The sequence below is a fragment of the uncultured Ruegeria sp. genome (genome assembly GCF_947489545.1).
Lineage (GTDB): Bacteria > Pseudomonadota > Alphaproteobacteria > Rhodobacterales > Rhodobacteraceae > Ruegeria.
Genome location: NZ_CANLDZ010000016.1, coordinates 56116 through 112721, shown reverse-complemented (window position 1 = coordinate 112721; position 56606 = coordinate 56116). Strand labels below are relative to the sequence as shown.

The 56606-nt window shown below is 54.5% G+C and carries 58 protein-coding genes and 1 pseudogene (2 of these 59 only partly in view); 23 read left to right on the top strand and 36 right to left on the bottom strand.

Annotation, left to right across the window (positions count from 1 at the left end):
• Positions 1–421: the 5' portion of a hypothetical protein gene (locus tag Q1B13_RS19440; protein ID WP_299800265.1), read on the bottom strand. The gene continues 245 nt to the left of window position 1, outside the view; the window shows 421 of its 666 coding nt (coding positions 1–421); it begins with the start codon at positions 419–421; its stop codon lies off the left edge, out of view.
• 901 nt (positions 422–1322) lie between these two features.
• On the opposite strand from Q1B13_RS19440, the gene Q1B13_RS19435 reads away from it, so the two are divergent.
• Genes Q1B13_RS19435 through Q1B13_RS19415 form a run of 5 tightly spaced genes read left to right on the top strand, consistent with a single transcriptional unit; the run spans position 1323 to position 5059 of the window.
• Positions 1323–1691 carry a hypothetical protein gene (locus tag Q1B13_RS19435; RefSeq protein ID WP_299083151.1) on the top strand — a complete coding sequence of 123 codons (369 nt, stop codon included), beginning with the start codon at positions 1323–1325 and terminating at the stop codon, positions 1689–1691.
• 39 nt (positions 1692–1730) lie between these two features.
• On the top strand, positions 1731–2564 hold the full coding sequence (locus tag Q1B13_RS19430) for a hypothetical protein (protein WP_299083150.1): 834 nt from the start codon (positions 1731–1733) through the stop codon (positions 2562–2564).
• Positions 2561–3127: a hypothetical protein gene (locus tag Q1B13_RS19425; RefSeq protein ID WP_299083148.1), complete on the top strand. Its 567-nt coding sequence runs from the start codon at positions 2561–2563 to the stop codon at positions 3125–3127. The genes Q1B13_RS19430 and Q1B13_RS19425 overlap by 4 nt, the downstream gene beginning before the upstream one ends.
• Positions 3069–3584 (top strand): hypothetical protein, encoded by a 516-nt coding sequence (locus tag Q1B13_RS19420; RefSeq protein WP_299083146.1) that lies wholly within the window; start codon positions 3069–3071, stop codon positions 3582–3584. The genes Q1B13_RS19425 and Q1B13_RS19420 overlap by 59 nt, the downstream gene beginning before the upstream one ends.
• 38 nt (positions 3585–3622) lie before the next feature.
• Positions 3623–5059, top strand: coding sequence for a hypothetical protein (locus Q1B13_RS19415; protein WP_299083144.1), 1437 nt, complete (start codon positions 3623–3625; stop codon positions 5057–5059).
• A gap of 312 nt (positions 5060–5371) precedes the next feature.
• On the opposite strand, the pseudogene Q1B13_RS19410 reads toward Q1B13_RS19415, so the two are convergent.
• The 5 genes and pseudogenes from Q1B13_RS19410 to Q1B13_RS19390 all read right to left on the bottom strand — a co-directional run bounded on the left by Q1B13_RS19410 (position 5372) and on the right by Q1B13_RS19390 (position 9760).
• A pseudogene (locus tag Q1B13_RS19410) lies at positions 5372–5943 on the bottom strand (arginase family protein).
• Positions 5944–6630: 687 nt separating this feature from the next.
• Positions 6631–7191: a CHAP domain-containing protein gene (locus Q1B13_RS19405; RefSeq protein WP_366871115.1), complete on the bottom strand. Its 561-nt coding sequence runs from the start codon at positions 7189–7191 to the stop codon at positions 6631–6633.
• A 1268-nt stretch (positions 7192–8459) separates the two neighbouring features.
• Positions 8460–8681 carry a hypothetical protein gene (locus tag Q1B13_RS19400; protein ID WP_299083141.1) on the bottom strand — a complete coding sequence of 74 codons (222 nt, stop codon included), beginning with the start codon at positions 8679–8681 and terminating at the stop codon, positions 8460–8462.
• Positions 8682–8799: 118 nt separating this feature from the next.
• The gene (locus Q1B13_RS19395; protein WP_299083139.1) at positions 8800–9147 is read right to left on the bottom strand and encodes a hypothetical protein; all 348 of its coding nucleotides are present in this window, start codon (positions 9145–9147) and stop codon (positions 8800–8802) included.
• Positions 9122–9760: a cysteine hydrolase gene (locus Q1B13_RS19390; RefSeq protein WP_299083137.1), complete on the bottom strand. Its 639-nt coding sequence runs from the start codon at positions 9758–9760 to the stop codon at positions 9122–9124. Before Q1B13_RS19390 ends, Q1B13_RS19395 begins: the two co-directional genes overlap by 26 nt.
• A gap of 151 nt (positions 9761–9911) precedes the next feature.
• Between Q1B13_RS19390 and Q1B13_RS27045 the strand changes: the two genes are divergently transcribed.
• Positions 9912–10061, top strand: a complete 150-nt coding sequence (locus Q1B13_RS27045) for a molybdopterin-dependent oxidoreductase (RefSeq protein WP_366871117.1) — start codon at positions 9912–9914, stop codon at positions 10059–10061.
• 882 nt (positions 10062–10943) lie between these two features.
• On the opposite strand, the gene Q1B13_RS19385 is transcribed toward Q1B13_RS27045, so the two are convergent.
• From Q1B13_RS19385 to Q1B13_RS19375, 3 genes are read right to left on the bottom strand one after another with little or no spacing between them, the layout of a single operon-like run.
• Positions 10944–12572 carry a pyridoxamine 5'-phosphate oxidase family protein gene (locus tag Q1B13_RS19385; protein ID WP_299083135.1) on the bottom strand — a complete coding sequence of 543 codons (1629 nt, stop codon included), beginning with the start codon at positions 12570–12572 and terminating at the stop codon, positions 10944–10946.
• Positions 12573–12630: 58 nt separating this feature from the next.
• Positions 12631–13254: a glutathione S-transferase family protein gene (locus tag Q1B13_RS19380; protein ID WP_299083134.1), complete on the bottom strand. Its 624-nt coding sequence runs from the start codon at positions 13252–13254 to the stop codon at positions 12631–12633.
• Between the two features lie 25 nt (positions 13255–13279).
• Complete coding sequence (locus Q1B13_RS19375) at positions 13280–13756, bottom strand: nuclear transport factor 2 family protein (RefSeq protein ID WP_299083132.1); 477 nt, start codon at positions 13754–13756, stop codon at positions 13280–13282.
• A 128-nt stretch (positions 13757–13884) separates the two neighbouring features.
• On the opposite strand from Q1B13_RS19375, the gene Q1B13_RS19370 reads away from it, so the two are divergent.
• On the top strand, positions 13885–14781 hold the full coding sequence (locus Q1B13_RS19370; RefSeq protein ID WP_299083130.1) for a LysR family transcriptional regulator: 897 nt from the start codon (positions 13885–13887) through the stop codon (positions 14779–14781).
• Between the two features lie 60 nt (positions 14782–14841).
• Here Q1B13_RS19370 and Q1B13_RS19365 read toward each other — a convergent pair whose 3' ends face one another.
• The 3 genes from Q1B13_RS19365 to Q1B13_RS19355 all read right to left on the bottom strand — a co-directional run bounded on the left by Q1B13_RS19365 (position 14842) and on the right by Q1B13_RS19355 (position 18426).
• Positions 14842–15630, bottom strand: coding sequence for an MOSC domain-containing protein (locus Q1B13_RS19365; protein WP_299083128.1), 789 nt, complete (start codon positions 15628–15630; stop codon positions 14842–14844).
• 104 nt (positions 15631–15734) lie between these two features.
• Positions 15735–16673 carry an alpha/beta hydrolase gene (locus Q1B13_RS19360; protein ID WP_299083126.1) on the bottom strand — a complete coding sequence of 313 codons (939 nt, stop codon included), beginning with the start codon at positions 16671–16673 and terminating at the stop codon, positions 15735–15737.
• 796 nt (positions 16674–17469) lie between these two features.
• Positions 17470–18426: a GlxA family transcriptional regulator gene (locus Q1B13_RS19355; protein WP_299083124.1), complete on the bottom strand. Its 957-nt coding sequence runs from the start codon at positions 18424–18426 to the stop codon at positions 17470–17472.
• A 730-nt stretch (positions 18427–19156) separates the two neighbouring features.
• Here Q1B13_RS19355 and dctP point away from each other — a divergent pair.
• Genes dctP through Q1B13_RS19315 form a run of 8 tightly spaced genes read left to right on the top strand, consistent with a single transcriptional unit; the run spans position 19157 to position 27667 of the window.
• Complete coding sequence (gene dctP, locus Q1B13_RS19350; protein ID WP_299800263.1) at positions 19157–20074, top strand: TRAP transporter substrate-binding protein DctP; 918 nt, start codon at positions 19157–19159, stop codon at positions 20072–20074.
• A gap of 58 nt (positions 20075–20132) precedes the next feature.
• On the top strand, positions 20133–20714 hold the full coding sequence (locus Q1B13_RS19345; RefSeq protein WP_299083122.1) for a TRAP transporter small permease: 582 nt from the start codon (positions 20133–20135) through the stop codon (positions 20712–20714).
• Complete coding sequence (locus tag Q1B13_RS19340; protein ID WP_299083120.1) at positions 20714–22003, top strand: TRAP transporter large permease; 1290 nt, start codon at positions 20714–20716, stop codon at positions 22001–22003. The genes Q1B13_RS19345 and Q1B13_RS19340 overlap by 1 nt, the downstream gene beginning before the upstream one ends.
• Positions 22004–22021: 18 nt before the next feature.
• On the top strand, positions 22022–23275 hold the full coding sequence (locus tag Q1B13_RS19335) for a sarcosine oxidase subunit beta family protein (RefSeq protein ID WP_299083118.1): 1254 nt from the start codon (positions 22022–22024) through the stop codon (positions 23273–23275).
• A gap of 14 nt (positions 23276–23289) precedes the next feature.
• Positions 23290–23556 carry a sarcosine oxidase subunit delta gene (locus Q1B13_RS19330; RefSeq protein ID WP_299083116.1) on the top strand — a complete coding sequence of 89 codons (267 nt, stop codon included), beginning with the start codon at positions 23290–23292 and terminating at the stop codon, positions 23554–23556.
• Positions 23553–26348: a 2Fe-2S iron-sulfur cluster-binding protein gene (locus tag Q1B13_RS19325; RefSeq protein ID WP_299083114.1), complete on the top strand. Its 2796-nt coding sequence runs from the start codon at positions 23553–23555 to the stop codon at positions 26346–26348. Before Q1B13_RS19330 ends, Q1B13_RS19325 begins: the two co-directional genes overlap by 4 nt.
• Positions 26341–26949, top strand: coding sequence for a hypothetical protein (locus Q1B13_RS19320; protein ID WP_299083112.1), 609 nt, complete (start codon positions 26341–26343; stop codon positions 26947–26949). The genes Q1B13_RS19325 and Q1B13_RS19320 overlap by 8 nt, the downstream gene beginning before the upstream one ends.
• A 28-nt stretch (positions 26950–26977) precedes the next feature.
• Complete coding sequence (locus tag Q1B13_RS19315) at positions 26978–27667, top strand: TetR/AcrR family transcriptional regulator (protein ID WP_299083110.1); 690 nt, start codon at positions 26978–26980, stop codon at positions 27665–27667.
• Here Q1B13_RS19315 and Q1B13_RS19310 read toward each other — a convergent pair.
• Entirely contained in the window at positions 27664–28143 is a 480-nt protein-coding gene (locus Q1B13_RS19310; RefSeq protein WP_299083108.1) for an Lrp/AsnC family transcriptional regulator, read from the bottom strand. The genes Q1B13_RS19315 and Q1B13_RS19310 overlap by 4 nt on opposite strands.
• A 92-nt stretch (positions 28144–28235) precedes the next feature.
• Here Q1B13_RS19310 and Q1B13_RS19305 point away from each other — a divergent pair, with 92 nt between their 5' ends.
• Genes Q1B13_RS19305 through Q1B13_RS19290 form a run of 4 tightly spaced genes read left to right on the top strand, consistent with a single transcriptional unit; the run spans position 28236 to position 33736 of the window.
• Positions 28236–29441 carry a methionine gamma-lyase gene (locus tag Q1B13_RS19305; RefSeq protein WP_299083106.1) on the top strand — a complete coding sequence of 402 codons (1206 nt, stop codon included), beginning with the start codon at positions 28236–28238 and terminating at the stop codon, positions 29439–29441.
• Positions 29442–29463: 22 nt separating this feature from the next.
• On the top strand, positions 29464–30780 hold the full coding sequence (locus tag Q1B13_RS19300; protein WP_299083104.1) for an aminotransferase class I/II-fold pyridoxal phosphate-dependent enzyme: 1317 nt from the start codon (positions 29464–29466) through the stop codon (positions 30778–30780).
• Positions 30780–31331, top strand: a complete 552-nt coding sequence (locus Q1B13_RS19295) for an OsmC family protein (protein WP_299083102.1) — start codon at positions 30780–30782, stop codon at positions 31329–31331. The genes Q1B13_RS19300 and Q1B13_RS19295 overlap by 1 nt, the downstream gene beginning before the upstream one ends.
• 23 nt (positions 31332–31354) lie before the next feature.
• Positions 31355–33736 (top strand): 1-deoxy-D-xylulose-5-phosphate synthase N-terminal domain-containing protein, encoded by a 2382-nt coding sequence (locus tag Q1B13_RS19290; RefSeq protein ID WP_299083100.1) that lies wholly within the window; start codon positions 31355–31357, stop codon positions 33734–33736.
• A gap of 117 nt (positions 33737–33853) precedes the next feature.
• Here the strand turns inward: Q1B13_RS19290 and Q1B13_RS19285 are convergent, their stop codons facing one another.
• From Q1B13_RS19285 to Q1B13_RS19245, 9 genes are all read right to left on the bottom strand, one after another.
• On the bottom strand, positions 33854–34522 hold the full coding sequence (locus Q1B13_RS19285) for a DsbA family protein (protein WP_298934614.1): 669 nt from the start codon (positions 34520–34522) through the stop codon (positions 33854–33856).
• Positions 34523–34548: 26 nt separating this feature from the next.
• On the bottom strand, positions 34549–35172 hold the full coding sequence (locus Q1B13_RS19280; protein ID WP_299083098.1) for a glutathione S-transferase family protein: 624 nt from the start codon (positions 35170–35172) through the stop codon (positions 34549–34551).
• Positions 35173–35176: 4 nt separating this feature from the next.
• The gene (locus Q1B13_RS19275) at positions 35177–35539 is read right to left on the bottom strand and encodes a hypothetical protein (RefSeq protein ID WP_299083096.1); all 363 of its coding nucleotides are present in this window, start codon (positions 35537–35539) and stop codon (positions 35177–35179) included.
• 31 nt (positions 35540–35570) lie between these two features.
• Entirely contained in the window at positions 35571–36038 is a 468-nt protein-coding gene (locus tag Q1B13_RS19270) for an SDR family oxidoreductase (RefSeq protein WP_299083094.1), read from the bottom strand.
• 4 nt (positions 36039–36042) lie between these two features.
• On the bottom strand, positions 36043–36993 hold the full coding sequence (locus Q1B13_RS19265) for a pyridoxamine 5'-phosphate oxidase family protein (protein ID WP_299083092.1): 951 nt from the start codon (positions 36991–36993) through the stop codon (positions 36043–36045).
• Between the two features lie 24 nt (positions 36994–37017).
• Positions 37018–37404 carry a nuclear transport factor 2 family protein gene (locus Q1B13_RS19260; RefSeq protein WP_299083090.1) on the bottom strand — a complete coding sequence of 129 codons (387 nt, stop codon included), beginning with the start codon at positions 37402–37404 and terminating at the stop codon, positions 37018–37020.
• Positions 37405–37431: 27 nt separating this feature from the next.
• Positions 37432–37863: a nuclear transport factor 2 family protein gene (locus Q1B13_RS19255; RefSeq protein WP_299083088.1), complete on the bottom strand. Its 432-nt coding sequence runs from the start codon at positions 37861–37863 to the stop codon at positions 37432–37434.
• A gap of 69 nt (positions 37864–37932) precedes the next feature.
• Entirely contained in the window at positions 37933–38319 is a 387-nt protein-coding gene (locus Q1B13_RS19250; protein WP_298934620.1) for a DUF4440 domain-containing protein, read from the bottom strand.
• 4 nt (positions 38320–38323) lie between these two features.
• Positions 38324–38632 carry a hypothetical protein gene (locus Q1B13_RS19245; RefSeq protein WP_299083086.1) on the bottom strand — a complete coding sequence of 103 codons (309 nt, stop codon included), beginning with the start codon at positions 38630–38632 and terminating at the stop codon, positions 38324–38326.
• 99 nt (positions 38633–38731) lie between these two features.
• On the opposite strand from Q1B13_RS19245, the gene Q1B13_RS19240 reads away from it, so the two are divergent.
• Entirely contained in the window at positions 38732–39634 is a 903-nt protein-coding gene (locus tag Q1B13_RS19240) for a LysR family transcriptional regulator (protein ID WP_299083084.1), read from the top strand.
• A 140-nt stretch (positions 39635–39774) separates the two neighbouring features.
• Here Q1B13_RS19240 and Q1B13_RS19235 read toward each other — a convergent pair whose 3' ends face one another.
• The 6 genes from Q1B13_RS19235 to Q1B13_RS19210 form a co-directional block, all read right to left on the bottom strand.
• The gene (locus Q1B13_RS19235; protein WP_299083082.1) at positions 39775–41385 is read right to left on the bottom strand and encodes an FAD-dependent oxidoreductase; all 1611 of its coding nucleotides are present in this window, start codon (positions 41383–41385) and stop codon (positions 39775–39777) included.
• Positions 41386–41560: 175 nt separating this feature from the next.
• A complete protein-coding gene (locus tag Q1B13_RS19230; RefSeq protein ID WP_299083080.1) occupies positions 41561–44704 on the bottom strand; it encodes an efflux RND transporter permease subunit in 3144 nt (1047 codons plus the stop codon).
• A gap of 1 nt (position 44705) precedes the next feature.
• Positions 44706–45833 (bottom strand): efflux RND transporter periplasmic adaptor subunit, encoded by a 1128-nt coding sequence (locus tag Q1B13_RS19225; protein WP_299083078.1) that lies wholly within the window; start codon positions 45831–45833, stop codon positions 44706–44708.
• Positions 45834–46152: 319 nt separating this feature from the next.
• The gene (locus Q1B13_RS19220; RefSeq protein WP_299083076.1) at positions 46153–46860 is read right to left on the bottom strand and encodes a transporter substrate-binding domain-containing protein; all 708 of its coding nucleotides are present in this window, start codon (positions 46858–46860) and stop codon (positions 46153–46155) included.
• Between the two features lie 10 nt (positions 46861–46870).
• A complete protein-coding gene (locus Q1B13_RS19215) occupies positions 46871–47470 on the bottom strand; it encodes a short chain dehydrogenase (protein WP_299083074.1) in 600 nt (199 codons plus the stop codon).
• Entirely contained in the window at positions 47467–47820 is a 354-nt protein-coding gene (locus Q1B13_RS19210) for a MerR family transcriptional regulator (RefSeq protein WP_298934628.1), read from the bottom strand. Before Q1B13_RS19210 ends, Q1B13_RS19215 begins: the two co-directional genes overlap by 4 nt.
• A gap of 491 nt (positions 47821–48311) precedes the next feature.
• Between Q1B13_RS19210 and Q1B13_RS19205 the strand changes: the two genes are divergently transcribed.
• On the top strand, positions 48312–49346 hold the full coding sequence (locus tag Q1B13_RS19205) for an AraC family transcriptional regulator (protein ID WP_299083073.1): 1035 nt from the start codon (positions 48312–48314) through the stop codon (positions 49344–49346).
• A gap of 330 nt (positions 49347–49676) precedes the next feature.
• Here the strand turns inward: Q1B13_RS19205 and Q1B13_RS19200 are convergent, their stop codons facing one another.
• The gene (locus Q1B13_RS19200) at positions 49677–50240 is read right to left on the bottom strand and encodes a hypothetical protein (RefSeq protein ID WP_299083071.1); all 564 of its coding nucleotides are present in this window, start codon (positions 50238–50240) and stop codon (positions 49677–49679) included.
• 48 nt (positions 50241–50288) lie between these two features.
• The gene (locus Q1B13_RS19195) at positions 50289–51302 is read right to left on the bottom strand and encodes an autotransporter outer membrane beta-barrel domain-containing protein (RefSeq protein WP_299083069.1); all 1014 of its coding nucleotides are present in this window, start codon (positions 51300–51302) and stop codon (positions 50289–50291) included.
• A gap of 39 nt (positions 51303–51341) precedes the next feature.
• Here Q1B13_RS19195 and Q1B13_RS19190 point away from each other — a divergent pair, with 39 nt between their 5' ends.
• Positions 51342–51533, top strand: coding sequence for a hypothetical protein (locus Q1B13_RS19190; protein WP_299800256.1), 192 nt, complete (start codon positions 51342–51344; stop codon positions 51531–51533).
• Positions 51534–51769: 236 nt separating this feature from the next.
• On the opposite strand, the gene Q1B13_RS19185 is transcribed toward Q1B13_RS19190, so the two are convergent.
• From Q1B13_RS19185 to Q1B13_RS19175, 3 genes are all read right to left on the bottom strand, one after another.
• On the bottom strand, positions 51770–52168 hold the full coding sequence (locus Q1B13_RS19185) for a hypothetical protein (protein WP_299083067.1): 399 nt from the start codon (positions 52166–52168) through the stop codon (positions 51770–51772).
• 378 nt (positions 52169–52546) lie between these two features.
• On the bottom strand, positions 52547–52798 hold the full coding sequence (locus Q1B13_RS19180) for a ParB N-terminal domain-containing protein (protein WP_299083065.1): 252 nt from the start codon (positions 52796–52798) through the stop codon (positions 52547–52549).
• Between the two features lie 397 nt (positions 52799–53195).
• On the bottom strand, positions 53196–54686 hold the full coding sequence (locus tag Q1B13_RS19175; protein WP_299083063.1) for a cytochrome c peroxidase: 1491 nt from the start codon (positions 54684–54686) through the stop codon (positions 53196–53198).
• A gap of 12 nt (positions 54687–54698) precedes the next feature.
• Here Q1B13_RS19175 and Q1B13_RS19170 point away from each other — a divergent pair, with 12 nt between their 5' ends.
• The gene (locus Q1B13_RS19170; protein WP_299800253.1) at positions 54699–54929 is read left to right on the top strand and encodes a hypothetical protein; all 231 of its coding nucleotides are present in this window, start codon (positions 54699–54701) and stop codon (positions 54927–54929) included.
• A gap of 95 nt (positions 54930–55024) precedes the next feature.
• Here the strand turns inward: Q1B13_RS19170 and Q1B13_RS19165 are convergent, their stop codons facing one another.
• The 3 genes from Q1B13_RS19165 to Q1B13_RS19155 form a co-directional block, all read right to left on the bottom strand.
• On the bottom strand, positions 55025–55633 hold the full coding sequence (locus tag Q1B13_RS19165) for a GNAT family N-acetyltransferase (protein WP_298934636.1): 609 nt from the start codon (positions 55631–55633) through the stop codon (positions 55025–55027).
• 69 nt (positions 55634–55702) lie between these two features.
• Positions 55703–56380: a hypothetical protein gene (locus Q1B13_RS19160; protein WP_299083061.1), complete on the bottom strand. Its 678-nt coding sequence runs from the start codon at positions 56378–56380 to the stop codon at positions 55703–55705.
• A gap of 36 nt (positions 56381–56416) precedes the next feature.
• Positions 56417–56606, bottom strand: partial view of a homocysteine S-methyltransferase family protein gene (locus Q1B13_RS19155; protein ID WP_299083059.1) — the 3' end only. The gene runs 755 nt beyond the window's last position; the window shows 190 of its 945 coding nt (coding positions 756–945); its start codon lies beyond the right edge, outside the window; the stop codon is at positions 56417–56419.

The following is a 56606-nucleotide window of genomic DNA, read 5'->3' as shown; positions in this document are numbered from 1 at the left end:
CTGACGCTACTGCAGCATAATAGAAACTGCGCCCAAACCTCCGGTTTTTGACCTCTGCTTCACTATACAACAACAAGAGCTCGACCCACGCATAGTAACCGACCCTAAATGGAAAAGTCTCATCATATTCGAAGACTATGTCGATATTACTGCCGAGCTCCTCGAACCCAGAACAACTCAAACGTATTCGCTTTTGCTGAGAATCTTCAGTGTTTGTAGATGGAACTAGAACAACTTCTGAGCTCATTTCTAGCGCAGCATGATATGGGAATGCGATGATCTTACCGTCTTCATCGAATGGGTTTTCCCCAAACTGGTAAGGCGTTTCGACGCACCCACGGTACTCATCAGGAACACTAAAGGCTAACCCGTCGTTAGCAACGGCGGGTGAAGTCAAGGAGCTTGCTAGGCCTACGCTCATTGCTAACAGAGATGTTCTCGTAAGGATTTGATTCACCTAAATGCTTCCAATTCCAAGTCGCCTCAACTTTGTGCCGCGTCTTGGAGCTAACATCAACCTCAGCTCTACTGTTGAGTGCATGCTTATCAAGGTCGGCTTTGTCCGCGTTGCTGACCTTGATGCCGCCTGAATCGACTCGATGGTCTACCGAAACCATCAGATGACCGCTTTGAGCCCAAACTTACATACGGGCACTAACGCAGACTGCGTTCTCTCTTTCGCCCATTTCGGCTATCGTATCGTCTGGGAACGTTTGTCTGTTCACTATTAACAAACAAAAGCGCTTTTAGGCCTTGGCTAGCGGGCATTTCGTTGATTTGCTCGACGACACAGGCCCTGGGAACCTTGCTTTCGTTGTTCACAAGAAAGCTGCATTCTAATAGCCGATTTGAAATGTACGCCCCTACGAACTTTCTGTCGTTGGCTGACCACCTTGGGTTTTCCGACTTTTTTTCAATGGCGTAATTGTACCAACGCTTGGCCGCCAAGGGCTCTCCGCAAAACAGGCAAGCGTCCGCGAGCAAGATTAGCCCCCTTACATCATCGCCGGCTTTCGAAACTAGAGCGGTCGCTAGATTGCGGCCTTTCAGGAATTGGCCAGAACTCAATGCCTGCCTAACTCTAACCAACGATATGTGGGTATACAGTTCTTTGAACACAGTTTACGTCTCAGCGAGCTAGCAAAGTTGCGAAATCACCTTTTGGTAGAGTACCAACTTCCTGCTCCAAAACCAACGACAGCTTTAGTCCGCAAAGCGGGCGTTCGAACTGTGGTCCAAGCATTATCGTTAACCAAACGCTTACTAACGCGGATGCGGACACGCTGATTAGGGTGACGATCGAAAAACTTCAGGTGGGCGGAATGACCGCTGCCGAGATTTTTAGCCAGCTTGTTTTGATCCCTCTGCGGGAATTGCAGCAGGACATCACGAAGCCTCTTTTTATCCTCGTCGATGCGCTAGACGAAGGCCTGGGTGTCCACGGAGGCACCTCCATTTCGGACCTGCTATTTGCCCTGGGAACAGTGCCATCGAACTTGAAAAACATCATCACGTCACGCGACACCGGCGACCTCGTGCAGCTCTCGCAGAGACAGGGTGCGAAGATCGCGGATATCTCCAATGCCGAGACAGCGATACGAGATTTAATAAACCAAGAACTGAAGCTATCGAAGAAATCCGGGGCGAAGGACACCACGAAAGCCATGATCCGGCCGGTCCGGTACGTATAGAAGGGAAACTTCCTAGTAGCGCGCTTTGCCAGTGAGTGGGTGCAGGAGCGAGGCGCCGACAGCGCCGCATGGTCCTCCGAAGAAATGCCGTCGGGCCTTGGCAGTTTCTATCTGGATTCGCTGAACCGATCGATCCGGGTTGATCCCTCTGATTGGGGCAATTTCGCAGTTCCGGTGCTCGGCCTTTTGAGTGTCGCACACCGCCCGCTGACCATTGACGAGTTGGCAACCATCAGTGGGCTGGAACGGTATCACGTGCAGATGGTCGTGGAAATCTATCGCCAGTTTCTGAATGTCGATAGCGGGTCAAGCAAGCGCGAAAAGCAACTTCGTTTTTTCCATGCTAGCTTTCCGGAATTCCTTCAAAACGAAGGTTTGTCGGGCCGATCTTTCCTACCTGCGACGGACCAACACCTACGCATATACGAGAGGCTTGAAGAGGCGCTCGAAAGTGGCAGCTGGTTGGACGTGAGCCCATACCTTGTGTTGCACGCCATTCCGCACACGCTTGAGGCCTTTGGAGACAAGTGTGAGCCATTTCTGGAAAAGATCGTATCGCATGACTTTCTGATGGCGCGGGTGGCGCAAGACCCGCATGATTTGCGCCTTCTTCAGGATCTCAGCACATGTATCGCGATGTCGCGCGACCGAGCAGATGTCAAAGCGACGATCGAATGGGCATCAATCCGAGCGCTCATCCTACAATCCTATATCGACCAGATTCACTCTGATGCTCTTACAGTGCTTGCCGCAAGCGGTGAGCACCAGGAGGCAGTCCGGCTGCTACTGGTGCAAATGTTGGACCTGGGGCTGGATGGGTCAGGAAGCATGGAGTCGTCGCGGCCGGATGCGTTTTTTCGGATCTGGGGTTGATCGCACAGGCGCAGGATATCGACAGGATACTCGCCGATTTGCCTGAGACGATCCGCCGAGATTCGCCGCATTCGATCATAAATAGCCTAGCAACACGCGATGCACATGGCGCTGCAGAGATTCTTGGCAAATTCCGTGGCGATAAAGAACAGCCATACTACCTCAGCGACGACTCTGTCCGCGCCTTCTCAAATCACCCCGAGACACGACATGTGTCCAATGCTGCCGCGAATGTCGGAGAAAAATACGAGGCCGAAAAGGCTTTCGGACGGGCGGCATACGATCTTCAGAGCGCATTAGCTGATCTTGCTGACGTAAGTGGTTTCACCCAGGATTGCGGCGGCACGCGCATGTACCTCCAACCCAAGGACCTGGCTTACCAGGCAGCTGCCTGGTATGTGCAGCAAAATCCCCCGAACGCAAAGACTGTGCCCGACCTATTCCGCGAAAAACTTGCGACTGACCCCTCAATTTTTGCTGTGGCGCTCGCACTGGAAGTCGCGATTGCAGACCCCGCGCGCGGGCGTCGAAGCTCTCAACTCCATCGAACTTGGCACAAATAGCTGGTTGCGTTTCACGGCGGCGACGTTGATGCATGCGGCCATAGAAGATGAAACAGTACGTTCGAAGCTTGCAGCCCGTATGGTCCCAGGATCGAACACGGAAATGTCCCACATGCTGGTTCGGTCGCTTGTGGCGCTCACGGATGCGTTCGATACGCTCAGGCTTCGGAGCTCGTCTTGTTCCAATGAGAACTTCCAACGCATTTTCCGGTGGGTATTTAACAACCTCAAAGATGCCGACGCCATCGAATTCAAGTACCAGGCCGCCGAAAGCCTTGGCAGGGCGGCGGGGAATCTGGCGCCCATTATGGCTTCAGAGTTTTATGATTTTCAAAGGAGTATTGGTCTTCGCACAGTTTGTTATCAAATGTTTGCTCTGGACTGGCTGAAGGTTTCGCTTCGCGATCACTTGGCGATTACCTTAAGTTTTCGGCCACTGGCAAATTCAAGGAAATAAATACCCACGCCGCTAAGGTCGGCGCTGCGCAGGTCCGCGTGGCTCGCGATCCGCGCTCGGCCATCGGGATATTAGACTCGGTTGATCCTCGGTATTCCCGCACACGCGGTGCGATTGCCCGCAAGGTTGCGATCGGAATGGCGCAAGCAGGTGATGTCGAAGCTGCTACAAGAATTCAGTCAAAAGTGAGCATGCTGCATGAAAACGCCATCTATCTTGCGTTTTTGCGATCTCTTGATGCTTCACCAGCCCCAGCTGAAACGAATTGGCCCATGCCGGTGCAATTGTTAAAGTCCTCGCCGCATGACGCACGCATCGTGGACGAAGGGTTTGTCAACGACGTTGTCGCAGAAATGCGCAGCCTGCCCGACAATATCGGCACAAATATGAATGGTATCCACATTTTTAGAAGGGATGTGGTTGGCCTAGCTGCGGAAACAGTGGGAACGGTCAATCCCGTTGACGACTATGTTCTAAGGCACGAAACCTTGCATATGCTGGGGCTCGAAACTCTGGCGCGCAGGGTCTTGGATGCAAGTGAAGTTTTGCCGTTCCCGGAAACAGCCGCAGAATTCATGACCGACATGAGCAACCGGATCGACGGATTTCACAATCTTGGCACCAAGCTACGTGTCATTGCGAGCTTTGCGCTTCATCTGAATGAGGACGATGCAAAAACTTACGTCAATCTGGTGTCCGGTCTCGATGAATTTGATCGCAGCATTGTTCAATTGCTGATTGATGTGCGCCGCGCACCAAATCAGGCGTTGGAGGAGTTGCGGGATTGGGATCCGAGCAAATTTGCCACGATGATGGCCGCGCCAACAGCGGTGAGCTACATCTCGAATGCAGACCCGTTTGGGGCGCTCCGGTCAGTTCATGCCTTCCACGTCGAACTCGCAGCCAAAATGTTAGATGCCATTGTAGAAACTTGCCCATTAGACGATTGGAAAGGCATTGTTGATGCAATTATTCAATGGAAGCGTGCGGGCGGAATTCCCGGCCCGCGCCGTATTACACTGGCGGAAGATGCAATCCGGTATTTGGTGCGACGTACGGCACGGCGTGAACCGGTCGCATCCGTTAGCGTTGCTAGCGAACTGGAATATGTAGCGAATGTCGCGATGAAAGAGGTTGTGATTTCCGCATGCTGCTGCGCGGAAATGGCAGATGACGCGTTTATTGCTCTCTGCGACAGCGCCGCGCAGATTAGAGATGACGACTATCGAGAGGAAGTGTTCCGACATTTGCTATTCGCGGCTGCTGGACACCCTATGGACAACGGGGCATTGCGGCTCTGCCAGGCGGTTGCAGCATTCTCAGGTGATAGCAACAGCACATACATTAACAGCGTCGAGGCAGTATTGGCAGCATGGCGCGGTGAGTCCTCGGCCTTCGATGACGAAGTTCGAGAACTCAGCAAGTTGCTTAAAGGACTGTTTGCCGACCAAAGAACAGAAACGAACGCGCGCTAGCGCTGAGATTGTGTCGTAAAACTCCGGAAAGGTTGGGATCAGCCTTTGCTTTGAGGCAGCTATCCAGCGAGCCCGGCAAATAGCCTAAAACCTGAGGTCGCGGCGCTGGGGAATGCGGCTTCGGGCTCTTGTTCACTTCCCGAATACCTGCCGCATCGAATACGCTTTTGAAAGCTACTCTTGAAGCGCTCAATAGGTCTATAAAAACTCATATGAAAAGTTCTATCCTTGATATGAGAACCTTCTTGGGAGAAGGTGAGAGGTGTAAACGATTGATATATATACTAGTTACCCAGCACAAATCTAAAGTCTTCATCGGTTTTTGGAGCAGATTATCGTGGACACACCAACCCAGGCAGTTCCGCCGCTAGGATCGATAGGAGGGGATACCTTCACGAAATCCGCACCTGCGATATTCACCCCTGCCAGACCGCGCACAAGCTGCTGAGCCTCGCGCGTCGAGAAGCCACCAATTTCCGACGTGCCTGTCCCGGGGCAAATGACGGATCGATGCAATCGATATCAAAACTGACATATGTGCTGGTATAGTCAACGTTGCGGTGCGCCTCCGACATCACGTCGTCAATCCACCTGTCCAGAACCTCTTCCATCGTGATGATACGGACACCCTGCCCCAGCCCCCATTCGACGTCTGCCCCGTCGCATGTTGTGCCTCGAATGCCAATCTGAATGACCCGCGTGGGATTCAGCAGCCCCTCTTCAATCGCCCTACGGAACGGGGTGCCATGGGTTATCTTGCAGCCACCAAAATACTCATCAAACAGGTCTGTATGAGCGTCCAAGTGGATCACGTTCAACGGGCTTTTCTCAGAGAGCGCCCGTAAGATGGGGAGCGAAATCAGATTTTCGCCGCCGACGGTCATCGGTTTGATTCCAAGATCACACAGCTGGCGCGGACCGTGCCGGCCGCCTAGCCGGTTCGTCGTCCCGCCATCCCGGGGCACCCCAACAATACCGATGTCGACCTGATGGATGCGTTCTTCATCCACTCCGATTGCCAGCGAACACATGAATGTCGGGTGCCCGGCAAATCTCGGGAACTCTGATGCCTAGACAGGCCGAAATGATAATTGCTCATTCATCGCAGGTTTTCCTCCTTGCTTTTCCATTCGTCTTCTAAACTGGCATCAGGATCGCCGCCGTTCGCCAGTCTGGTTTGCAGCCAATTTCTGAGCATGAGGATTGAACAGAGTACGCCCCGGGACAAACGAGAGGAACTCATACCTGCAAGTGGAAGAAAGGACCTTTCCAGCAGTACTCTAGCGCTTGCGGTACTACATTGCGCCGAACCCCATGCCCCAGCTTTCTTCGATGAATTCCGGGACTGTATCCGCAGAAAAGGCGACACTCCTGACCGCAGCCAGGCGCTTGCCGACCCTTTCAAACCACCTTGCCAAGTTTGGAAAATCAGTCAGATCCTGACCATGGCGCTCGTGTACCGACGTTCGGCTTCCCTGCGCGAACGGTTAGTGTTCGCCGCTTCACGACCGAAGCGGGAAACGACCGTGGCGCATTCCGATGCCTCTCGTCAGATGCCAATAGGAATTGGATTACCCGTCAACTTTCGGATAGATGAACCCGTTCACTGGGTAGAAGTTGCCATACTGGCCCGGCAGGGTTTCGACCCGGACCAAAGTCCAATCATTGTGTTTGGATACGTCCCTGACGCCCATTTTCAACGATACCTTGTTGCGGTGCCAGTTGGCGTGATTCACGACGACTTCCCGATCCGTGACAATATCGGACACCACTGCCACATGGCCCAGAGGCATCCCGCTGGTTGCTCGAAACGACATCACCGCACCGACAACTGGTTCATTGCCCCGTTCAAAATTACTGCGCGCCTTTCTCCACCAATCCTTAGCGTTGCCACGAATTTGGATGCCGCTGAGGTTTCGTGCGTAGGGCACACACCAGACCCTTTGCCCCCGGGCCTGCTTTTGCGAGACCTCGCGCATTGCCATTAACTGACGTTCCGGATCCAGATACCCATCGATTGGGTTCTCGGCGCAGGCAGAGATAAGGCTAAGAAGCCCCATCGCAATCGCGGTTCGGGCGGCGCCGGACACGCGTGGCCAAATCGTATTTGCTTTGTGGGCGCTGTTTTTCAAGACACTTCATTGCCGGTTCGAGGACTAACGAACTCTTACAGTGATTTGATTGAGAAGGAGAAGAGGTCTATCAATTCCCCAGCAAGATATTGCCAGTTCCCTGTGCCGTTAATAACGCAATGGCTGAGATAGAAGACGCATATGCCCTCTCAGTGAAGAACGCTGCGCTTGAACAGGGGGGTCAGCAATAGGCCCAGAGCAGCTGCCAGACGCGTCGCAGTACCTGCCGATAATCCGGGCTGGCGGATTTGCGAGGGCGACCCAAACCCGCCTTTGGCCATCGCTTGTTGATGCCACTCTACGGCCAGTCAAACCTCACTATCGCTGCGGGGGCGGAACCGAGAGCTGGCTGTGATCATGCCCCCGTTGAGTGGTCGCGCAAGACTGGAAGGGTTCGCGCTAAACCCTTCGAGGCTGCAGAAGTTTCGCAATTCAAAGCTAAAGAGGCGTAATGGGGATGCGACGCGCCAACTCATGACCCCCTCAAAAAAATCGCTAACACCTTCAAAGCGCGCCGCGGTCGCCGGTTAACTAGTAAGAATGTTTGAATTGAGGCAATTTTTTATGTGAAATACACTTTTTTGCTTGACGTTGCGGAAGCTTAATTTCGAATCTCGTTGGTAAATCCGGGAATTGCAGGCGGCGCAGCCTCGGCCGGACTGTCCGGTCTGCGGCAGCAAGGAATACTGGCGCTTAAGCGATACGATCCATTCCCGGATCGTATCGGGTGAATTGCATGATGATCGACATTCTGCGAAGCGACCTAGTAGCCTGGATAAACCCGACTCACGTTGCAGCGGATCAGATCGTACCGGGGGAGATGACTATCGTGCGCGATGGCGTCGACAAGTGGACCTATTTCCACTGTCCTGTTAGTCCTGACGTCAGACACTTCGGACTCGAGAAGTAAGGCTCTAGACGCGCCATCTGCGCATCGGCAATCCAAAAAGACCGTACAAAGTCATGACCTTCTTTTTCTGCGGTGGATTTCGCCGCCGAAAGAACTTCACGAGGCCTGACCCTTGGCCAATAACAGCGTTATGTCGGCTAATGACGCCGGAAAACACGTTTCGTCCGTTCCATCTGTCGTTGTGTAAAGGCCATAAGCAGTCCAGAGATCACGATGATGACGATACCTGCCCAAGCCAGCGGATTGGTCGCTGTACCCCACAGAAGGAATGCCCAGAAACAGGCGAATATTAGGAACGAATACTCGAACACCGCTACTACTGCTGCGGAGCCGATCCGGTAAGCTTGAGCAATCAATGTCACCGCTCCGACGGCACCAGAAGCCGCCCGCTTGGTTCAACCCAAGGCACGGAGACAAATTCCTCACCCGGCCACAGGGTTACGACACCCAGCATGACCACGCCAGCAATTCCAATGGACAGGAAGATACCTATTGCGAGTGTGATCGGGTTTTCATTCGCACACCAATGCCGCGTCAGCATCATTCCCAAGCCATAAGAGAATCCCGCCGCCAGAGGCATGAGGACTGTGCCGTGAGGTTTCGGAATTCTGGTTGCAACAGCATCAGCGCTCCGACAAAACCCAGCATTACAGCGAAAACCCTTATCGCTCCGAGCCGCTGGCGAAACAAAAAGACTGTCAATAGCACCACCCAGAGGGGTGCGCTAAACAGGCCTGCGCCCCCTGCGCAACAGGCAGGTTGCCCACCGAGGCGAAGTAAATCAACAACCCAAAAGACACGATAAGGCTGTGGCCAATCAGGCCCTTGTGGTTAACCGGGCGCGGAGACCGCCCCATCATCCGGCTTGCCACCAACAGCATCGGCAGTGCAAACATCGTGCGAAACAACCGAAACTGCCAAAGCCCCGCTTCTTCAGCAACCGATGCAACGAAGTTGTCTATGAAGCTCAGAATGGCCGAGGTAGAGAGTGCGAAACCCGCCGCCGCGAAGTTGTACTGACTAGGCATGACTTTGCGCGTGCGCATCCATCGCGGCCATAACCGCGTCGATGGGTTGGATCGCGCCATGTTGCAGGTATTCCATGGCCTTGAGTGATGCCTGATGCGCCTCAAAACTCGATCCTGCAACGCAATCTTCAATCACGCGGCAAAAGTAATCGCCCTGATGCCCATCAACGAAAGTGTAGTGCACGCAAACATCGGTCAAACCTCCGGTCAGAAGGAGGGTTTCCGCCTTCAATCCGCGCAGCAAGATTTCCAGGTCAGTCCCGTAGAATGCCGAGTAGCGGCGTTTCTGGATTCTGTAGTCATCCGGCCGGATGCCCAGCTCGTCTACCGCAAGTTCCGTCAGCGGGTTGTTGTCCAGGCAATGAACGTCTTCGTCCCCATCAGTTTCCCGACCCATGTCAACAAGATCGCAGCGGTGGATTTCCTGAATGAAGATCACCGGAATACCGACTTCGCGGGCCTTGTCGATTGCCAATTTTGTCCGCGCCATGCGATCAGCGTAGTCGGGCATATGTGCGATAGCCCGTTCATCGTTCGCCAAGGGCGCGAAGGTGGACTTCTGAATATCTATGACGATCAGGGCGGCACGCCCCTCGATCAAGTCGCGCTTCTTCGAGCTGGTTTCGGTCATGGGATAACCTTTCGACGGATTGGAAGTTTTTGTGTTGCTTGCGAGACAAAAATCAGATCGGGACCGGGTTCTTTTCAAACTTTTCGGCTTCTCTATTCCATTCGCAGCACTTTTGGAAGAAGCCGCCGTCGATCCCGCGGGCTCTTGACTACTGGCGGAAGGTGCTGATTCGGCAAAGAAATCCCGAAATACCCCGGTTTCAAAGGCTTTGGAGGGGGATGTAATGATTGCGTTCTACCAGAACGGAAATTGGTTGCATCCGGAGCAGGGTTATCAGATGCGCCTCGTCGTCCCAGGATGACAAGGAAGTATGAGTATCAAATGGCTGCGCAGGATCAAAGTCACCTCAAAAGCCACGTACTCAAAGACGAAACTTAGAAACAAACCTTGTTGCAAAAGAACGGTCTTGCCCGGCAGTTCACTTTCGAACTTGGGATGAAATCCATAATCACGACACCCTCGTTTGGCGCTACGCCCGTTTCCCGCTGAGTACTCTCAAATATCGTATCCGTTACAAGACTTCTTTGCTTCAGAAGCCATGGAGGACATTCGACTGCGTACCGTGCCACCCGCTCAAATGACGCCGCGGTGGAAACGTTCCACCGATGGTCTGCCCGTTATAGTGCGTCTGGCGAAGCAGGCCGGGAGGATCGCCGCTTACATCCCGGCCGGATCGGGAACTGTATCCCTGGCGGGATAAGGCAGCCAGTAGTTGACCTCGCGCTGCGTCAGTCGGAACTGTCGCTGAGCGAATTGGCATTCCGGTAAAAGGACACGAAGAAGCGGTGCTTTCAGTCTACATCGTGAAAGAGCGGGACCTGATCACTGACCCAGCATGCAGCGTGATTGGGGCGGCAGAAGAGTGCTACCACAAGATCACAAAGCTTGCGTGGTTTGTTGCCTACGATCACATCTAGATTGCTCGTCATGTGGTCAGTGGCTACACAAAACCTACCGATCCCCCAGATTTGGCCCGCAAGTTTATGCAGCCTGTTGCATGGCTCTGTCTCGGCCGCCAAACGCCATCAACTACCTTGCCAAGCACAACATGCCGACACAGCTCTGCGGACTCATAGATTTGGCGAATGAGAAGAATGATCATTGGTGTCGAGGAATCTAGAACGCTCGAGCGACGCCCAGCGCTTCTGTTTGAACAACGGTGAAACGCTCTGAGCTTGGTTGCTTAGGCCGACGGCCCAAACATCTCGGAATGAATGTTTGCAGCAGGTATACCTGCTGCCTCTAAATCATTTGTGATCTCAGACAAGAAGCGCGCAGACCCGCAAAGCATGAAGTGTGCGTCAGGTCCAGTCACCATCTCCAGTAGTGCAGCAGCAGTGATCCGACCGTTCTTGTCAAAAGTATCACCAGTGTTGGGGCGACTGTAGAAGATGTGTTGCTGTGCTGCAGGGAAGTCCGCCAGAAGCCAGTCAACTTCATTGCGTAGGGCGTGCTCCTGTCCGTTCCGCGCGCCGTGCACAAACCAGACCGGGCGCGCACCATTTGCCGCCTTTGCTGCGTGCAACATCGACACCATTGGTGTCACACCAACGCCCGCACTGACAAGAACTAGCGGGCACTTGCTGCAGGGGATCACGAAGTCACCTGCCGGGTTTGAGGCCTCAATGACGCTACCCTCCCGGAGTTCGTCGTGAAAGAACCGAGACACGAGACCCTTCTCTTCTCGTTTGATGCTTAAGCGATACCCGGACGTGGAGCCCGGTGCACCGGACAAAGAATAGCTGCGCTTAGAGGTCCCGACCTGACCGGGGATTTGGATTTCAATCGGCAAGTGCTGCCCTGCTTCAAAGGAATGCAACGGTTTGCCGTCAGCTGGGCTGAGGTAAAAGGATGTGATGTCTTTCGCCTCTTTCACACGACGCGCCACTTTCAAGCGGCGAGTCAGATGATCTTGTTTCGCCCATCGCAAAGAAACTGCGCCAGGACGCGCAACGACGGCGTCAATTTCGACATTGATCATGCGCCATGCATCGGGGTCATGCGCGTTTTTGGGCTGCCAATCGACGGTTGCACGTCCGGAAACATGCAACAGGCCACCTGTCTCAAAGTCGACGAAGACCAATCCGACATGCGGGTCAGTGATCAGGTTGCCAATAGTGTTGAAGAGATTGTTGCCTGCGTAATCCGGGATGTGCAGGTGCCCCGCATCAGAAACATGGACAAAACCGGGAGCGCCACCACGGTGCGAGGCATCGTATCCTCGCGAAGGCACATCCGCGCCCTGTTGGTGACCTGAGCCAATGAACATCGTGTCCGAACGCTGAATCAGCGCAATCTGTGAACGCGACAGCTGTGAACTTTTTTCTGCCGCGACAGGTATCCCGCGTTCAACACGGGTCCAGGCTCGCTCATGAATGTATTGCGGACAATTGCCAAAGGTCTGGCGAATGTCGATGTCATAGCCGTCGGCAGATTTACGAATGTGTCCGCTAAACCGATTGCGTCGTCGCGTCGCCAGTTCAATCCCAACGACGCCAACATCTGTGCCTGCATTGAATACATCGGCCAGCGGGTCCTGGTCGTCGATCTGCGTGTTGAGCGTCAATGATCGTTTGTCGGGCGAGCGAATAAATCCTTCATCGCCATCCACAAGCGTGACCCAGGTTCGGCCATCGGAATCCGCGCCGGCGACCACAAGGAAAGGCTGTGACGTATGAAACTCCCGGTGCTGCTCCGGCAAGTAGTCGCGGATAAACCCTCCAGCCCATTCCGACATGTCGCCAACACCGGCCCGTTCTTGCGCTTCGCGTTCGCCCGTGTGAAAGGGATTTTCTACCAATGCATCAGCCATGTCACTTGCCTTTCCAATCCTAAAGTGGATACCGCCACCACAGCGGCGGTTCTTTGAGCTATGCTAATGCCGGGATCGGCGAGGTCGCCATGCCGACGAACTTTGGCTCTGCTTCGACCCGGGCGAGCCATGCACGGACATTTGGATATGGTGCAAGATCAACGCCGCCTTCGGGTGCGTGTGCGATATAGCTGTAGCCCGCCACATCCGCGATCGTGATACTGTCGGTTGCCAACCAGTCCCGACCGTCCAGATGCGCGTCCATCATCTTGAAAAGCGCATGGGCCTTTGCAACAGCCGCCCCGTGATCAAGCGGCACACCAAAAACCTTGACCAGTCGCGCAGCGCATGGACCGGAATAGATGTTGTCAGCAGCCACCGTGAGCCAGCGTTGAACCTCGGCTGCCTCTTTGGGACCCTGTGGCATCCACTTGGAGTCTTTGGCATAGTTTTGTACGAGGTAGACAAGGATCGCGTTGGAATCGGCCATGGTATAACCGTCATCATCAATGGCTGGAACGAGACCGAAAGGGCTAATCTTCAGGTAATCCGGTGCCTTGTGAGCGCCATTGGCCATGTCCAGATCAATGGTTTCATAGGGCAGATCCAGAAGCGCCAGCATGAGTTCTACCCGGTGGCAGTGTCCGGATTTCGGGTTACGGTACAGTTTAATCGGTGTCATTGTGATTTTCCGTTCTCTTCAAGTCTTATAGGTCAAGGTCGCTCAGACCAGGGTGATCATCAGGACGCCGACCTAAAGGCCAGCGGAACTTGCGCTCGGCTTCCGTTATCGGTTTTTCGTTGATGGACGCGTGACGATAGGCCATGAAGCCGTTCTCATCGAATTCCCAATTCTCGTTGCCATAGGCGCGAAACCAGTTCCCGCTGTCGTCGTGGTACTCGTAGGCATAGCGGACCGCGATACGGTTATCGGTATAGGCCCAGAGCTCCTTGATCAGCCTGTAGTCGAGTTCCTTATTCCATTTGCGGGTCAGGAACTCCTCGATCTCGGCACGGCCCTGCGGGAACTCCGCCCGATTTCGCCACTTGCTGTCGGGCGTATAGGCCAGTGCGACCTTTGCTGGATTCCGGCCGTTCCAGCCGTCCTCTGCGAGGCGAACCTTTTCAATAGCCGTCGCCTTGCTAAACGGTGGCAACGGGTGTCGGGGCGGTTCAGTTGACATGTCCAGTACCTCTTTGTCTAAAAAGATTTGCGCTTTCGGTATTGATAACCTCTGCCATCAAATGAATTAATAACTCGAGTGTGAAAGACATTATTTCATGAAACGATCATTGTGAGGCGGATTCCGATATGGATCGACTGCAAAGTCTTGAGGTTTTCATCGCTGTTGCCGAAGCAGAGAGCTTCGCGGGCGGTGCGCGCAAAAGCGGACTGAGCGCGCCATCAGCCACGCGGGGCGTTAATGCGCTCGAAGCACGTTTGGGGGTGCGCCTGTTTACCCGGACAACACGTAAAGTACGGCTCACCGAGCTTGGCCAGACCTATCTTGAGGACGCGCGCCATGTTTTGGCCCAGATGCAAGCCGCTGATGATGCGGCCAAAGGTGCGGCGACAAATCCAGTTGGGCAGCTTCGGATAACGTGTTCAAATGAATTTGGACGCATCTATGTAGCGCCCATCCTCACCGAATTTCTCGATACACACCCTGCCGTGACCGCCGACGTATTGATGGTTGATCGGATTGTGAACATGGTTGAGGAAGGTTTTGATCTCGCCGTCAGAATTGGCGAGCTGCCTTCGTCCGGTCTGGCTGCGGTTCGTGTTGGACAGGTGCGCCGGATAGTGTGCGGCACGCCGGGCTACTTTGAAGCAAACGGTAGACCGAGTATTCCAGCCGACTTGCAAGCCCATCAAATCGTCTCCGCCTCTCCTGTCAGCCCCACGACTGAATGGCGCTTCGGCCATGACATGCAGGATACAGTGCGCATCAAACCCCGTTTGACGGTCAGTAGTGTGGCAACAGCGATTTCTGTTGCCAAGCGCAGCTGGGGGCTGTGCCGTGTTCTGTCCTATCAAGTTGGACCTTATCTTGAGAACGGTACATTGGAGGCGGTTCTTGAAACGTACGAACCCGCTCCGTTGCCCATCCATCTGGTGCATGTTGAAGGGCGTCGAGCCCCAGCAAAAATCCGGGCTTTTATTGATCTCGCGAAGGATCGCCTGAAAGCCACATCCGTTCTGAACTAGGCGCACGGAAACTAACTATGAGTGCGGTGGCTCAGACACACGTTGACCGTCGTGCCAGTGTTACGGGAGCTGTAGTTCCCCGGCCTTCCCCACGTTCAAAGTGCCACCCGAGACAACTTCGACATAGACGCCCATATCCATGTGACCAAGCTCTTTACGGAGCAGATACGGCATTTTCAAATCGCGCTTAGCCGTCTCCGGGTTCACTTCAGTCGCCGCACATCGCTTAGTGCGAGACAAAATCCGAAACGCGACTTCTCCGAATTTCAAAGTACTGCCGACCGCATCAAGCTCGGCATATGATGGCAAACCATCGACTACGACATTGGCCCGAAACCGATCAGGATGTATCTTTGCACCAACCCGTTTTTCGATGTCCCGCACGGAGTTGAGGTTTATAAACGAGATCGCGTTCATCATCTGTGGCGAAACCACCGACACGTCAGTGAAGCGATGCGGTGCCGAAGACACAAAAGTGGGAGGGTGTGGATCAGAGAGTTCCAATGCGCCGTGCAAATACCCGGCCGCTCCGTTGGAGGCCTCCGGATCGCGCATATCGAAGATACGGGTGTCACTGCCTTTCCGGATTTCCAGTTCTTGGGTCTCGCTATGGAACATTGTTCGCAAACCCGCCAGACCCGCAACTTTCAGGAGAACAACGAAGCGATCTTTGGGCAACGGCTTGGGGTCTTCGGGATCGAAGCCCGAATTGAATCGCGCAAACCCAAAAAGCCGGTCTCCTGGTATTCCCTCACCCGCGACAACACTCACTGACGTAAGCGACTCTGCGGATAGGCCTTTTACAGGAAATCGGTTCAACTCTCTGATGATAATAGATGTCTCAGTCACCGGTCGCTCCTTTAGACAGCGTTCTTCTTGTTTTCCGCGTCGCCGCGCTGGCACCACATGTTGCCAGCGCGGCAGTTTGTTTCAAAGACAGAGTTGCGAACACGTCAACGTGCCAACCGCTTTGACAAGAAGTTGCGCATGCGCAGTGCGATAACATCGCCATCCTCTTCCAACGCGAAATGTCCGGTATCAAGGATGTTGTAGTCCACATCCTTCAAATCACGAAGGTAGCCTTCGGCACCCGGAACCGGAAAGTACGCGTCATTCTTGGCCCACACGATCAAAGCAGGAGGCTGGTGCTCACGCATGTAAGCCTGCCACTCGGGGTATTTGGCCACGTTGTTGCGATAGTCGTAGATCAACCCAAGCTGGACGTCATGCATCCCTTGTCGGCTCATCGCCTGGTGATCCAGCAGCCAGTTGTCAGGCAGGATGCCATCCGGATTGCGCGTGCCATGCGTGTATTGCCAGCGCAGGCCTTCGACCGAAAAGATGTTAGGGATCAGCTTTGCTTCGTATTCTGCATCGCGCCCGTTCTCCCAAAGATGGGTCACTGGGGCCCAGGTTTCTGGATTAACGCCCTCAGCATAGGCATTGCCATTCTGAATGATCAGCGTTTCAATCTTTTCGGGACTAGCTGTAGCAATCCGAAATCCAACGGGTGCGCCATAGTCCTGCATATACATCGAGAAATTGTCGACGCCCATCTGCTCAAGGAAAGTGTCTACGGTCTCCGCAATATTGTCGAACGTATAGCTATAGCTGTCGGGCGACGGGAAGTCGCTGGACCCGAACCCAGGATAATCAGGCGCGATCAGATAATAATCGTCAGACAGCTCGGCGAGCAGCTTTCGGTACTGATGAGAGGAGCTGGGAAATCCGTGCAACAAAACGATGGCCGGATCGACAGGGTCCCCTGCCTCCCGATAGAAGATCTTGACGCCGTCGACGGTCTCATAGCTAACACGGACATCATCAGCAGACGCCGGTGTGAAGCTTAAACTTGCAACAGCAACAGCAGCACTGATCAGTAGATGTTTCATGGTTGTCTCCTGTGGTTTTGTCGTGGTCTGCTGCCACATCTAAATCGTGTTTGAGCGCAGACCGGGAAAGGTGGTGTTTCGTGCCAAAAGGACGTAGTTTAGGCTATTGCTTGAAACAATTCTGGTATTTCAAAATTCATTGATTTGATGAATGATGGTAATAAGGTTGTCTCAATATGCTTGGCGATCATCACACTGGTGTTGTTAAGTCGCATCCGAAAACCAGATGAAGATCTGACAGCCACGATCTTCACGCGGCGCCTCACTTCAAAACAATTGAGCAAATCTTGACTTTGTTACTTTGTGATATGTGAATAACCGAAGGTCTTGAACCTGCGTCTTGGGTGTTTTCAATCTTTGACACGCGCCAGTCTTACGACTCAATACGCTTCATTTTTTGCAGCTCGCCCAATGCGGCCTCTATCTCGAAACTGCATATCAGGCATGCAAAAATGGCACTTCTACAGACTCAAAATGAAGTCTAGCTGCGCCTGAGAAACACCTGCAAACCCAGGAGTCACCGAGATGTCTAACAGCGTAAAAATTATTAAGGATGCTTCCATCATGATCGCGCTGACAATCGCCGTCGTAGCCGGCAACGTCGCCCTCATGATGTTGTAATCCTCAGAGAGTGGGCATTGGGTAGACCTTTCGGCAAAGGTCAACATCCAATTCCTTCAATCAGGAACGGGCTGCGCTAAACGATAGTTCGCGCAGCCTTTTTTGTTTATTTGAGCCGCAGGTTCGGACAGGACAGGACAGGACAGGACAGGACAGGACAGGATTGAAATCATACCTATTCTAAGCTGTGCCCACCCTTAACTCGTATCTCGCGCGGGCTTTTCCCAAATTCGGTTCGATATGCGCTGGTTAAGCTTGCAACAGATCCGAAACCGGTGGCCAGCGCGACATCGACCAGCGTCATGTTGGTTTCTGTGACAAGGTTGTGTGCTCTCCCGACCCGAATCTTTTTGTAGTATCGACCTGGAGAAGTTCCGGTGTATTTCGTGAACACTCGCTCAAGCTGACGAACCGACAATCCTAACCTCATGGAGATATTTCGTGTCGAAATCGGGCATTCGACGTTATCTTCCATAATCCGAATAGCCCTAAGAATTTGTGGACCGAACGCGTTCATCAAATAGGTTGTACCGCAGGGCTGTTTGGACCTTCTGTCGCGGATCGATTGCAGAACCAGACGACTGCCGATTTCCGCTTTTTCTTGGTGTGATAAACTACTGGCGATGAGATCAATGACCAACTCGCTTGTGTAGTTTCCCCCTGTCGACGTGACTAGACTTCCAGAGACCTCAGCATATCGAAGCGATACATTTGGAAAGTCACCCAATTCCTCCAAAACCTGAACATCGCGCCAATGAGTGGTCGCGCAAAAGCTTCTACTTCGATAGTCACGAATAAATGCGGTTGCCGCCTCTGACAGCATCACGACATGACGATTGCTTCGTTGCATCGCTCTGGCCCTTGGTGACCACGCACTTGAATTTATTCGGTCACCACCAACGACAACCATAAATTCTTTCAGGTTGTGATCAAAAACCGACGGTTCAGCCCTTACGATCATCCCGTTGCGACTTTGTACCAAACCCGGTGTGTCCGATACAAAAACCCAACGAAAGCATTTCCGATTCAAGACCTGGTTGGCTGTTGATAGAACGGTTGCCACCGAAGACACTTCGAGATCAGAAAACTTATTCTGAACAAAGATTTCAAATGTTGTTGTAGCTTCATCCATCGTTCAAAGTATTGCGGGCATGAGTATCGGTGGTATCAACCGGGTTCGACGCTCATATGTCTTTGTGCTGAGCATGTTGCAAGTCATGATGCTGCTTAGGCCTTCGGAGCGTTTTGAGACTTGTCATTTCTTAGCCAATTGTCCTCGGCTGGTCACAATCAGATCCCGTGGCGTGCTTTGAGTCCTGAAAACTAAACTATAGCAAATCAGCTATGCAATTGGATTTATCAAATTGACTGCCTCCAGACCTCGGATGAGTCTGATGCGCCTGATGCTGACTGACCAGTTGTCCAAAACCTGCTAAGCGAAACATAGATCTCGACGTCCGGCTACCTCGCCTGAATGCCGCGCAATTGATTCGGGCTCTCGGAAGAAAGAGACGCCGCAAACGGACTTTCACCCATTGCGACGCTGACTCCCGCGGTACCAACGGCATTTTCACCCGCGTTCGAGAATAGCTCTTTCTATCAATAACCTAGTCAAGAATGACAGGATTTCGGAGCCCTATCCGTTCTACGAGCGCAACTTGTGTCAAAGCCCGCGAAAAAACTAATACTTGCCATAGCGTAATTTACATCCCTATGTTTGACCATAGGGCAACCTATGTTCAAGAGTTGCTGTTTAGCCAAATTCTTAAACCAACGGGAGAATAGAAATGAATTTCACGTCACGTCTGATGATGATGACTGCCGCAGCGACGCTGGCTGCGTCAGCCGCTATTGCGCAAGATGTGCGCCTTCGCATCGCTGGTACCGTACCTGCAGAACACTTCGGCAACGCCGTGCTAGAACAAATGGCGGAGAACATGGAAAACGCCGGTGTCGGCCTCAAAGTCAAATATTTCCCGGCGGGCCAGCTCGGGTCCGGTGAAGAGCTTCTTGAGAGCGCCATCCGAGGCAACGTGGATATGGTTCATGCCACGGTTTATGCGCAGAAAGATCCGCGCTTGGAGATCAACAGCCTCCCCTTCCTTGTCACCACCAAGGAAGAACTGGATGCGGTCTATGGCGATCCAAATTCTACATATAACCAAATTCTTGAAGAGATCCTGACGTCATTTGGTATCCAGCCGCTGGCGACCATTGGCGAGGGCCTGATCGGCATGATCGCAACCGAGCGGCCTGCGGACCCAACCGGCTTGGGCAACCAGGAAATGAACGTGCGCGCGTGGTCTTCACAGATCGCGAAGCAAACCATGGAAGAGCTGGGTTATCAGGTAACAACCCTGAACTGGGCTGAAGTGTTCCCAGCCGTACAGGCCGGCACCATTGATGGTGCTATCTGTTGTACGCCGGAATGGGCCTACACAACCTTTGCGGCCAGCGACGTGGGCAACACCTATGTTCCTTACAATGCGTTCATTGAAAGCACGATGATCTACGCCAACCAGGGCTTCTATGATGAGCTGAATGATGAACAGCGTGCCGTCGTTGAAAAGGAAACCGCCGCAGCTGCTGCAGAGATTAGCCGACTGGCCTGGGAACGCAGCCAGGGCTTTGTGAATCAGTTGGTCGATGCGAACTGGGAAATCGTAGAATTCACGCAAGAAGAGCGGGATGCCATTAAGGCGCACATACAGGCGACCGTGTGGCCGAATGTGGCGGACGTCGTCGGACAGGACATTCTTGACCGCCTGACCGCCAATTGAAGCCCAGCGACGTGGGCCTTTCTCCCTGGCCCACTTTGCCAATTCTGGAGTGGTTACCGTGATAGAACTTGCCGATCAACTCCCCCCCAAATTGGGGCAAACCGTCAGGCGGCTGATAAAGATAAAGTCTGCCTTCCTGATGCTCTCGACCTTCATCCTGGCACTGACCTTCTTCATGGTCGTGCTCCTTCGCTACGTGTTGAAGAGCGACCTCTTTGCCTATGAAGAGTGGCTGATGCCAATGTGCTTTTGGCTGTTCTTTCTTGGTAGCGCTGTCGGCACATACGAAGACAGTCAGATCAAAGCCGATATTCTGGAAAGCTGGCTAACCAACCCAACAATCGTCTGGTGGCGAAAGGTCATCATCACTTCGGTTGAGTTAGTTGTAACCTGTTTTCTGATTTATTGGGCGATCCTGATGCTACGGGATGAGATCGCCTCGTATCCCCAGTGGCAGACCACGATTGCTTTGCGCATTCCCTTCTTTGTCCCACGGCTCGGGATATTCGTCGGGTTTTCGTTCATGGCCTTTTACAGCGCGCTCCACCTCTACGTACTTCTGAAATTCAGAACTGCAGGCGTAATTGCTCAGATGGATAAGAGCGGCATTACCGGCAATCCTGGGAAGGGACATCCATAATGGTTGTCGGTATTTCAGTATTACTCATCTGCGCCCTGCTGTTTGCGGGTGTTGCTGTTCCAATCGCCTTTGGCGGAGTTCTAATCTTTCTGGCTTATACCGGTGGCCACGATGTGTCGGGCTTTTTGCCAACCGGCCATTGGAAAATGAACACGGTCGTGATCCTCGTGATTCCTCTCTTCATTGTTGCGGGCGACATCATGAAGAACGGCAAGATTGCTTCTCCGATCGTCGATCTGGCCGAAATGCTGCTGGGCCGCATCCGGGGCGGTCTGTCCGGGGCGTCCGTGGTCGCAAGTGCCATGTTTGGTGCCATCTCCGGCAGCGGTGCTGCGACCTTGACCTGCATCGGTTCGGTCATGATGCCTCATTTGCGCAAAGCCAACTACCCTGAGGGGTTCTCTGCGGCGCTTCTAGTGGCGGCAAGCCCGCTAGGGCTTCTTATCCCGCCTAGCTCGGCGCAGCTGATCTATGCCTGGATCACCCAGCAATCGGTCCTCAAGTGCTTTTTGGCTACCGTCGTGCCTGGAATAATCGTCGCCTCGCTGCTTGTGATCATCAACCTGATCATGATGCGTAAGCAGACCGATATTGTATTACCAGAAGAGCGCGAGCAGCTTATCCTTGCTTTCAGCCGCAAAACCTTGGTCGCTTTTCCGGCGCTGATGATGCCCATTATCATTCTGGGTGGCATCTACGGTGGTATTATGACCCCAACCGAAGCGGCAGGCGTTGCGGTGATCTATGCGATCCCAATCGGCTTTTTCGTTTACAAAGGCCTGACCTGGAAAATATTCTTGGAAACTCTGAAAGAATCCGGTGTCACCATCGGTGTTGTCATGGTCATGATCTTCATGGTTCTGATCGTCAGCCGGTTTCTGATCTTCGAAGACATTCCCGGTATGGCTGAGGACTTGATCTTTTCGATCTCAGAAAACCCGATTGTGGTTTTGCTGATGATCAATCTTACAATGATCTTGATCGGCATGATCATGGACGATTTCAGCGGCCTGATCCTGAGTGCGACGCTGCTTTTGCCAATCGCGAAAAGTGTCGGCGTGGATCCGATCCATTTTGCCGCAATCCTTGGCGTCAACTTGGGCATGGGAAACATCACGCCACCGACAGCACCTTTGCTGTTTCTTGGCGCGCGCGTCACCGATGCACCCGTGCAGAAGATGCTTGGTCCGACCATGATCTTCATCGGCTTCGCGTGGTTGCCGACCCTGCTTCTGACGACATTCATCCCCGGCGTCGCATTGTGGCTGCCGGAACTTCTGCTGGGCTGACAACACAAAGGACACACAATGTCGCGCCACTATTCGGCATTTTCGGTCTTTCGCGAAGGTTTGCGGGGCCACAAGGGCTGGGCTCCGCTCTGGCGGAGCCCAGCCCCCAAGGACGCCTACGATGTAATAGTCATTGGTGGGGGCGGCCATGGTCTGGCGACCGCTTACTATCTGGCCAAAAATCACGGTGTGCGTAAGGTCGCCGTGATCGAGAAAGGTTGGTTGGGGGGCGGCAATACCGGTCGAAACACGACGGTGATCCGGTCGAATTACTTCTATCCGGAAAGCACCCAGCTCTATGATCTGTCGGTCAGTTTGTATGAAAAGCTCTCAAGGGACATCAATTACAACGTGATGTTCTCGCAGCGTGGAATGATGGTATTGACCCATTCCGAGGCCGAGATGGAAATCGCTTCGCGCACTGTAAACGCGATGCAAATTAATGGAGTTGATTCTGAACTGCTTGACGTCAAAGACGTGCAGAAGAAAGCACCGATCCTGAATTACAGCAGTGACGCCCGCTATCCGATCCATGGGGCCATTTACCAAGGGCGCGGTGGCACTGGGCGCCACGATGCGGTGGCCTGGGGCTACGCCCGTGCAGCTGATCAGCATGGCGTCGACATCATTCAGAATTGCGAAGTCACTGGCTTTCTGATCGAAGGAGGTATTTGCAAAGGCGTCGAGACCACGTTGGGCAAGATCCGTTCGGAACGCGTCGGGGTTGCTGTGGCTGGGCATTCCTCGGTGCTGGCCGAAATGGGGGGGTACAACTTGCCCATCCATTCATATGCCCTTCAGGCCTTCGTCACCGAGGCGATAAAGCCGGTGATGGATACCGTAGCCTTCTCACCAATGACGGGCAGCTACTTTAGTCAGTCCGACAAGGGTGGGCTGGTGATTGGTGGCGGGTTGGATCGTATCCCGTCATATGCCGAACGTGGCAATACGCCAATGCAGGAAACGGTTCTGTCAGGCATCATCGAGATGGCACCCGCGTTGGCCAAAGTCAAACTGCTACGTCACTGGGCGGGCAATGTGGATGTCAGCCCGGACAGTTCCCCGCTCATAGGGCCTTCAGGCACCGAGGGTATCTACATAAACTGCGGTTGGGGCACGGGTGGGTTTAAGGCGATCCCGGGTGGTGGATACGTCTTTGCCCATTTGCTTGTGACTGGCCAACACCACGACATCAGCCGCCCCTTCGATCCTGATCGTTTTCGCACCGGTCGCCTCCTGGACGAGGCCGCTGGTTCAGGCATTGCACACTGAAGAAAGAGAAATGAATGCAACGCTTCCCCTGTCCATTTTGTGGTCTTCGCGACGAACGAGAATTCCGTTTCGCGGGTGAGGCCGGAAAAACACGTCCTGACACTACTCAAGAGGTCAGCGACAAAGAGTGGGCTGACTACTTGTTTTTTTGCAAAAACGCAAAGGGTCCAACCCGCGAGATCTGGGTTCATACAACCTGTCAGGAATACTTCGTTATGGAGCGCGACAGCGCCACGATGGAAGTTCTGGATACTACGCCAATGCGGAAGGATGTGGCATGACCGGGCATCGCATCGAAACGCGCGGGTTGATCGACCGCTCAAGGCCACTCAGCTTTCGCTTTGATGGCAAAACGTATCATGGCGTTCAAGGTGACACCGTCGCGTCCGCGCTGCTGGCGTCCGGTGTTCGCATATTTGGCCGCAGCTTCAAATACCACCGGCCACGCGGTGTTTGGGGCGCGTGGTTTGACGACCCGAACGCGGTTGTCGATATCGAATTTGGCGGCATCGCCTATCCCAACTGTCAGGCGACCACAACTCAACTGATTGAAGGAATGGTGGTCCGCTCGGTCAATGCCTGGCCAACGGCGCAGAGAGACCTCAAAGGCGTACTGGATTTCGCACACAGGTTCCTACCTGCCGGATTCTACTATAAAACATTCATGTGGCCAAACTGGCACCTGTTTGAACCGATAATCCGGAGAATGGCCGGGATTGGCACGCTTAGCGCAGATGTCCAGGACAACTTTGAAGCGACCATATTGCACGATCACTGCGAAACACTGGTCATAGGCGGTGGGCCCGCTGGACTAATGGCAGCGCGAACCGCTGCCAAAGCTGGCAAGTCGGTCCTGATGATCGATGATCATCCCGAATTTGGCGGCAGCTCTTATCGCTATCCCAATGACACCGCTGACGCGCCGTCTTATTGGGTTGATGAACAGCTATATGCGATTGAGGATGCCGGTGGTCGTGTTCTGAGCAATACCAGTGCGATTGGCGTCTATGATCACCAGGCGATTTCGATCTTAACGGATCGCGGAGTTGGAGTTGCGCCTGTCGTTCGAAAATTGCGTCCTGAAAATGTCATCGTTGCCACAGGCGCGGTGGACCGCCCTATCACCTTTTCAAATAATGACCGCCCTGGTGTAATGTCACTGGATGCAGGCGCGGAGTTTCTTGCCCGCTATGGCATCCTGGTCGGGCGTCGGATTGCTATCCTGACAAATCGCCCGGACGCCGCAAATGTGGCTGCACAACTGGAAAACGCTGGTGCAAATGTGGACTTGCTCGATCCGAAGTCGGGTGCAGCTAAAACAATCGGGGCTCAGGCTATCAAAGGTCTCCAACTCTCCGGACAAACCCACGCTTGTGATACGATCCTGGCGTCAGCCGGGCTCACACCGTTGGTTCATCTCTGGCGCCATGCAGGCGGGAAGTTGGACTGGGATGACGGTCGACAGACATTTGTGCCCTCCACCGGACCGGATTGGATGCGTGTGATCGGCGCCGCGAACGGAACATTTGAAAGGGACGCGCTTGAGGAGGAAGCGAGAAGCGCAGCCCTCAATGCTCCATCGCCCAAGCGCCGGATCTATAGCATACCGCCCCTGCTGCCCGATACGAGCAACACTGAGGGGCGTCAGTGGATTGATTTCCAACACGATGTCACGCTCAAGGACGTGGCGTTGGCCCATCGCGAAAACATGGTCTCTGTCGAGCATTTGAAACGCTATACCACCCTGGGCATGGCAGGCGATCAGGGCAAGACGTCCAATATCGCCGGACTGGCAGCCATGGCTGAGTTGAAGGGCCAGAAAATCCCGGAAGTAGGTACCACCACGTTCCGCCCACCTTTTGTGCCCGTTCCGCTTGAAGCCTACCGAGGTGCGCATCGCGACACACAGGTTGCGCCGCTCAAACGGTTGACGCTTGAGCCTGAGCATCGCGCTCTTGGAGCCGCACTTGGAGAATATGGCGGCTGGCTGCGCCCCGCTTGGTATGGTGAGGACGATGAAAAAAGCGCCGTGACACGTGAATGTCTGATGGCCCGATCAGCGGCTGCGATCATGGATGGCTCGGCCCTCGGTGCAATCGAAGTGATCGGCCCCGATGCGCGTGCTTTTGTGAACTTCATCTACTACAACACAATGTCTAACCTGAAACCGGGCCGCATCAGGTATGGGTTTGTGCTGACCGAGGGCGGACTTGTCTTTGACGATGGGGTCATGGCTTGTGTGGACGACACGCGTTTCATCATCTCATGCTCATCATCACATGCGGATGCGGTTATGGCGCATCTCGAACACTGGCGGCAGGACAGTTTCGATCCCTATCGTGTCCATATCCATGATGCCTCGCAAAATTGGTCCACCGTGACGATAGCCGGGCCAAAGGCGCGCGCCATTGTTGAAGAGCTCGCTGTCTTGGACACGCTGGAAGAATTTGCACATATGTCACTTAGACTTGGCGCATTCGAAGGTGCTCCGGCCCGTGTCGCGCGGGTCAGCTTCACCGGGGATACCAGCTTCGAGATATCAGTACCCAACAACGCCGTCTCAGGTTTGTGGCAACGGGCTATCGCCGTTGGCAAACCTCATGGGGCTGGCCCTGTAGGGGCAGAAGCGCTGATCGCATTGCGCGCCGAAAAAGGATACATATTGGTCGGCAAAGACACCGAAGGTGAGACAATGCCCCATGACCTTGGCTTTGGTGCCCCTCGCCTCCGCAAGTCGGCTGCCTTTGTTGGTGACCGGAGCCTTCACACCGATAATGCCAACCGAGAGGACCGCAAGCAGTTGGTAGGCCTCTCAGTAGACAACGGTGAACCTTTGCTTCCTGTCGGCGCGCACATCGTTACGGGACAAGGTTCTGATCGGCGTTCGCTAGGATACGTAACGTCGAGCCACGACAGTGTGGCATTGGAACGCCCGATCGCACTTGCTCTGGTAACCGGCGGTTTGGCGGCCATGGGTGAGAAGGTAGAAATCAGTCATATGGGCAGTTCCCGCCATGCAACAATAACGTCCTCTTGTGCGTTTGATATTGAAGGAGTTCGGATCGATGCGTGATGATCGCCACAAATGGCCACCGGCTTTGGGTAATGCCCGCCCTGAATTGACAGGAGAAAACATCGAAGCCCGCCTTGTTACATTGAAACGACAAACTGTGATCAGTGGTGCGCTTAACGACTGCCTCGCGGCCTGTGACATGGATGCTGCGACCGCAGGCGGAGCAGATCTTGCAGTGGGGGACGTTTATGCATTGCGTCAAAGACGCGATCGTCTTTTGGTCGTGAACGGGCTGTGTTTGACTGATGGATGGCATGCTGACCGAAACATAGCCGTCTCAGACTTCAGCGCGGCATACGCGGTGATATCCCTTGCCGGACCAAATGCGGAACGACTGATCGCAACTGGGACGGAATTTGTGGGTGACTCTCCATCGCCCTCAGTTTCACGGCTCTGGCACGGGTTTGGCACGCTTCTCTATCGCCATAATCAACCTCAGAGCTATCGAATGCATGTTAGAGCTGCCCAACTGGAAGCCGTGTGGGAAATGATCGGGCGGCAAGTTTCAGCATTGGATAGTGCTTCAGATTTGGTATTAGCCCGCGAAGACCTAGCTAACGAGACCCGTTACGATGGGCTTTGTCAAAGGAAAGCAAGCTAGTCAGCAGATTTATGGATTGGAAACCTAATTGAGCGCCAAGAAAAGAGCACCAAAGGCAGGGTCTATTTCCGCAGAGGACTGGATCTCAGCGTCGCGGGAGGTGTTGATCAAACGTGGCATCTCGGCTGTCAAAGTAGAGCCGCTGGCGCGCAAGCTCAAAGTGACGCCCGGAAGTTTTTATTGGCACTTCAAAAACCGAGATGCTCTGTACCGCGCTCTGCTGAAGGATTGGTTGGCGACCAACGTTCACCCTTTTTTTGAAGCACTTGAAGAGGCAGCTGATGAACCCCGCGCCCAATATCTGGCACTGGCCTATGTCTGGGTTCTGAGCCCCCAATTCGATGCCCCGCTTGATGTGGCGGTTCGGGAGTGGAGCAAAACATCAAAGCTGGCAGCGCGCACCCTGCGATTTATCGATCATAAACGGATTTCGCTCTATCAGTGGGTTTTCGAAGGATTTGGTCACGACGCGATGTCGGCGTTGGTGAGAGCGCGCACGATGTACTATCACCAGATCGGCTATTACACGATGCGAATTGAAGAAGATTCCGACAAGCGGCTTATGCAAATCCCGTACTATGCAGAGATCATTGCTGGCGATACCTGGTTGAGACATCTGACAACGCCAGACGAGATAAGGTGTGCGCTGGCCGAGTTTCCACGCCGCGAAAGCTTGGCTGACCGGATGGCGCGTCGTCCCTTGTCTTCCGTAGACTAAACATCAAGCTCAGGGAAAACCTGCGTTTTCTTCACAATACCGTAGACAAAACTGGTATCGATTGACCTGATGTGCCCAATTTTATGCAGGCGCTGCCGGACGAACCGCTCATAGTCTTCGAGATCCGAGACCACAACCCGCAACAAGTAGTCGGCGGCCCCCGTCATAACGTAGCATTCGAGAACTTCCGGGATGTTACGTATTTCTTCTTCGAACAGACCGACAACACTTGCCGTATGCCCATCTAATGTCACGCGGACGAAAATAGTGATCGGAAGACCATAAGCTGCGGAGTCAACGTCGATGCTGTAACCTCTGATTACCTCTTTCTGTTCGAGGTTTCTAAGCCGTCTCAAACAGGGCGACGGTGACAGGTTGACCGCTTCTGCCAGATCGAGATTCGTTATTCTCCCGTTCTCCTGCAAGGCTCGGATCATCTTGCGATCTGTGGCGTCTATTTTCGCTGGTTTTAGCATAATATTCCAACTGAAGTTATTATAAGGGCGAAGATAGCAACCTAATGCCCTCCGATCTATCCTAAAGTGCCATGCAATCAGGAGGGCTTCTCATGAAGAAAGACATTGCCGGCTTTTCAACACGCGCCATCCATCACGGGTATGACGCCTCAGAGCACCAAGGGTCGCTGAACCCGCCCGTCTATCTGACCTCAACCTTCACTTTCGACACTGCTGAAGCTGGCGGTGCGTTGTTCGCTGGAGAACAGGAAGGACACTTCTATAGCCGCATCTCAAACCCGACACTCGATCAGCTTGAGGAACGCATCGCCAACCTGGAAGGCGGCGAAGCCGGGCTGGCCACTGCGTCCGGCATGGGTGCGATTACTTCCGTCTTTTGGACCTTCGTCGAGGCTGGCGATGAAGTCATCATCGACAAAACGCTTTATGGCTGCACGTTTGCCTTCCTGAGCCACGGGCTGACTAAGTTCGACGTTAAGGTCACACCCGTAGATCTTACCGACCCCGCAAATCTGACCAGTACGATTACTGACCGCACAAGGATTGTGTATTTCGAAACACCGGCCAATCCCAACAACCGTCTTGTGGACATCGAGGCCGTTTCTCGGATCGCACATGCAAACGGCGCAAAGGTTGTCGTCGACAACACTTACGCGACGCCCGTACTGACACGTCCCCTGGAACATGGCGCGGATATCGTTCTGCATTCGGCCACGAAATATCTGGGCGGTCATGGTGATCTGGTGGCTGGCCTCATCGCTGGCTCCGCCGACGATATGAAGCAAGTTAGGCTGGTCGGACTGAAAGACATGACAGGCTCGGTCATGTCTCCGTTCACAGCGATGTTGCTCTTGCGGGGATTGAAAACGCTCGAACTGCGGGTCGAGAGGCACTGTCGGTCGGCGATGCAAATCGCAAAAAAGCTCGAAGACCATCCGGCGGTCGCGATGGTGCACTACCCGGGTCTCGATAGTTTCCCGCAAGCTGATCTTGCGCGTCGTCAGATGTCGGACTTTGGCGGCATGATCCCATTTGAGGTCGTCGGCGGCAAGGAAGGCGGTATCGCCATGATGAACCGCCTGAAGCTCATTCAGCGAGCGGTTAGCCTTGGTGATGCGGAAAGCCTCATCCAACACCCCGCAAGCATGACCCACTCCACATACACGCCTGAAGAACGCGCCGAGCACGGCATCGCGGAAGGCCTCGTTCGCCTCTCTGTCGGGTTGGAAACCCTGGACGACCTGATCGACGATTTGATGGCGGCCCTGTCTCAACACAACGCCATTGCAGCAGAATAGCACGCCCTGACTGGAGGATAAGATGACTAAGAAACCACTTTATGGCGATGCAACCAGCCAAGCTGCGACACGCAAAGTAGGCGGCTGGATCGACGAACTGGACCGCGCGCGCAAATCCGGACCGTTTCTGGATGCGCATCCGATGGACGGCATGGGCATGTCGACCAAGGCTGTTCATGCTGGCACACATGACGACCCCCGCACCGGCGCCGTAGGGACACCGATCTACCAGACCTCGACCTTCATCCTGCACGAGGAAACTTATGGATCTATCGAGGAAGGGTTTGGCCGGGATCGTTTCATCTACACCCGCTACGGAAACCCATCGCAATGGGCGGTACAGGAAAAACTCGCAACACTCGAAGGCGCCGAAAGCGCGATCGTGTTCAGCTCAGGTATGGCGGCAATCACGGCCGCGGTTATGGCTCTTGTCGATAAAGGTGCGCATGTAGTCGCAGCCAGCGACCTTTATGGAGGCACCTATAACCTCTTTAATCAGGAATTCCCGTCGCTTGGCATGTCTGCCACCTTGGTGGACAGCTATGATCTTGAAGCAATCGAAGCGGCGATCCAGCCCAACACCCAGATCCTCTATTTCGAAGTGATCACCAACCCGGTTCTGAAGGTGGTGGACATCCCTGCCCTTGTCGAGATCGCCAAGCGTCATAACCTGCGCCTGATCGTTGATAGCACTTTTGCCCCTCCCCCGGTTATGAAGCCGCTGGAATTGGGTGTGGATCTGGTGGTGCACTCGGCGTCGAAGTATCTCAATGGCCACTCTGATCTCATTGCCGGTGTGGTCTGCGGTCCGCGCAAGCTTGTGGACATGATCTGGCCACGACTGCTGAACTATGGCGGCTCGCTTGATCCACACGCCTGCTTCCTGCTGGAGCGTGGTCTCAAAACGCTCGACATTCGAATGAAGGCACACGAGGCCTCGGCGACTGCGTTGGCTGAGTTCCTGGAAACCCATCCCGCCGTGGAAAAAGTGCTCTACCCGATGCTGCCCAGTCACCCCGATCATGCCCGTGCCAAGGAATTGATGAAGATGGGCACTGGCAACGTCACCTTCTTTGTCAAAGGTGGCGATCAAGCGGCTCTCGACCTGATGGATCATCTGCGACTGCCAAAACAGGCAACCAGTCTTGGCGGCATTGAAAGCCTCATCAGCCTGCCCTTCAACTCTTCGCAGGCCACTATGACGACGCGGCAACGCGCAGATATCGGCATCTACCCCGGCTGCGTCCGCCTGTCTGTCGGAATCGAGGACGCAAACGATCTGATCGCCGACTTTGACCAAGCTCTCAACGCCATCCCTGTCATGAAAGGTGCTGCTTAATGCGCAACTCTATCCCAACCGCTGCCCTGAGCGAATTCGTCAATGAAGTTTCGGGCGATCCTGAAGAGGGCCTGATGAGCTACGGCATCGAGATCGACTGGGAAAGCGGCACACGCGCCCGGTCGTCGACCAAACCGATGTTGGTTGGCCCACACAGAGTCAGCCGCTCCTTTACCTGGAAGGCGGATGAACCGCGTCAACTGATGGGCAATAACCATGGACCCAACCCACAGGAACTGCTGCTATCAGGCCTTGGCTCTTGCATGATGGTTGCGTTTGTGGCTGGTGCCACGGCGGAAGGCATTCAACTGGAATCGGTCAAGATCGACTTTGACGGCACGCTGGATCTGCGCGGTTTCATGGGTCTTGGCACCAATGCGCCGGTGGGCTTCCCGGAAATCCGCTATACGATTCACGTGACAGGCGACGGCACCCCGGAACAGTTCGAAGAGCTGCACAAAAAGGCCGTCGAACACAGCCCCAACGCACAAACGATCATCAATCCAGTCTCTCTGTCTGGCGAGATCGTCACCACAGAGATAGAAGACTAATACCCGACATGGGGAGCTTTGCCATGACCGCTTCGCTTACGCATCTGAAAACCATCGAACAGCTTCTGCTGTGGCATTCACACTGGATGATCCATCACGCTAACCACGTCCGACCCAAAGTGGACGGGATCAAGATCGGCGGGCATCAGGCATCATCCGCCTCGATGGTGTCGATCATGACGGCGCTTTACTTCTCCGCACTGCGACCAGAAGACCGGGTGGCCGTCAAGCCCCATGCCTCACCCGTTTTCCATGCAGCCCAATACCTGATGGGCAACCAGACCCGCGAAAAATTGGAAGATTTCCGGGGTCTGGGCGGCGTTCAGAGCTACCCCTCGCGAACCAAGGATATTGACGACGTTGATTTCTCCACCGGTTCTGTGGGTTTGGGCGTCGCAATTACCTCATTCGCTTCGATTATTCAGGACTATATCGCCGCAAAAGACTGGGGCAAAGATTCCCCTATGGGCCGCATGGTGGCGCTTGTTGGCGATGCAGAATTAGACGAAGGCAACATCTACGAGGCCTTACAGGAAGGTTGGAAAAACGACCTGCGCAACACCTGGTGGATCATTGATTACAACCGGCAATCGCTCGACGGGATTGTTCGTGAAGGTCTGTTTGAGCGCATCGAAAAAATCTTCGACGCTTTTGGCTGGGAGGTCGTTAGCGTCAAGCACGGCGCACTACAGCGGGCTGCATTTGAGGAACCGGGTGGCGAGAAGCTTCGTGACTGGATCGATGCCTGCCCGAACCAGGAATACTCGGCCCTGACCTTCATGGGCGGAGCTGTATGGCGCGAACGGCTCATGGATGATCTGGGTGATCAAGGCGATGTCTCCGCCCTGATAGAACGGCGCAGTGATGACGAACTGGCCGCATTGATGGAAAACCTCGGCGGCAACTGCGTTGAGACAATGGCCGACACTTTCGATGCCATCGACCACGACCGCCCAACCTGTTTTCTTGCCTATACCGTCAAAGGCTGGGGCACACCCATCGCAGGCCACAAAGACAATCACGGCGGGCTGATGAACAAAACCCAGTTTGCTGAATGGCAAAAGCACATGGGTGTCACCGAAGGTCAGGAATGGGAGCGGTTAGCTGGGGTGGATAATGCTGCCGAGTTGGAACGATTCCTGAAGACCGTTCCGTTCTTCGCGGATGGCCCGCGCAGGTTCAGCGATGCGAAAGTGCCGGTTCCTGCCGTCGAGTTCAGCAGTGATCGCGAAATCTCGACCCAGGCGGCCTTTGGCAAAATTCTTGATGATCTGTCCAAAGGCGACAGCGAACTTGCGGCGCGCATCGTCACCACATCACCCGACGTGACCGGGACCACGGGCCTTGCCTCCTGGGTCAACCGGCGCAAACTCTTTGCCCGATCCGAACAGGCGGATGCCTTCATTGAACACCGTATTCCATCGACAGCGAAATGGGCGTTTACGCCAGAAGGACAGCATATCGAACTTGGCATCGCTGAAATGAACCTGTTCCTGCTGTTGGGGGCCGCTGGTCTTTCACATTCTCTGTTTGGAAAACGTTTGTTGCCCATCGGCACGGTTTACGACCCTTTCGTCTGCCGTGGCCTCGATGCGATGAACTATGCCTGCTATCAGGATGCGCGCTTCATGATCGTGGGCACGCCATCGGGCGTGACGCTTGCGCCCGAAGGCGGTGCCCACCAATCCATCGGTACGCCGCTCATCGGAATGAGCCAGGACGGGCTGGCCGCATTTGAACCGGGTTTCGCTGATGAGCTGGCGGTGATCATGGAATGGGCATTCGACTACATGCAGCGGGATGGCGAAGGCGATCCTGATGAACGGACATGGCTGCGCGATGAGACTGGCGGCAGTGTCTATCTACGCCTGACCACCAACCCTATCGAACAGCCTGGAAAACGGCAAGATGACGCCTTTCGACAGGGGGCCATCGATGGGGCCTACTGGTTGCGCAAGCCGGGGCCCAATTGCGACGTTGTTATCGCCTATCAGGGGGCGGTGGCTTCTGAAGCGATAAAGGCGGCGGGTATCATCGGTGAGGGTCGGCGTGACGTTGGTGTGCTTGCGGTCACCTCTGCGGACCGGCTTAACGCAGGCTGGACTGCTGCGCAGCGGGCCCGTTCACGTGGCACCGCGCATGCCCGCTCCCATGCCGAAACCCTGATGGGCGAGCTCCCACCGCATTGCAAGATCGTCACCGCCATCGACGGCCACCCGGCCACTCTTGCATGGCTTGGGGGAGTCGCCGGGCACCAGACGATCTCGCTCGGGGTCGAGCATTTTGGCCAAACCGGAACCATTGGCGATCTCTACAAGCACCATGGGATTGATGCCCGCTCGATTGTGGAGAAGGTGCAAGGGTTGACGCTAGGTCGTCACATCCGAATTCACGCTGCAATGTGATGAGCCTGTTGTCCTTTGACAGATCGCGGCTCTCCTAAGGGAAACGTTTGTGAAGCAGACCTGTCGTGGCCCAACCGCGGCCACGACAGACGGCTTCAAGGCTTGCTGAACGCCGAATTAGCTCGAAACATTACCCATTTCATTAACCGCAGCGGTCTTGACGATCTGCTCGAACCGCGCACGGAACGCCTCTGACTCATATTCAGAGTTGATCTGGCCAAGCAACGTGTCGTCCTCGGAGAAGATGAGGATCGTCGGATAAGACTGAATTCCTAACGACGCTGACAATGCATAACTCTCATCAACGGCAGGTGTTTCCTCGGTGGCAATAACAATCGCATCCGTATCAAGTTTCGGGAAGCCGTGAGCCTCACATATCTCGTCATATGTTGCAGCGAGGTTTAGATCCTTTCCGTTCAGGAAGTGCTCGTCTTGCAGGATATGTGCAAATTCCAATGCCCGGTCCGGGGCCAGGTCCTTCATTTGCAGGATGGCGTGGCTGGGCGGAGCCGAGATGCTGAGAGGTGCGTCCTCTTGTTGCAACATATCGCGGAACGGTTGACCGATTGCGCGCCCTGTCACGCGCGTCATTTTGATCTCTGCCTCGGCGATGTATTCAGCCATATCAGCGTAGCTTCCAACCCGGTTCCCTTTGACCAGACCGCCGGGAACGATATCGATTTCGACATCAGGATGCGACTTCACGAAAGCATCAAGCGTCGGCGTAAAGCCAAAACACCATCCGCACAGGGTGTCATGTCCGTAAATGATCTTGATCTTGCTCATGGCAAATCCTTTGCTCCGGGACAGATTCAAGCGGATGAACCCATGATTTCGGCGACGGACTGGATTCTCACAAATCCGTCCAGAGCTTCGATCCGAGCAAGCCATTCACGGGCATTCGGATAGTCAGCCAGCGATACGCCTGCTTCCTCGACCGCAGCGATGTAACCGTAGTTGGCCACATCCGCGATAGTCGGTGCATCACCTGCCAGCCAGTCGTTATGCGCAAGACGCGGTTCGAACATGATTCTCATCAAGTTGTGTGTCTTCTCAACCGCTCCGTCATAATCAATAGCCGCGCCGAAGAATTTGGAGATGCGTGCACCACACGGGCCTTCGAATACTTCTTTGACACTGGTGGTCAGCCATTCCTGAACCTGCGCCGCAATGGCCGGGTCTGCGGGTAACCATCTGCGGTCGGCGTCGTGCTTTAACGCCAGATAGGTCAGGATAGACGTGGAATCCCGCAGAACCACATCTCCATCCACCAGCGCAGGAACCTGACCCATAGGGCTGATATTCAGATAGTCAGGTTGCTTATGCGCGCCGCTTTGCAGATCCACAACGACCACCTCATGATCAACGTTCAGTAGCGAAAGCATGGCAGTTGCCCGATGGGCATGACCAGACAGAGGGTGTGTGTATAGCTTCATCAGATTATCCTTGTTGGGTGAAGTGGTTGCGATGATCTGACTCCCAGTCCGCAAAAGATGTCAGTTTCAGGTTGAACCGCGTTTCAATATGCGAGGGATCGGGCTGGAATTGATCTGGATTGGCCTGCACGCCGCCATACATGCCCGCGACATGAGCTCCCGCCAGCACGCCAAGCTGACGCGCGAACTCTGGTGCCGTCATGACATCGTATGCAAGGCTACGCCCGAGCACCTCCCCCATGATATCAGCGAGCTCCTCAACATCCAGGGCTGCAGGTCCACCAAGAGGCAAAACCTCGTTGGGAAGATCGCTTTGGAGGGCCCTATCTGCTAAGCGGCCAAAATCGGCAGCTGCGCCCCATTGCATCTTGAAACGGCTCGGTGTCGGATATGGCAGCTTACCCTGCGTGATTCCCTTGACAGTCCAAGGCCCAAGCAGGTTCTCCATGTAAGTAATCGGCGCCAGCCCAAGAAAGGAAAAGTCGCCTTCCTGCAGGGCACGCAGCACAACAGCGCCGGTCTCGGTCTCCGATGATGGGTCCACCCGTGTTCCAAACAACCCGTTCAATGCCCGCTTCTTTCGCGGCCTGCAGAGCATTCAATCCATAGATATTGCGATCATCATTCGGATCCGTGATGAGCGGTACGTGCAGAAATAAGGCATCCTGCCCCTCGCTCGCGCGACGCAGCGCGTCCAGATCACTCATATCGCCTGTGACAGCATTGACGCCTGCGGCTTGCCAGCGTTCTGCGCCATTCGTAGAGCGGGTAAAGGCCCGCACCTGGTGACCCGCATCGACCGGTGCCTGAGTGCCGGCCGCCATCTGTGAACCATTTGCGCCATAGGCAAGAATCCTGAGTGTCATGGGTTCAGTCCCCCTGGGGCCGTGGCCTGAGTTCAGGGCTAACCGGCGATGCTTCGATGAACCGCCAAATAAGTGCTGTGCTGGCCGTCTTTCGTGTGACACCGGTTATTTCGACACGCAGAAGTTTTTGCGCGCCGGGAAAACGTGAGACCTTATCAGCGTCTTCAATGAGGCTTGCGCTCCCATGAATATGCAGCTGATCCCCGGTCTCAAAATCCACGAATAGAAGCGCTGCTTTTGGGTTCAAAAGAAGATTGCCAAAGGTGTTGTAAAGGTCATTGCCCTTGTAGTCGGGGATCGTAATCTGAGATGCTGTATCCACTGAAATAAAGCCTGCTTGACCGCCGCGATGGTTTACGTCGACACCTTCGTAAGGCGCGTTCGATCCATCGCGTAAATAAGACGCAATGAAGAAGGTGTCCGCGTTTATGATCAGGTCAGCATCAACAGGTGCCAACATGGCGGTATGTGTGATCCCGATGCGTCCGGATGATTGATTACGTTCGGCAATTTCACGGAGGTTGATGTATTTAGGGCAATTGCCGTAGCTCTGCACGACGTTGATGTTGATCGACATCTCGTCAATGGCAGAAATTCGGCCATGCATCCGATTGCGTCGGCGGTTTGATAGGTCAAGCCCCAAGACGCCGACTGGCTGGCCGATATCCAACGCATCAAATTCGCGAATGTCTTGGCGAGGGCCCGTTCTGACAATCAGCGTCTTGGGGTCTGGAGAGGAAGCAAACCCAACTGACCCAGTGACGATGGAGGCGTGCGCCAGACCCCGTTGATCCACAGTTCCCAAGAAGATGTATTCCAGCTCCTCAAAAAACTCACGATGCTGATCCGGTATGAAGTCTCGCATCAAATGCTGCGTCATCACGTCGATTTTCGCGCGCATGCCGGCATGGTTTTGCAGGCGCAGTTCACCAGCGTGGAAATGCTTGTTGGTCATGGAAAACCTCTGGGCTTGCGTGGATCAAGAAACTGTGGGCGGGCCGTTCGGGCAGTCGATCAAGTAGCCCCAGCCTCCATTTTCTAGTTTTTTCGCAACTTCCATGGATTGTCCTTCGGCCATGACCGTTCCATCGGGCCCGATCACCCTCCAGTTGGCGCGCAACATGGCCACTTCGCCATTGATCACCTCGCAGAAGACATCGCTCTTGATCTCTGGTTTCAGGTCCAGGAAGCCTTCAAAGGCCTTCCGCGCGCCCTCTACCCCCATGAGTGGTGGCTGGTCCGGTGGAAAGAAGATCTGACAGTCAGGGTGAAAGAGCGACGTGATGCCCTCAAGATCGCCTTCTTGAAGATAGGCGCTGACACAATCGGCGATGTCGCGGGGGCGTTTTGCAATATGTTGGGTCATGTTGAAGATTGTCCTGTTGATGAGTGATCAGAAGTCGAAAGAGCCAACGTCGCGCGCACTGTCGGGGAGCCAAGTTTCCTGGATGTGCAGCCAAGTGACGGGGCTGGTCATCTTCATCAAGACGCTGGTGACACGGGCATTCTCGCGCTCGGATTGCGTGGCGCCCACCTGCCATTCGGTGTAGGTGGCCATCACCAGATCCCCGACTTCCCGTCGGATGGTCACGTCGCGGATTCGAATACGGAAACCCTTGTTCGTCCCAAAGTCTCTATCGAACCCGCCTTTCAGCATCTCTCCGGTCAGGATGTGACCTTCTGGTGGGATGAACACGACATTTTCGTCCAGGCGCGACAAGAACTGTGATCCAAGCTGATCACGGTCAGCTGTCCCGTTGAACCATTCGGTGAAGAATTCATGCAGATCGACGATCTCTTTGGTGACGATTTCGAGCGTGGACATGTTGGTCTCCTGCAAGATGTTGAAGGGACAGAGAAGAGACCACGCCGGGTTCGACGCGGCCAGCGTGGTTTATTCGGGGCCGTTGTTGTCAATGTCGAGGAACATCTTCCACGCGCCGGTTTCATCGCGTTTGTATCCAAGCACCAACCGACCTTCTGGTTTTTTGACTTCGCCGGTATCGCGCATCTTCATGGTTCCGTAGAACCGGCCGGACACAATGGCCGTGTCACCGTAAAATTGCAGGTCTTCGATGTCGTAGCCCGAGGTGATCTCTGCTGCAGCAATACGCGGGTTGTATTTGTCACGGATCGCCTGGGTGCCGACGGTCACGGGCTGGCGTTCATTGACCGTCATGACGTCTCGGTGGCATGAGGCCACCATCCGCTCGATGTCGCCACTATCGAGGCCATTGTTCCATTCGTTGATGGCGGCTTGGATTTCTTCACGTTCAGTCATGGTCTTACTCCGGTGTTTTTGGTTGATGGATTGTGAAAAACTGGCCAACGATCATCTCTTCGATCTGGCCAAGGAACGCCTTGGTCGCAGGGCGTTCGGCAAATTGGGGCCTCGCGCGCTTTGTCGTCTCGTGATCCGGGAAGGTGAAAATGTCAGCGTAAAGCGTGTCACGCGACGGGTCGGTCGTAACCAGCGTTTCCCAGGATGTGACGCCCTCAAGCGCTACAAAGTCAGCGCGTGCGGCCTCGCGGATGGCATCAACCTCAGCTCCCTCTTTCATCTTGAGAACGAAAATCTCGGTGATCATGGTCATGGAAGGTTCCCTGCTTCTCTGGCTTGTGGAGAACTTAATCCGCTGATATCGTAAGGATAACCGCCTATTTGCCTGACACTCTGATCGGATTATCGAGCAATGAGCCAGAACAATTTCGGAGAAGTCCGCGTCTTTGTCGAAGTTGCACGCCGCGGCGGATTCCGCGCCGCAGCTGAACATCTGCACCAAGCACCTGCATCAGTGAGTGAGGCCATCCAACGCTTCGAGGATCGGCTTGGTGTACGTCTGTTTGAACGATCAACCCGATCAGTTGCCTTGACCCCAATCGGCGAGCAGCTTTACGCACGCAGCCTCCCGGCCGTCACGGATCTCGAAGGCGCACTTAGCGCTCTGGACGAAGAAAAAGACCAGGTAAGCGGCACACTGCGCCTTTCAGCGCCGTATAGCGCAGGCCCATTCTTTCTTGACGATTTACTTGCAGAGTTCGCCGCAACCTATCCGACCGTCCGGGTCGAAGTCATATATGATGATAAAAAGGTGGATCTTCTGACCTCGGGCATCGATGCGGCGATAAGGTCGCAGACTATGATGGCCGCAGATACACACGCATTACCTGTTGGGCCAGAACTCAACATGACGATCGCTGCGTCGCGCAGCTATCTCAATGAACGCGGCACGCCAAGGCACCCGAGTGATGTTTTGGCTCACGACACGATCTGTTACGCCTTCGGTCGCGGCGACCAGCTTGCTCCTTGGGGATTCACAGGCCCAGAAGGAGCCTATGTTATGCAGCCCAAACCAAGGATGGTGGCAAATGACATGCGTTCGCTGCTGAGTTACGCAGCCCATGGGCTAGGCCTCGCCTATGTCTATGGTGAGATTGCAGCACCTTACGTTGCCAATGGTGATCTTGTGAAGGTTTTGGGCAAACATCTTGCACCTATGCCCCGCTACTCGATTAACTATCAGAGCAAGCGTCATATGCCGCGTCGGTTGCGTGCGTTCATAGATCTAGCCAAGACCCAAACTCGCTTGCAGTAGACGGCGAGAGAAACCTCGTCCGCCACAAAGTATTCGGACTTGAGCCAGCGCCTATCGAATAGCCGCTGAAAGCTGCGGGCATACGACGGGCTATGTTCCGCTACGAGGCAACGGAACTGGTCAGAAGAACATCACCATGTTCAGATTTGCAGGTAATCCCAAGCTTGAGATATCACCACCGATCCCTCCCCCACAGCAGAGGCCACGCGCTTGACCGACCCTGCGCGAACATCGCCTACGGCAAAAACCCCGGGGCAGGAAGTTGCAAAAGATGATCCTGCACCGGCCTCATTACCCGTAACTACAAAGCCGCGCGAGTCCAGTTGGCAGCTTTGCGACAGCCACTCAGTGTTGGGTGCAGCCCCGACCATTACAAAGGCGGCGCTGCAGTCGAGTTGCCAGTCTGATCCGTTACGCTCAATGATGACACTGGACATGGCTTCGTCCCCGAGAAGTGTCTTTAGCTGGGAGTTGTAGTGGATGGTGACCGCTGGGTCGGCCTCTAACCTTGACAGCAGATAATCGGACATCGACGCCGCTAAGCTCTCTCCTCGCACCAGCACATGGACATGTTTTGCCGATCGCGACAGATACATCGCTGCCTGCCCGGCAGAGTTGCCTCCTCCCACCACGACCACATCCGTGCCCTTGCAATAACGCGCTTCCATTTCGGTCGCCGCATAATAGATGCCCAAGCCTTCAAAATCTTTCAACCTTTGCAGCGGCAGACGCCGGTACTGCACCCCCGTGGCGACTACAACAGAGCGTGTTCGCAGCTTTTGTCCATCATCCAGCGTTACACAAAATACTCCGTCAGATTCCGGTTGCAGTTGGGTGGCCTGCTTCGGGCGGACAAATCGGGTGCCAAACTTCACGGCTTGGACTTCACCGCGCCATACAAGGTCTGCGCCTGAAATCCCTGTAGGGAAACCCATGTAATTCTCGATCCGGCTAGATGTACCTGCCTGACCACCGACTGCAAGGTCTTCTACAACAATTGCAGACAGCCCTTCGGCGCCGGCGTAGACCGCGGCCGCTACTCCGGCCGGACCACCTCCCACAATCAAAACATCTATGACCTCGCGACAATCGTACGATTGCTCAAGACCAAGTAATCGTGCGACCTTGGCCGGAGTCGGATCGTCAACAACCAAGCTGTCGCCAAAGATTACCGCCGGTTGGTGCCCCGTCAGGTGGCAGCTTCTCGCAACATCACTGGCGTCCTCAGAACCTAAATCCATCGTCTGGAACGGGATCTTGTTTCGAATTGCAAACTCCTCGATTTGCCGGATGTTGCGGTTCAGGTTTGCACCGATCAGCTTCAGAGAGCTGTCGTTGTCTTCGATCTGACGTCGGCGACGCGCAGAAAAAACAGTGATGATGATATCGGACATTTCTGGAATGCGAGACATTGCGTCCAGCATTTTCTCACGCGGAACAGAGATGGCACGCGTGCTTTCGCGTGCACGCATCGGCAGGGAGTACACCCCACCACTGAGAAACGCGATCTCTCCCAGAAACTGGGTCGGCCCAAGAGACGTCGGCAAATAGGCCTCTCGAGTGTGCGGATCAATCACTTCTACCCGGCCTTCGACAATGTAGATGAACTGGTCCATTGGATCACCAGCCTCGGCGATCATTTGACCCGCTTCGAAACTCACTTCAGTGCCTAACGCTTTCAACGTTTCTACGTGGCTCTGATGCAATGGTGTTCGCGTCATTTCGCGAAGATCGGCCGCCAGGCTTTCCATGTCAGGCTCTCCTAAGAAAATGGGTCTTTGGCATTAACTAGCAGTCAGTTCGAGATTTTCACTTGTTCCAGTGGCGCCATTTCTTTGGTCTTAGATCCGCTGGCGATATGTATGCTGATGCGCAAATACGAACATCCTTGCGCCACGCAAAAAAGGCTGTCGCACGGCGGTAAGTTCACACCGTCACTTGTCGACCTGGGAAAACGGTGCGCAGGGCAACATAGAAAACAGGTGTGAAGAACAGCCCCAGCAAAGTCACACCCGACATGCCAAAGAACACGGTTGTTCCAAGAGCCTGCCGCATCTCTGAACCGGGACCGACTGCGATCATCAAGGGCAGAACTCCGAGTATGAATGCAAAAGCCGTCATTAATATCGGACGCAGGCGCAATTGGCTGGCTTCGACGGCGGCATCAATAGCTGTCAAACCGCGTTCCTCCTGCGCTTGCTTGGCGAATTCCACGATTAGGATCGCATTCTTAGCCGCAAGGCCTACCAGAACAATCAACCCCACTTGTGTCAGGATGTTGTTATCCATCCCTCGAAACATCACCCCCAGCATCGCGCCCAACACGGCGAGTGGGACAATTAGGATAATGACAACTGGGAGCGCCCAGCTTTCGTATAGCGCCGCCAGAAATAGAAACGCAAACAGCACCGAAAAGGCAAAAATATAGGCCGCCGTGTCGCCCTGGTTGCGTTCCTGCAAGGCGAGTTCGGTCCACTCATAGTCCAAACCGGGTGGCATGACGGCTTCGGCGAGGTTTTCCATTTCCAGCAATGCCTGGCCCGTCGAGACGCCGGGCGCTGGCGACCCCTGTACCGGAACCGACACCTGCTGATTGTAGCGTTGCACCAAGGCCGGGCCTGCAGTTTCGCGAACCGTGACCAAGGTCCCTAATGGAACCAACGCACCCGTCGCAGAGCGGACCCGCAGACTTCGAATATCACTCTGGCTTAGGCGGAACGGCTCATCCGCCTGCGCACGCACCTGAAACAGACGCCCAAAGGCATTGAAGTCGTTCACATAGGCTGAACCGAGGTTTATTGAGAGCGCTTCGAATACCTCTCCAATGGGGACATTGAGCATTTGCGCCCGAACGCGATTGATCTCGAGATAGAGCTGGGGCGATCCGGAAGAAAAGGTCGTGAACACGCCCTGCACCTTGTCCGACTGGCTTGCGCTGCCCATAACGGAGTAAGCGGATTGTAGCACCCGGGACATATCCGCGCTTTCAAGGTCCTGAAGCTGCAGCTTGAACCCTCCACCAGTGCCAACCCCACGAACCGCCGGAGGTGCGATGGCGATGATGAAGGCTTCGCGCAGGGACTGCATCCGACCAAAAAGCTGGCCCACAATAGCACCTGCAGTGAGCCCGCTTTTTTGGCGATTTTCAAAGCTTTCGAACGTGGTGAAAATTACACCCTGATTGCTCGCGTTGGTAAAGGTCGCTCCTGAAAAGCCCGCAAACGCCACGGCATTTGTAACCCCGGGTGTTTCCAATGCAATCTCGGTCGCTTGTTTGATGATATCGTCGGTCCGGTCCAGTGCTGCTCCGTCTGGCAGTTGCACCACAACGATGGCGTATCCTTGGTCCGCTTCCGGGATGAATCCGGTCGGCACCTTAGTCGTGATCCAGTATGTTCCGCCAATCAGTCCGGTAAATACCAGCAACACCATGCTTCGCATCCCACTTGAACTGGCCAATGTGCGCACACTGCGACCATAGGCGGACGCCATCGCATCAAACCCCTTGTTGAATCCATTGCTGAGCGGGTCGGTGACAAATGCCAGAGGGTTTCTTGTTGGAACACCCACATTTGGCTTTAAGATCACAGCAGCCATGGCCGGTGAAAGGCTGAGCGAATTGATGGTTGAGATCACCGTCGCGACGGAAATCGTGACAGCAAATTGCCGGTAGAATTGGCCAGTGATGCCTGGAACCAGCGCGGCTGGCACGAAGACGGCGATCAATACCAGTGTCGTCCCTAGGATCGCATTTTGGACCTCGTCCATTGTGCGCGCAGAAGCATCCCTGGGAGACATGCCATTTTTGATGTTTCGTTCGACATTTTCGACCACAACAATCGCATCATCCACGACGATTCCGATCGCCAGAATGAGCCCAAAGAGCGTCAGCAAGTTCAGCGAGTACCCAAGTGCCAGCATCACGGCAAATGTCCCGATAAGTGATACCGGAATGGCGATCAACGGTATGATTGCCGTCCGCCAGCTCTGCAAAAAAACAACGATCACGACAACGACCAGCAATACGGCTTCAAACAGTGTTCGATAGACCGCGTTCACCGAGGCTTCGATAAATTCCGTGGGGTTGTAGACCACCTGATACTCAAGCCCGGCAGGGAAATCCTGTGACAGTTCTTCAACCACGGTTAGGATCTCGTCTGCCGACGCCAATGCGTTCGAGCCCGGTCGCTGAAAAATGCCAAGGGCCACGGCTGGCTTGTTGTTCAGGTAAGAGTTGGTCACGTAAGACCGCGCTCCGATTTCGACCCGCGCCACATCCCTCACCCGCACGACGCGCCCGTCGTCGGTCGACTTGACGATAACACGACCGAATTCGCGCGGATCTTCCAACCGGCCTTGTGTTGTAAGTGTCACCTGAAAGGCGCTGTCCGTCGCATTGGGGGGTGATCCAAGCGAACCGCCTGAAACCTGAACATTCTGTTCGCGCAGCGCCGCGACAACGTCTCCTGACGTCAATCCGAGAGAGCCAAGCCGATCCGGATCCAGCCACACGCGCGCCGAAAACTCTCGCTCACCGAAGATAATCAGATCACCGACACCATCAAGGCGCACAAGGCGGTCCCTTACCCGCGAGCGGGCGTAGTTGGACACATAGAGCTGGTCGAAAGTTTCGTCCGGCGACAGCATGTGGATCACCATCATCAGGTCAGGTGAAGACTTATTGGTCGTGACGCCGAGCGCTCTGACTTCTTGCGGCAAGCGCGGTTCTGCAATGGCAACGCGGTTTTGGACAAGAACTTGGGCAGCGTCGAGATTGGTACCCAGTTCGAACGTGATCGTCAGCGACATACTGCCGTCTGCCGTCGAATAAGACGACATGTAGAGCATACCTTCAACACCGTTGATCTCTTGTTCAAGCGGTGTCGCGACCGTGGCGGCAATTGTTTCTGCATCCGCTCCGGGATAACTCGCCCTGACCACAATCGATGGCGGTGCGATTTCCGGATATTGCTCGACGGGTAGTTCGAAATACGCGAGCAATCCCACAATAGTCGTTACGACCGCGACAACGATCGCAAAGATGGGGCGGGTGACAAAGAAACGTCCCATATCAGTTTTCTGCGACTAGTGGCAGCTCGACCATCTCTGCGGTGACAACACTGCCCGGGCGGGCGCGAACTAGACCTTCGATCACAAGCGTCTCCGAACCATCCAAACCTTCGCGGACGACACGATAGCCATCTATCCTTGGCCCCGGCCGGATTTGCTTCGGGGTGACATTGCCTTGGGCATCTACTGTCATCACAAGCCTTCGATTTTGATCCGAAGCGATCGCCTCATCTGGGATCAAGATGCCCTCATAGGGAAGCGACCCCGGAACATTCACACGACCGAACAAGCCTGGTGTCAAAAGCTCATCCGGGTTTGGCAGAACTGCGCGCACGCGCATGGTGCCCGTTTCATCATCAATTCGGTTCTCCGAGAAATCGAGGATTCCGACCTGAGGGGGTATGCTGCGGTCGGCGACCGTGACGCGAACCTCAAGGCTGTCCGCGCCTTCTTGCAAAACAGAACCCCGTGCACGCGCATCCCGCGCATACGCCAGGAAGTAACGTTCATCGATATCGAAATAGAAATAGATAGGGTCGGTGGAAACAATCGATGTTAACAAGGTGTCTTGGGCCGTTACAAGGTTCCCAGGGTCAATCCGGGCTTGGTCGATACGCCCAGACATTGGGGCACGGATCTCAGAATACTCCAAATCAAGCTCGGCGAGTTCCAGGGCAGCGCGCGCTTGTTCCAACGCGCCTTGTGCAGCGAGAAAGGCTTCGCGACGTTGGTCGACCACACTCTCCGCGATGTTTCCGTTCTTAATCAGAGTTTCGGCTCGTTCGAGCTGATCGGTTGTGAAGGCGCTTGTAGCTTCAGCAATGCTGATCTGCGCCCGGGCTTGTCTCAACGCAGTGCGAAACTGACGCTGGTCGATCGTAAAGAGCAACTGACCCTCTTCAACGAGAACTCCGTCTTTGAAATGCACCTGGTCAAGAAAACCGGAAACCCGCGCGCGAATATCTACATCAGCCGCAGCGCCAAAACGACCAACAAATTCATCATCTTCCACTATTGACTTCACAACCGGTTTTGCGACTGTGACGGGTGGAGGACCCTGCTGAGCCGTAAGAACGTCAGAGAGTGCGATCAAAAGGACAGTGGCGATGGGAAAAACTCTGTTGTTCATGTTTGTGCCCCCGAGATTGACGGTGAACTATGGTCAAATCTGCCGTCGAACACTCTAGAGCAGTTCAACATGTCGGGTCTAGTTCGTTTGATGTTAATGATCGGTTTGCTCAATCTTTGGGCTAATTCCAGCAGTAGATGACTAATTTGCCTGCGGTTGGTGGAGTATAGGTTTCGGCACATATTGGACATCCAACTGACCTTTAAGACACTGCGATTGCGCCCGCTTGACGGACATTCCCAGTAGGCAGCTACATCAAGTAGATGCACGTGTGTCCGACAACGCAATGATGGCAATATAGACTTCGCCTTTTGCCAGATCATACGAGACGTTTAATTTCATCGCCTGAAAATCCAAACTCTCTCATCAATTGTCGATGTTCTGATCCGCCAATAAACTGGTTGAGAACCTGGTTCACTCGGTCTCTGAGGTCAGTTGCCGTTCGCGCGAAACCAAAGCAGCCAAAGCCCGGTGGTTTCTCGCATGGTGGCACCTCAACCACATCGAGGTCTCGAACACATCGTTCCTGGAGGAAGCCCTCGTGGGCCCGGCAGACGCTGGCAAACGCAGTAACATGGCCATCTTGAACCGCCCTAGCCGCATCAGCGTAGGTTTCGAATTCAGGGATCTGTTCCGGTGGGACTCCAAGTTCGAGGGCGGTTTCATGTTGCAATTGGTCCCGTATGACCGCGAGTTTCAGATCACCGGCGGTGGCCACGCTAAGGTATCCGGTTATGCCGGTCGCATCCTCTGCCCGGACAAGCAATCCATCAGGCAAGACCCAGATTGGTCTGCTGAATAAAGCACGTTGCTTCCGCTCACGTGACGCGAATAAGCCCGTTGTCATCTGCCAGTCACCGCGTGCGAGGCCCGGCAGCAGCTCAGCGAACTCGGTCTCGATGAATTCCACGTTGCTGATGCAAAGTTGGTTAAAGACATACCGTGCAAGCGCGATGTCGCAGCCCGTTACTGCTCCGGTGTTGTCCAGATAGTTAAACGGTGGTTCAATAAGATATGCGACCTTCACTCTGAAACCCTCACTGAACAATCACGACCTGGCCAGTGATCGCGCCCTCAACGCATTTGGCAAAAGCCCGTCCGACGCGGTCCGACGAAACCCGTTCATGACCTGGAAATAGCGCACCGTAGCGCTGTTCAGAGACGTCAAGCAGACCCGGGCTGACCACGTTGATCCGCAAACCACGCGGCGTTTCGATCGCAGCACTTGTCGCGAACCCGGCCAAGGCACCATTTGCCAAGGCAGCACCAGTTCCCCAGACAACCGGATCACGATCCAGGACGCCACTGGTCAACGTGAACGACCCGTTGTCCGAAATCCGTCCCAAACCCGAAAGGACCAGGTTGATCTGTCCCATTACCTTATTCTCGAGACCCATTTTGAGAGACGCTTCCGTCTGCTCAGACAGCGGCGCAAAGCACACGCTGCCCGCGGTTGAGACGAGTGCATCGAATACTCCGATCTCGTCATACATTGCTTCGATAGAGCCACTGTCGGAGATATCGACCTTCACGTCGCCCGTGCTACGGCCAACGGAAACGACGTCATGTCGCTGCGAAAGCTCTGCCAAGGCGGCCTGCCCCACATCGCCAGATGCACCAACGAGAACGATTTTCATCTCAGATACTCCTCATAGATTTCGAGCTTTCTTGAGAGAATTTCGTCACATCGATCAAGATCGTTGCGCCGCTTTGCCAAGAGTCCGGAATGATCAAGCAAGATATCCTTACGATCCGGGATGGTCTCATCCCCTTGCGCATAAAGCGCCGCGAACCGCTGCATCACTTTCATCGGCATACCTGTTTCGCGCAGCCAGTATAGCAGGGTCAGCCAATCAACATTCTCAGACGAAAAACGCCGTTGCCCGTCCGGCCCCCGTGCCACGTTGGGAACTAACCCCTCCGCTTCGTAGTAACGGATCGTATCTATCTTGAGCCCCGACCGAGACGCGGCCTCCGCGATGCGCATGACATTTTACTCCTTCGACAAGGCAGATACCGGCCTCGAGTAACTCGAGGTCAAGAAGTAATTTGCGAAAACACTCGTCGCCAGCCCATTCCTGCCGTTGGCCAATGGATCAAGATGCTGCGGTCGCAGCCCGCATTGCCGACATTCGCCGCGTATGCAAAATCTGAAGCCGCTCGAACTCATAAATCGCGAACAAAGCACGCTTTCGCTGAGCGTGTTCGAATGTCACCGATTGGAGCTAGCCGAAGTTGGTAGTGTCTGTTCTGCGCAACAGTCTTTGTGGACAAGGTGCCGGCGTTCGAACCCACCAAGAACCTGCACTTAACCGGTGAGAGCTATTTAGATTGCAGGCGTGAACAGCCGCATTCGCAACCCCTTCCGGTAACAGCTAAACGATTGCTTGGCATCGCTTTTGTACCCTGTCTATTATCGCTCAGCACACAAAGCGCCTCAATTGAGCGGGCTGCTTCAATTTCGGGCGACATTTCTGCATGAATGAGAACAAAGTGAATTCTGATAGTAATTCTTGGAATGTTCCAGGTTTTGGTGTGCATCACATAGCCAAGCTTCTGGAAAACCGTGGTTCAGATGTTGTTGCGCTTCTGAGGTCTGCAAATCTACCCATCGATATTCACGAAGCTCCCCCGAATTTCGTAGATGTTCGGAATGAGATCCGACTCCTGGAGCTAGCCACTGAAGAGACCGGCGATCCCCTATTTGCGATCTCGGCGGGAATGACCTTCAATCCCAGAAAAACAACACTTCTCAGCTATGTCGTTTTGAACTCTCCAACCGTTGGCGAGGCAATCGAAAAGGCTGTGACCTACGCGCGCCTGGCGCGGGGTTTTGCCAAACTGTCATTCTATGAGGAAGAACTTGGCATTTTTTTGGAAGTCGATTCTGCCGCCCAGCTGATGCGCTCTGATGGCGCTCATAATGAGTTCCGAATCTCTGCCTTTTTAACCAGTCTTCAAATCGCAGCCGAGACGCCCTTGCCAGTCCTAGAGATACGATTTCCGCATCAATTGAGCGAAGACAGGCAATCTCAAATCTCCGGTGCCTTGTCTGTCAATATCAAGCAAGGTCAAAGAGTTCCAGGTATCCTGTTTGACAAGGCTGTTATGAACGTTCCGATCAAAGATACGGACCCTGCATTGTTATTGCACCTTGAAAAACATGTGCAAACTTTGATGAAGGATTTACCGCCAGTCATCGGTGAAACAAGTTCTTTGGTGCAGGGCGAAATAACTTCGCGACTGTCTTTTAGTGCTCCAACACAAGATGATATCGCGAAGATGCTCGGGATGAGTATCAGTACACTTGGACGCAAACTTGCCAAAGAAGGCACAACCTACAAACAACTGCTAAAGGACATTCGGGCAAGGCTGGCAGAGCAGTATCTTGATGACCCCAAGCTGAGTCTGTCTGAGATCGCTTTTGCGCTCGGTTATTCTGATCAAGCTGCGTTTACCAATGCCTACAAGACCTGGACGGGTCAATCTCCGGGTAGTGTTCGAGTTGGTTAGGGTGATCTCAGGATGTGCAGATCGGTTGACACTGAAAGCTCGGGCAAGAAAGCGGATGCTCATCAACTGAAACGCAGCCCAAAGCATCCGCTGTTAAAGTTTAAGACCAGGCATCAGTGCATGAATCACAGGGGTCGGAATCCGGAAACTCTGATGTCACTTGGAAGCCGGTGTCAGGCAGTTTTTCGGTTTGTTGGTCGTATCCACCCGATGGGTGCGCCACGGACATTCCAGTACTGACGACAAGTGCGAACACAGTAGCGGATGTAATCATTACTTTTTTCATCGTTTGGTTCCTTTTTGGTTGAGCGTGTTGGGTTCGCGAAAACGTCAGTTCAGCGGGCAGCCGGGGGTGACGCTGCATTGTGCTCTGGCGTCGTCGGCCGTGTTCTGAAATTCATTTTTAAACGATTCAGCGACAATCCCTGATCTGGGGAGATTGGCATAGAAATTGGCTGGATACGGATAGTTCACCAGTGCAAGATTGAACCAAACCAGACCCAACCGACTTAGAAGGAAGTCGGAGTCTACCTCGGGGTATCCTTGGACAGGCGCTGACGAAAGAGCCGTGGGCTGCTCACCGACTGCAACATCAGCAGGCCTTTTTGTGGCTCGGTGGGTATAGGCCATCCCATCAGCGTGGTTACGTGCTTGCGAAACTGATGAGCGAATGTCACGCGCAAACCCACGTTGGCCGTGGTCGCGCAACGGACCGGCCATGGACGTTCCAGCACTCAGAAGAATGGCGAAGGCGGTGACGGATGTAATCAGTGTCTTTTTCATTTCTTGGTCCCTTTCGGTTGAACGCGTTTGAAACGCTGTGTGTGCATTCAATTTGGCATTCAGCGGCTCTGATTTATTGCGATGGCAGGTCAAGGTTTTGAGAAAACTCATCAAAGGAAAGCCCGAACCCGTTTCGTTTCGGGTCAAACGCCAAACGCTTTAGAACTGGATCTCTACACCGATGTTCCAGCTGAAGGTGTGGCCGTCCGAGCTGCTTCCCAGTCCGGTTTCACTGGTGATCTCAGCATAGAGCTGCGAGTGATCCGACAGAGGGACATTGCCGCCTACGGTCAGGGCCGCCGTGTTCTGACCTCGCTCGGCAAACACTGTATTTTGCCCAAACACCACCGAGGTCGCGTTGTCGAACGTATGGTAGAAATCGACTTGACCATACAGCATCGAATTGTTTGCAAAGACACGTTCAGCGCGCAGTCCGACCCGGGCGGTCAACGTTTCACCTTCCACCAGGGATCCGATCCGACCGCCCCCGACGCGATCCTGAACATCGTCCATGTAAATATCGCTGTACATGAGCTGCATTTGCGGGGTGAGAGTCCATTCGTTCAGCAACGTGAAGGGCTTACCAACTTCAACAGATACCTCATACCCACTGCCGTCGGCATCCACGGCGTCCCCGCCATTCGGACGTATCTCGCCGTTGAAATACCCATAACGAAGCTGCCCATCGATGTAAAATCGACTGTCCGCTACCCATAGCGCGCTCAGGGTTGCGTCGTAAGCGTCGGCCGAGATATTGGCGCTGGCCAAGCTGGTGCCGACGTCCGATGACAGGCTGCCGATGCCAAACTCCAATCCGCCAAACAGCTGTCCGCCCGCGACCTCACCGAAAGGCAAATTCGCGCCATATCGCAGACTGCCGCTGTTCGTCGTCATCTCGCCTTCACCGACATCATAGCTGTCGCGTTCACCTTCGGCCTCAACCCAGAACAATGGTCCTGCGGTTGTCGGCAAGTCAGTCAGCGCCTGGCTGACGGTGAAGGCTTTGGAACCGTTGCTTTGCGTCACAGTGTGGTTGCGTGCTTGCGAAACAGATGAGCGAACATCCTGTGCATACCCGCGTTGGCCGAGGCCACGCGACGGGCCGGCCATGCAGATCCCAGCACTTGCAACAAGCGCGAACACTGTAGCGGATGCAACCATTGCCTTTTTCATCTTCTCGCGCCTTTCAGCTATGCGTGTTTGTCACGCTGTGTGTGCAATCAATTTGGCAATCTGCGGCTCAAATTGATTGCGCTGGCACGTCAAGGTTTTGAGAAAAAGCATCAAGCTCGCCCCGGTTCGCAGCATCTGTTGCAGCAAGGCGGCCTCTGTCAGGCAAGCATTGGCGTCGCGAAAACCACCCTCCGAATACGCGTGATGGCAATGCTCATGGTCGGCTCGTAACCCCCAAAACGCAGGCCTCGGTACGTCTTTCACCACAACGGCAATGAACCATCCGTACCGACCAACTGGCTTAGACCATGGTTGATGTCAGTGCAGGCTGGCCCGAGAAAAACCCGCTGACCCATTGCCGTCCTGAGGTGAGTTCAACCAGGACCCGGAGTTTGTATCCGGGGCCTGGCGGTTGATGGCGGCAGGTCACGTTTTCTTTGACAAGACCTGCCGTGATGAACACAGGTTTACCAGTAGTAGTTGAGGCGTGGGTATGGGGTCAGATCCGAGCCCGACGACTTGCCAATGACCAATGTGTAGCTGCCGTCTTGCTGAATCGGGATCACGACCACATTGGGGGCTTGTGAGCCCCCGCTCGCGCCATATGCGCCAGTCTGCTGTGCCGAGGACTGGTTCTTTTGGCCCAGATCGTATTTTGACGTCGAATGGGTGCCAGAGCCGGTCATATAAGTGGTCTGGTGGGTCTTGGCTTTTTCACTGGCGTGTCCAATTGCTTGTGAGGCCGAAACCTGGACTTTCTGCCCAAACCCACGCTGGCCTTGATCCCGCAACGGGCCGGCCATGGACATCCCTGCACTTGCAACAATCGCGAACACTGTGGCGGAGGCAATCAGTACTTTTTTCATCGTTTGGTTCCTTTTCAGCTAAGCGTGTCTGAAACGCTGTGTGTGCAATCAATTTGGCAAGCCGCAGCTCAGATTTATTGCGCTGACAGGTCAAGGTTTTGAGAAAAGTCATCACTTTAGCGCCGGTTCGCTTTGCGTTCGATAAGCGGGGTGGCCCCAGTTATGAGCTACCCCTAGAAATTCGAACACTGACGTAAGCTGATTGCTTGGACGCGGACACACTGCAAACAGCCGACATTGGGGCAAAATGCAGCATCAACAGAAAGGGTTCAGTCGTTGAATTCGCTGCGACGCAGTGCAGCTTCCGCAGAGCGGACTTTCACGATCAGCATATCAAGTGGTTATATTTTCCGAATGAAACCCGATATTTGGACACATTCAGTGCAACTGAGCGTGAACCAAATATCCTTCGACTTCATCTTCACCAATGGCGCGCAAGGCTTCTAGCCGGTGATATCCTTCGACAAGAATGTAACCGCCGCCTTTATCGGCGCGCAAACGGATGGGCGTGGTTTGGCCGTTTTCTAGTATATCGTAAGCAATGTCATCGACTTTGGTGGGGTCCAGAGTTTTCTTGCGTTTGACTGGAATGCGAACGTCGGCAATGGCAAATTTCTCTTTTATAGGCATGACGTCAACGTGCACCAGACCGCAACATTTAGGCAAGCACTCGCGCCATGACATCCACAGATTTCTAAACCATGTCTCATGGAGCCATTAGCTAACAGGTTACGTATAGTGGTCATGAGTTCGTAAATTGCCGAGATTTAATCAGGTAGAGGACGTCTTGGTGAACGGCCCAAATCCGACATCCGACACGTAGTCTCGATGCTGCTTTCGCAGCCTGTATAGCGGGCATTGACCGCACCTATGCGGTGTTCACGTTGTCAGATGACCACAGAGCGGACGCACTTGTCGTTTGTGGCAATCGAGTCAATGGTCACGATTGGCAATGCCTATCACTTGCACCATTGATCACGCGGTCGCTCCGTCCCTCACGAAAAGAATGATGTCTTCGAGTTCCATCTCAGTCTCTTGCTGCTGGCTGTGGCGGCAGACCGGAAGGTACTCGATTTGGGATCATCTCGCTTCGGTCCACGGCCGTCGGGTCCGTTAGTGCATGAAGAAACGCAACGAGTTCGTCGATTTCTTCGCAGTTGAGTTCGATAGGCGCAAGCCTGTTGGAGTCGACAATCCGTCGGCGCAATTGAGGGGAAGCCATCACCCATGTGTCCCGCAGGTCAAATGCATGGCGTCGAGCAACTTCCAACGGTTCAAAGCGAAACTGGGAGCCGCGCGCGGCAATGCGTTGGACGTGCTCAATAGGCGGAAGCGCGACATCAGAAGGGTTGAAGGCCGCGAAACTTGCAACCGGATTGAGATGGTGGCGCACCATGTCCTCCAAAGAACTGTAAGCGCCGCTGTGCCCCCACGGGCCTGTCAGTGCGACATTGCGTAAGGACGGCGTACGGAAGGCAAAGAGGTCTGAGGGATTCTCCGTTATGCGAAAGCGCCCTTCATCTTCTGCGCGGCTCGGTAAGCCAGTTGTCGCGAGATAGGTCATGTCGCCGCCATGCCCTTTGCCGGGCCCTATCTGCGGGACTGCAATAGCATGAAATTGATGATCGGTTAGCAAGGGGCCGCTGTGGCAGCTTGAACACCCTGCTGTCCCGAAGAAGAGACTCAGACCCTGTTGTGCTTTCGTTGGCAGCGCAGACAGATCACCCGTGCGCAAAACGGCATCAAAAGGACTTTCGTCTGATCGGAATGCTATTGTCTGAAAGGCTGCAAGGGCCTTTGCGATATGGCTGTAGGTGACGTCTTCAGTTGTCTTGATCTCTGCGAACGCGCCACGCAGCATGTCCAAAAATTCGGGCGTTGCGGCGACGCGGCCCGCCAGTATGCTCCAAATCTCGCGCCGGTCCTCATGTTGCGCGGCATTGGCAATCGGGTTCTCACCATGTTGACCAGCCATTTCGATCGGTGAGGTGACTGGAAAGAAAGCCTGTGCGGCCAACGGGTCGAAAATGTCAGTGGGTAAATCCGATCCGGCCGGGTTTCGGATCGCACCGGTAGCATCGTCGCGGTCCAGCGCTTCAACGCGCCCGTCATGAAATAGCGATACATAACTGCGTGCTCCGATGTTCCAGAGCGGTTGCGCATTGCGGGGTACCCGCCCGGTGATCGGGTCAACCGTTACGCGCTCCGGCCCCGCACCAACACCACCCTCTCCGATGCCAAGCGCCAGGCCGTCGCCTGATCCGAACGCAGGATCATGGCACGTGCCACAAGAGATGTTGCGGTTGCCGGACAGGATTGGATCGAAAAAGAGGTTGCGCCCAAGCTCGACGAGCGTTGGATCGGGCGCGCTGTCATAGAGAAAATCCTGGTCCGTCAAAGGTAGCGGCAAGGATATGCCGTCCTCGCTCGATTCATTGGAAGCATCGGCCAGAACTGCGGGCAACAAGCTACCAGAAAGTGCGGCAGCAATAATCAGGGTTGGAGGTCGAAAGTTCATTTTGCTTACTCAGTGAATTTTCAACGCGCTTGTGAAAAGAGCCAGATGCTGGCGCTGGCGAGTCCAAACCACGCCAATTGCGGTAGCCATAGACGTTCTCCAAAGAACACCGCCCCAAGGACAGACAGCGCCTTCTCCGAGACCGTGCGCGAGCAGGCGGACATAGACCAGATTGCCAACCCCAAGCGTGAAAATGGCGAGAAGCAGGACATAGCCTACACCGGTGTCAGCGAACTGTTTTAGCGGCACGCTACCCAGTGTGAAACTGGCACCGGCAGCGGAGAGAACGCGCAGTAGGATGTCATGATTACATCTTTCGGAAAGGTCTGAACACCATGTCAGGCAGCAGGGCCTTCGAGGGGCTTCATCAGCAAGAGAACGTCGCCGGTGTAGTAGGGCGGGCTTGGGTGTAGGCGCACGGGGTTGCTCGCCACTCGCGAGTAGCCAAATCGTTCATAAAGCCGCATCGCGCCTGAGTTCTGTGCATAGACCTGAATACTTATCGTATTGAACCCATTGGCACGCGCTTTATGCTCTGCCGAAGCTAAAAGCAGCGATCCAAAGCCTTGGTTTTGCCCTTCGGCGAGTACAGCCAGCGCGTTGATGAACCAAGTGTTCACCGACAGCTTTTCGAGCGCAACAAAGGGGGCAATGGGTGCTGGCAGATCGTCAGGGTTCTCAGTTGGCGCTTCGGTAATTGGATAGCTCAGCACCATGCCGATCGGATATCCGTGGGACTCTGCGACCAGCGCATTAGTGTAGGAAAAGCCGCCGATTGTGCGCCTAGCGCGCTCAATACCGATTTCGAGCGGTGTTTGCCCTTCGACACAGGCGCGGGCCCAAAGCCAATTCGGGATGCCTTCCCCCGCGAGGTTGATCAGTTTGGCGAGGCTTTCCGCATCCGAAGCCTCTGCTTGCCGGATCAAAGGTGTGTTCTGCGTGTTCATCGTTCTTTCCTTATAGACTTTTGGGTGTCGGGTCGGGCAACGGTACCGCCCGACCATTTGCACCACGGGTCACGTTGACGGGACGATGCGCTCACCAAAGATTGGACCGACCGGAGCACCGGAATCCCATTCCAGGTGGTCGTTTTCGTCGACCGGTATCGATTGATGGCTATTGCTGCGAAACGCATCGTCCTGAGTATTTGTTTGGTCAATAGCGGCCGCTTCGAAGATGTAAGTCGCGCGCAGTCCCCAGTAGTCGTTGAACCCCAGCGTTGTCTGGATCAGTCCGCCCTCGATGCCAGCAAACTCGCCGGTTGCCCCTGTAACCGGGCGCAAGTTTGGCTGACCGATATCGGCGATCTCGGCTCCTTGCGTTACGACGGTTGCACCATCGTTGAACGCGAAGGTCTGGCGGCTGATGATCCAGGCGCCTGTGGTGGCGTTGCCACCCTCTCCGACGAAATATCCGTCGCACGTCCATGTCCCCAGAATGAGATCGGGGAAAGCGGGACTGCCATCTTCGAGGACACCCATGGTGCCGTCAGCCAAGGTGCCTTCGGGATAGATATAGCCTTGGCTGACAAAGGCGTTGCCATGCGCCGGCATGCCATTTTCATGCACAGGAGCAGCCGCCATATGAATGCGGGTGTGGTCTTCGGCCACGTCAAAGGCCATGGGGGCCTCGGCACGGACGAAGGTTGCCGAAGACAGCGCAATGGCGGTGGACGTGATGAATGTCTTGAACATAATAAGTCCTTTCAGGGAGGTTTGGTTGTTGAGAATTCAGGCTGCGGTCAGAGGGTGGTCATGACCCGCTATGCAGCGCACATGCCGGTGGTCGGTGCCGCAACATCCGCCAAGCACCCGGATGTTTGGAAGGCGCGAAAGAAGCTCCGCGTTGAGATTGCCAAATTCCACCGGATCGCCGTTGTCGAGGATCTCGGCTTCGTCGAGTTCGGCATGGCTTTGTCGT

What these genes read in the sequence shown, in the direction of transcription:
- Q1B13_RS19435 (WP_299083151.1), top strand. Translation starts at nt 1,323, where the DNA reads ATGACCGCTGCCGAGATTTTTAGCCAGCTTGTTTTGATCCCTCTGCGG.
- Q1B13_RS19400 (WP_299083141.1), bottom strand. Translation starts at nt 8,681, where the DNA reads ATGCCTCTGGCGGCGGGATTCTCTTATGGCTTGGGAATGATGCTGACG.
- Q1B13_RS19395 (WP_299083139.1), bottom strand. Translation starts at nt 9,147, where the DNA reads ATGCGCACGCGCAAAGTCATGCCTAGTCAGTACAACTTCGCGGCGGCG.
- Q1B13_RS19390 (WP_299083137.1), bottom strand. Translation starts at nt 9,760, where the DNA reads ATGACCGAAACCAGCTCGAAGAAGCGCGACTTGATCGAGGGGCGTGCC.
- Q1B13_RS19385 (WP_299083135.1), bottom strand. Translation starts at nt 12,572, where the DNA reads ATGGCTGATGCATTGGTAGAAAATCCCTTTCACACGGGCGAACGCGAA.
- Q1B13_RS19380 (WP_299083134.1), bottom strand. Translation starts at nt 13,254, where the DNA reads ATGACACCGATTAAACTGTACCGTAACCCGAAATCCGGACACTGCCAC.
- Q1B13_RS19375 (WP_299083132.1), bottom strand. Translation starts at nt 13,756, where the DNA reads ATGTCAACTGAACCGCCCCGACACCCGTTGCCACCGTTTAGCAAGGCG.
- Q1B13_RS19370 (WP_299083130.1), top strand. Translation starts at nt 13,885, where the DNA reads ATGGATCGACTGCAAAGTCTTGAGGTTTTCATCGCTGTTGCCGAAGCA.
- Q1B13_RS19360 (WP_299083126.1), bottom strand. Translation starts at nt 16,673, where the DNA reads ATGAAACATCTACTGATCAGTGCTGCTGTTGCTGTTGCAAGTTTAAGC.
- Q1B13_RS19355 (WP_299083124.1), bottom strand. Translation starts at nt 18,426, where the DNA reads ATGGATGAAGCTACAACAACATTTGAAATCTTTGTTCAGAATAAGTTT.
- Q1B13_RS19340 (WP_299083120.1), top strand. Translation starts at nt 20,714, where the DNA reads ATGGTTGTCGGTATTTCAGTATTACTCATCTGCGCCCTGCTGTTTGCG.
- Q1B13_RS19335 (WP_299083118.1), top strand. Translation starts at nt 22,022, where the DNA reads ATGTCGCGCCACTATTCGGCATTTTCGGTCTTTCGCGAAGGTTTGCGG.
- Q1B13_RS19330 (WP_299083116.1), top strand. Translation starts at nt 23,290, where the DNA reads ATGCAACGCTTCCCCTGTCCATTTTGTGGTCTTCGCGACGAACGAGAA.
- Q1B13_RS19325 (WP_299083114.1), top strand. Translation starts at nt 23,553, where the DNA reads ATGACCGGGCATCGCATCGAAACGCGCGGGTTGATCGACCGCTCAAGG.
- Q1B13_RS19320 (WP_299083112.1), top strand. Translation starts at nt 26,341, where the DNA reads ATGCGTGATGATCGCCACAAATGGCCACCGGCTTTGGGTAATGCCCGC.
- Q1B13_RS19310 (WP_299083108.1), bottom strand. Translation starts at nt 28,143, where the DNA reads ATGCTAAAACCAGCGAAAATAGACGCCACAGATCGCAAGATGATCCGA.
- Q1B13_RS19305 (WP_299083106.1), top strand. Translation starts at nt 28,236, where the DNA reads ATGAAGAAAGACATTGCCGGCTTTTCAACACGCGCCATCCATCACGGG.
- Q1B13_RS19300 (WP_299083104.1), top strand. Translation starts at nt 29,464, where the DNA reads ATGACTAAGAAACCACTTTATGGCGATGCAACCAGCCAAGCTGCGACA.
- Q1B13_RS19295 (WP_299083102.1), top strand. Translation starts at nt 30,780, where the DNA reads ATGCGCAACTCTATCCCAACCGCTGCCCTGAGCGAATTCGTCAATGAA.
- Q1B13_RS19290 (WP_299083100.1), top strand. Translation starts at nt 31,355, where the DNA reads ATGACCGCTTCGCTTACGCATCTGAAAACCATCGAACAGCTTCTGCTG.
- Q1B13_RS19285 (WP_298934614.1), bottom strand. Translation starts at nt 34,522, where the DNA reads ATGAGCAAGATCAAGATCATTTACGGACATGACACCCTGTGCGGATGG.
- Q1B13_RS19280 (WP_299083098.1), bottom strand. Translation starts at nt 35,172, where the DNA reads ATGAAGCTATACACACACCCTCTGTCTGGTCATGCCCATCGGGCAACT.
- Q1B13_RS19275 (WP_299083096.1), bottom strand. Translation starts at nt 35,539, where the DNA reads ATGCAATGGGGCGCAGCTGCCGATTTTGGCCGCTTAGCAGATAGGGCC.
- Q1B13_RS19270 (WP_299083094.1), bottom strand. Translation starts at nt 36,038, where the DNA reads ATGACACTCAGGATTCTTGCCTATGGCGCAAATGGTTCACAGATGGCG.
- Q1B13_RS19265 (WP_299083092.1), bottom strand. Translation starts at nt 36,993, where the DNA reads ATGACCAACAAGCATTTCCACGCTGGTGAACTGCGCCTGCAAAACCAT.
- Q1B13_RS19260 (WP_299083090.1), bottom strand. Translation starts at nt 37,404, where the DNA reads ATGACCCAACATATTGCAAAACGCCCCCGCGACATCGCCGATTGTGTC.
- Q1B13_RS19255 (WP_299083088.1), bottom strand. Translation starts at nt 37,863, where the DNA reads ATGTCCACGCTCGAAATCGTCACCAAAGAGATCGTCGATCTGCATGAA.
- Q1B13_RS19250 (WP_298934620.1), bottom strand. Translation starts at nt 38,319, where the DNA reads ATGACTGAACGTGAAGAAATCCAAGCCGCCATCAACGAATGGAACAAT.
- Q1B13_RS19245 (WP_299083086.1), bottom strand. Translation starts at nt 38,632, where the DNA reads ATGACCATGATCACCGAGATTTTCGTTCTCAAGATGAAAGAGGGAGCT.
- Q1B13_RS19240 (WP_299083084.1), top strand. Translation starts at nt 38,732, where the DNA reads ATGAGCCAGAACAATTTCGGAGAAGTCCGCGTCTTTGTCGAAGTTGCA.
- Q1B13_RS19235 (WP_299083082.1), bottom strand. Translation starts at nt 41,385, where the DNA reads ATGGAAAGCCTGGCGGCCGATCTTCGCGAAATGACGCGAACACCATTG.
- Q1B13_RS19230 (WP_299083080.1), bottom strand. Translation starts at nt 44,704, where the DNA reads ATGGGACGTTTCTTTGTCACCCGCCCCATCTTTGCGATCGTTGTCGCG.
- Q1B13_RS19225 (WP_299083078.1), bottom strand. Translation starts at nt 45,833, where the DNA reads ATGAACAACAGAGTTTTTCCCATCGCCACTGTCCTTTTGATCGCACTC.
- Q1B13_RS19215 (WP_299083074.1), bottom strand. Translation starts at nt 47,470, where the DNA reads ATGAAAATCGTTCTCGTTGGTGCATCTGGCGATGTGGGGCAGGCCGCC.
- Q1B13_RS19210 (WP_298934628.1), bottom strand. Translation starts at nt 47,820, where the DNA reads ATGCGCATCGCGGAGGCCGCGTCTCGGTCGGGGCTCAAGATAGATACG.
- Q1B13_RS19205 (WP_299083073.1), top strand. Translation starts at nt 48,312, where the DNA reads ATGAATGAGAACAAAGTGAATTCTGATAGTAATTCTTGGAATGTTCCA.
- Q1B13_RS19200 (WP_299083071.1), bottom strand. Translation starts at nt 50,240, where the DNA reads ATGAGTTTTCTCAAAACCTTGACCTGCCATCGCAATAAATCAGAGCCG.
- Q1B13_RS19195 (WP_299083069.1), bottom strand. Translation starts at nt 51,302, where the DNA reads ATGAAAAAGGCAATGGTTGCATCCGCTACAGTGTTCGCGCTTGTTGCA.
- Q1B13_RS19185 (WP_299083067.1), bottom strand. Translation starts at nt 52,168, where the DNA reads ATGAAAAAAGTACTGATTGCCTCCGCCACAGTGTTCGCGATTGTTGCA.
- Q1B13_RS19180 (WP_299083065.1), bottom strand. Translation starts at nt 52,798, where the DNA reads ATGCCTATAAAAGAGAAATTTGCCATTGCCGACGTTCGCATTCCAGTC.
- Q1B13_RS19175 (WP_299083063.1), bottom strand. Translation starts at nt 54,686, where the DNA reads ATGAACTTTCGACCTCCAACCCTGATTATTGCTGCCGCACTTTCTGGT.
- Q1B13_RS19165 (WP_298934636.1), bottom strand. Translation starts at nt 55,633, where the DNA reads ATGAACACGCAGAACACACCTTTGATCCGGCAAGCAGAGGCTTCGGAT.
- Q1B13_RS19160 (WP_299083061.1), bottom strand. Translation starts at nt 56,380, where the DNA reads ATGTTCAAGACATTCATCACGTCCACCGCCATTGCGCTGTCTTCGGCA.